39 protein-coding genes are annotated in these 43,383 nt (G+C 69.9%); 22 read left to right on the plus strand and 17 right to left on the minus strand.

Annotated elements, in window-relative coordinates; translation table 11 throughout:
- Positions 1 to 251: 251 nt before the first annotated feature.
- Together OP79_RS42745 and hmgA are read right to left on the minus strand one after the other, a co-directional pair.
- Entirely contained in the window at positions 252 to 998 is a 747-nt protein-coding gene (locus OP79_RS42745; protein ID WP_033328562.1) for a GntR family transcriptional regulator, read from the minus strand.
- A gap of 28 nt (positions 999 to 1,026) precedes the next feature.
- Entirely contained in the window at positions 1,027 to 2,343 is a 1,317-nt protein-coding gene (gene hmgA / locus OP79_RS42750) for a homogentisate 1,2-dioxygenase (RefSeq protein ID WP_033328532.1), read from the minus strand.
- Positions 2,344 to 2,665: 322 nt separating this feature from the next.
- Between hmgA and OP79_RS42755 the strand changes: the two genes are divergently transcribed.
- The 7 genes from OP79_RS42755 to OP79_RS42785 all read left to right on the plus strand — a co-directional run bounded on the left by OP79_RS42755 (position 2,666) and on the right by OP79_RS42785 (position 12,697).
- Positions 2,666 to 3,286: a TetR/AcrR family transcriptional regulator gene (locus tag OP79_RS42755; protein ID WP_033328563.1), complete on the plus strand. Its 621-nt coding sequence runs from the start codon at positions 2,666 to 2,668 to the stop codon at positions 3,284 to 3,286.
- A gap of 129 nt (positions 3,287 to 3,415) precedes the next feature.
- A complete protein-coding gene (locus OP79_RS42760; RefSeq protein WP_033328533.1) occupies positions 3,416 to 5,671 on the plus strand; it encodes a molybdopterin oxidoreductase family protein in 2,256 nt (751 codons plus the stop codon).
- A gap of 122 nt (positions 5,672 to 5,793) precedes the next feature.
- A complete protein-coding gene (locus OP79_RS42765) occupies positions 5,794 to 7,251 on the plus strand; it encodes a CitMHS family transporter (protein WP_033328534.1) in 1,458 nt (485 codons plus the stop codon).
- Between the two features lie 36 nt (positions 7,252 to 7,287).
- Positions 7,288 to 8,523 (plus strand): MFS transporter, encoded by a 1,236-nt coding sequence (locus tag OP79_RS42770; RefSeq protein WP_063742114.1) that lies wholly within the window; start codon positions 7,288 to 7,290, stop codon positions 8,521 to 8,523.
- Between the two features lie 186 nt (positions 8,524 to 8,709).
- On the plus strand, positions 8,710 to 10,059 hold the full coding sequence (locus OP79_RS42775; protein ID WP_033328535.1) for an ABC transporter ATP-binding protein: 1,350 nt from the start codon (positions 8,710 to 8,712) through the stop codon (positions 10,057 to 10,059).
- 143 nt (positions 10,060 to 10,202) lie between these two features.
- Positions 10,203 to 11,594: an aldehyde dehydrogenase family protein gene (locus tag OP79_RS42780; RefSeq protein ID WP_033328536.1), complete on the plus strand. Its 1,392-nt coding sequence runs from the start codon at positions 10,203 to 10,205 to the stop codon at positions 11,592 to 11,594.
- Positions 11,595 to 11,614: 20 nt separating this feature from the next.
- Positions 11,615 to 12,697, plus strand: coding sequence for a Zn-dependent alcohol dehydrogenase (locus tag OP79_RS42785; RefSeq protein WP_033328565.1), 1,083 nt, complete (start codon positions 11,615 to 11,617; stop codon positions 12,695 to 12,697).
- Here OP79_RS42785 and OP79_RS57545 read toward each other — a convergent pair.
- Both OP79_RS57545 and OP79_RS57550 read right to left on the minus strand, forming a co-directional pair.
- Complete coding sequence (locus tag OP79_RS57545) at positions 12,694 to 13,986, minus strand: transposase (RefSeq protein WP_245685646.1); 1,293 nt, start codon at positions 13,984 to 13,986, stop codon at positions 12,694 to 12,696. The genes OP79_RS42785 and OP79_RS57545 overlap by 4 nt on opposite strands.
- A gap of 6 nt (positions 13,987 to 13,992) precedes the next feature.
- On the minus strand, positions 13,993 to 14,745 hold the full coding sequence (locus OP79_RS57550; protein ID WP_245685647.1) for a hypothetical protein: 753 nt from the start codon (positions 14,743 to 14,745) through the stop codon (positions 13,993 to 13,995).
- 729 nt (positions 14,746 to 15,474) lie between these two features.
- Here OP79_RS57550 and argS point away from each other — a divergent pair.
- Both argS and OP79_RS55635 read left to right on the plus strand, forming a co-directional pair.
- The gene (gene argS / locus OP79_RS42795; protein ID WP_033328537.1) at positions 15,475 to 17,136 is read left to right on the plus strand and encodes an arginine--tRNA ligase; all 1,662 of its coding nucleotides are present in this window, start codon (positions 15,475 to 15,477) and stop codon (positions 17,134 to 17,136) included.
- 47 nt (positions 17,137 to 17,183) lie between these two features.
- Positions 17,184 to 17,426 (plus strand): hypothetical protein, encoded by a 243-nt coding sequence (locus OP79_RS55635; protein WP_157857461.1) that lies wholly within the window; start codon positions 17,184 to 17,186, stop codon positions 17,424 to 17,426.
- Between the two features lie 9 nt (positions 17,427 to 17,435).
- Here OP79_RS55635 and OP79_RS42800 read toward each other — a convergent pair whose 3' ends face one another.
- The 3 genes from OP79_RS42800 to OP79_RS42810 all read right to left on the minus strand — a co-directional run bounded on the left by OP79_RS42800 (position 17,436) and on the right by OP79_RS42810 (position 19,917).
- Positions 17,436 to 18,392 (minus strand): DMT family transporter, encoded by a 957-nt coding sequence (locus OP79_RS42800; protein ID WP_033328538.1) that lies wholly within the window; start codon positions 18,390 to 18,392, stop codon positions 17,436 to 17,438.
- Positions 18,393 to 18,472: 80 nt separating this feature from the next.
- Positions 18,473 to 19,207 (minus strand): ArsR/SmtB family transcription factor, encoded by a 735-nt coding sequence (locus OP79_RS42805; RefSeq protein WP_033328539.1) that lies wholly within the window; start codon positions 19,205 to 19,207, stop codon positions 18,473 to 18,475.
- 68 nt (positions 19,208 to 19,275) lie between these two features.
- Positions 19,276 to 19,917: a TetR/AcrR family transcriptional regulator gene (locus OP79_RS42810; protein WP_033328566.1), complete on the minus strand. Its 642-nt coding sequence runs from the start codon at positions 19,915 to 19,917 to the stop codon at positions 19,276 to 19,278.
- Positions 19,918 to 20,058: 141 nt separating this feature from the next.
- Between OP79_RS42810 and OP79_RS42815 the strand changes: the two genes are divergently transcribed.
- On the plus strand, positions 20,059 to 20,346 hold the full coding sequence (locus OP79_RS42815) for a YiaA/YiaB family inner membrane protein (protein WP_033328540.1): 288 nt from the start codon (positions 20,059 to 20,061) through the stop codon (positions 20,344 to 20,346).
- Between the two features lie 132 nt (positions 20,347 to 20,478).
- Positions 20,479 to 21,105 carry a TetR/AcrR family transcriptional regulator gene (locus tag OP79_RS42820; protein ID WP_033328541.1) on the plus strand — a complete coding sequence of 209 codons (627 nt, stop codon included), beginning with the start codon at positions 20,479 to 20,481 and terminating at the stop codon, positions 21,103 to 21,105.
- Positions 21,106 to 21,133: 28 nt separating this feature from the next.
- On the opposite strand, the gene OP79_RS42825 is transcribed toward OP79_RS42820, so the two are convergent.
- Entirely contained in the window at positions 21,134 to 21,595 is a 462-nt protein-coding gene (locus OP79_RS42825; RefSeq protein WP_033328542.1) for a MaoC family dehydratase, read from the minus strand.
- A 122-nt stretch (positions 21,596 to 21,717) separates the two neighbouring features.
- On the opposite strand from OP79_RS42825, the gene soxR reads away from it, so the two are divergent.
- Both soxR and OP79_RS42835 read left to right on the plus strand, forming a co-directional pair.
- Positions 21,718 to 22,191, plus strand: coding sequence for a redox-sensitive transcriptional activator SoxR (gene soxR, locus OP79_RS42830; RefSeq protein WP_033328543.1), 474 nt, complete (start codon positions 21,718 to 21,720; stop codon positions 22,189 to 22,191).
- Between the two features lie 384 nt (positions 22,192 to 22,575).
- On the plus strand, positions 22,576 to 23,094 hold the full coding sequence (locus OP79_RS42835) for a hypothetical protein (protein WP_033328544.1): 519 nt from the start codon (positions 22,576 to 22,578) through the stop codon (positions 23,092 to 23,094).
- A gap of 82 nt (positions 23,095 to 23,176) precedes the next feature.
- Here the strand turns inward: OP79_RS42835 and OP79_RS42840 are convergent, their stop codons facing one another.
- Entirely contained in the window at positions 23,177 to 23,779 is a 603-nt protein-coding gene (locus tag OP79_RS42840; protein ID WP_033328545.1) for a hypothetical protein, read from the minus strand.
- A gap of 284 nt (positions 23,780 to 24,063) precedes the next feature.
- Here OP79_RS42840 and OP79_RS42845 point away from each other — a divergent pair, with 284 nt between their 5' ends.
- From OP79_RS42845 to OP79_RS42855, 3 genes are all read left to right on the plus strand, one after another.
- A complete protein-coding gene (locus OP79_RS42845; protein WP_033328546.1) occupies positions 24,064 to 26,925 on the plus strand; it encodes a penicillin acylase family protein in 2,862 nt (953 codons plus the stop codon).
- A 222-nt stretch (positions 26,926 to 27,147) separates the two neighbouring features.
- The gene (locus tag OP79_RS42850) at positions 27,148 to 27,912 is read left to right on the plus strand and encodes an SDR family oxidoreductase (RefSeq protein WP_033328547.1); all 765 of its coding nucleotides are present in this window, start codon (positions 27,148 to 27,150) and stop codon (positions 27,910 to 27,912) included.
- 199 nt (positions 27,913 to 28,111) lie between these two features.
- The gene (locus tag OP79_RS42855; RefSeq protein ID WP_033328567.1) at positions 28,112 to 28,705 is read left to right on the plus strand and encodes a TetR/AcrR family transcriptional regulator; all 594 of its coding nucleotides are present in this window, start codon (positions 28,112 to 28,114) and stop codon (positions 28,703 to 28,705) included.
- 5 nt (positions 28,706 to 28,710) lie between these two features.
- Here OP79_RS42855 and OP79_RS42860 read toward each other — a convergent pair whose 3' ends face one another.
- The 4 genes from OP79_RS42860 to OP79_RS42875 all read right to left on the minus strand — a co-directional run bounded on the left by OP79_RS42860 (position 28,711) and on the right by OP79_RS42875 (position 31,850).
- On the minus strand, positions 28,711 to 29,925 hold the full coding sequence (locus OP79_RS42860) for an acyl-CoA dehydrogenase family protein (protein ID WP_033328548.1): 1,215 nt from the start codon (positions 29,923 to 29,925) through the stop codon (positions 28,711 to 28,713).
- A gap of 6 nt (positions 29,926 to 29,931) precedes the next feature.
- Entirely contained in the window at positions 29,932 to 30,954 is a 1,023-nt protein-coding gene (locus OP79_RS42865; protein WP_033328549.1) for a phosphotransferase family protein, read from the minus strand.
- A 166-nt stretch (positions 30,955 to 31,120) separates the two neighbouring features.
- On the minus strand, positions 31,121 to 31,450 hold the full coding sequence (locus OP79_RS42870) for a DUF202 domain-containing protein (protein WP_033328550.1): 330 nt from the start codon (positions 31,448 to 31,450) through the stop codon (positions 31,121 to 31,123).
- A 7-nt stretch (positions 31,451 to 31,457) separates the two neighbouring features.
- On the minus strand, positions 31,458 to 31,850 hold the full coding sequence (locus OP79_RS42875; RefSeq protein WP_033328551.1) for a YidH family protein: 393 nt from the start codon (positions 31,848 to 31,850) through the stop codon (positions 31,458 to 31,460).
- Between the two features lie 176 nt (positions 31,851 to 32,026).
- Here OP79_RS42875 and OP79_RS42880 point away from each other — a divergent pair, with 176 nt between their 5' ends.
- From OP79_RS42880 to OP79_RS42900, 5 genes are all read left to right on the plus strand, one after another.
- Positions 32,027 to 33,682 carry an FAD-binding dehydrogenase gene (locus OP79_RS42880; protein ID WP_033328552.1) on the plus strand — a complete coding sequence of 552 codons (1,656 nt, stop codon included), beginning with the start codon at positions 32,027 to 32,029 and terminating at the stop codon, positions 33,680 to 33,682.
- A 175-nt stretch (positions 33,683 to 33,857) separates the two neighbouring features.
- On the plus strand, positions 33,858 to 34,802 hold the full coding sequence (locus OP79_RS42885; protein ID WP_033328553.1) for a hypothetical protein: 945 nt from the start codon (positions 33,858 to 33,860) through the stop codon (positions 34,800 to 34,802).
- 69 nt (positions 34,803 to 34,871) lie between these two features.
- On the plus strand, positions 34,872 to 36,440 hold the full coding sequence (locus OP79_RS42890) for an APC family permease (protein WP_033328554.1): 1,569 nt from the start codon (positions 34,872 to 34,874) through the stop codon (positions 36,438 to 36,440).
- Between the two features lie 69 nt (positions 36,441 to 36,509).
- Entirely contained in the window at positions 36,510 to 37,247 is a 738-nt protein-coding gene (locus OP79_RS42895) for a molybdopterin-dependent oxidoreductase (protein WP_033328555.1), read from the plus strand.
- The gene (locus OP79_RS42900) at positions 37,234 to 37,923 is read left to right on the plus strand and encodes a cytochrome b/b6 domain-containing protein (protein ID WP_078492383.1); all 690 of its coding nucleotides are present in this window, start codon (positions 37,234 to 37,236) and stop codon (positions 37,921 to 37,923) included. The genes OP79_RS42895 and OP79_RS42900 overlap by 14 nt, the downstream gene beginning before the upstream one ends.
- A 564-nt stretch (positions 37,924 to 38,487) precedes the next feature.
- Here OP79_RS42900 and OP79_RS42905 read toward each other — a convergent pair.
- From OP79_RS42905 to OP79_RS42920, 4 genes are all read right to left on the minus strand, one after another.
- Positions 38,488 to 39,513, minus strand: a complete 1,026-nt coding sequence (locus OP79_RS42905; RefSeq protein ID WP_033328557.1) for an L-idonate 5-dehydrogenase — start codon at positions 39,511 to 39,513, stop codon at positions 38,488 to 38,490.
- Between the two features lie 13 nt (positions 39,514 to 39,526).
- Positions 39,527 to 40,288 (minus strand): glucose 1-dehydrogenase, encoded by a 762-nt coding sequence (locus OP79_RS42910; protein WP_033328558.1) that lies wholly within the window; start codon positions 40,286 to 40,288, stop codon positions 39,527 to 39,529.
- 19 nt (positions 40,289 to 40,307) lie between these two features.
- On the minus strand, positions 40,308 to 41,702 hold the full coding sequence (locus OP79_RS42915; protein WP_033328559.1) for a GntP family permease: 1,395 nt from the start codon (positions 41,700 to 41,702) through the stop codon (positions 40,308 to 40,310).
- 79 nt (positions 41,703 to 41,781) lie between these two features.
- Entirely contained in the window at positions 41,782 to 42,300 is a 519-nt protein-coding gene (locus OP79_RS42920) for a gluconokinase (RefSeq protein ID WP_033328560.1), read from the minus strand.
- A 172-nt stretch (positions 42,301 to 42,472) separates the two neighbouring features.
- Here OP79_RS42920 and OP79_RS42925 point away from each other — a divergent pair, with 172 nt between their 5' ends.
- Positions 42,473 to 43,192: a FadR/GntR family transcriptional regulator gene (locus tag OP79_RS42925; protein ID WP_033328561.1), complete on the plus strand. Its 720-nt coding sequence runs from the start codon at positions 42,473 to 42,475 to the stop codon at positions 43,190 to 43,192.
- Positions 43,193 to 43,383 lie beyond the last annotated feature (191 nt).

Below are 43,383 nucleotides of genomic sequence, written 5' to 3' on the forward strand. Positions count from 1 at the left end.
CGCTTAGCTCCGGTCTCGGAGAACCCGCACCCTGTACCAGCCCAGGGGCGTACGCCCGCCCTGCGACGGGCTGACGCACCGGCCCACGACCCCGCACCCCCCACCCACCCAGGGGCGCGGGGAACTGCGCGACCAGCCACAGACGGCCCGCAGTCGCCAACAAACCGAACCCACCACCCCCGTAGGCGCCCCGCCCAACCGCCGGAAGCCACGACGCACCCGCACCCAAAACCGCACAACCAGCGGAGCGCCTACGCGTCCAGCGTGACCGTGAACGAGAAGCGGTCGCCGCGGTAATGGATGACCGCCACATCCAGCACCTGGCCGGATTCACCATGGGCGACACCCGTATAGCGCAGGATCGGGCTGAGCAGCGGCACCTCGAGGAGGCGAGCCGTCTCCGGATCGGCCAGCCGCGCCTCGACGGTGTCGGTGATGCGGCTGATCCGCATACCGACAACGTCCCGCAGCACCTTCGTCATCGGCCAGCGGGCCAGATCGTCCAGGTCGATGCGCTCGGCCAGTTCGGGCCGCACGTAGTTGCGGGCGTGGTTCGTCGGCTCACCGGTCTTCTCGTCGCTGCGCAGCCGGTGATACGTCGCCACCTCGGCCAGCTCCGGGAAATACTCGGCGAGTTCGGCCGACACGGGCGCCTTGCCGTGGCCGAGCAGCTGAGTCGTCATGCCCGACTGCTGGGCCACGATCGCGTCCACCGAGCCCAACAGCCGTACGGGCGCACCCCGCCTGGCGCTCGGCTCGATGAACGTGCCGCGCCGGCGATGGCGGGTGATCAGGCCCTCGTCCTCCAGTTCCTTGAGCGCCTGCCGCATGGTCAGCACGCTCACCCCGTAGTGCCCCGCCAGTTGTTCCTCGGTGGGCAGGCGCAGTGGGTCCTCCGGCGAGCGCCCGAGTATCGAGGCGCGCAGGGACTGCGACACCTGATACCAGAGCGGCAGTTTGCGGTTCAGGACGATCGAGTCCGGGGCGAATGAGGTCACGAAGGTATCCGTACCGGTCAACGGGCGTTCAGTGCAACGGGCCGAAGTGACGTTCGAGGCCCTGCCATACATCGTCGTACGCGCGTTGCAGGTGTTCCGCTCGTGCCGCCTGTGCCGTGAGAGTCACCGGCCAGCGCGTCTCGAACATGAAGGCCAGGCCGTCGTCGACCTTCTGCGGCCGCAGCTCGGCGGCGCTCGCCCGGTCGAAGGTCTCCCGGTCGGGCCCGTGCGCCGACATCATGTTGTGCAGCGAACCCCCGCCCGGAACAAAGCCTTCCGCCTTCGCGTCGTACGCGCCCTCGATGAGCCCCATGTACTCGCTCATCACGTTCCGGTGGAAGTACGGCGGCCGGAACGTGTCCTCGCCGACCAGCCAGCGCGGCGCGAAGACGACGAAGTCGACGCTCGCGAGGCCCGGGGTGTCCGTCGGAGAGGTCAGGACCGTGAAGATCGACGGGTCCGGGTGGTCGTAGCTGATGGAGCCGAGCACATTGAAACGGCGCAGGTCGTAGACGTACGGCAGATGGGTGCCGTGCCAGGCGACGACATCGAGCGGCGAGTGGTCGTACGTCGCGGTCCACAGGTTCCCGCAGAACTTGTTCACCACCTCCACCGGGCCCTCGACGTCCTCGTACGCGGCGACGGGCGCCCGGAAGTCCCGTGCGTTGGCAAGGCCGTTGGCGCCGATCGGGCCGAGCTCGGGGAGCTGGAAGGGGGCTCCGTAGTTCTCGCACACGTAGCCGCGTACAACGTCGTCGAGGAGCTCCACACGGAAGCGCACCCCACGCGGAATCAGCGCCACATGCCCGGGCTCCGCATGCAGCAGTCCGAACTCGGTGCGCAGCAGCAGCCCGCCGCGCTCCGGCACGATCAGCAGCTCGCCGTCGGCGTCGCTGAACACGCGCCGCATCGAGGAGTTGGCGTGATAAAGGTGCACGGCCATGCCGGTGCGCTGCGTGGCGTCGCCGTTGCCGCCGAGGGTCCACAGGCCCCGTACGAAATCTGTGCCCGGCTCGGGCTCCGGCAGGGGATTCCAGCGCAGCCGGTTCGGGTCGGGCGCCGTCTCCGTGAAGGGCGCCGTGCGGAGGGCGCCGTTGTCGGTCCGGGCGAAGGCCGGGTGGGCGGCGGACGGGCGGATCCGGTACAGCCACGAGCGGCGGTTGTACGCCCTCGGCTCCGTGAACGCCGAACCGCTCAGCTGCTCCGCGTACAGCCCGAGCGGTGCGCGCTGCGGCGAGTTGCGGCCGATCGGCAGCGCGCCCGGCACCGCCTCCGAACTGTGCTGATTGCCGAATCCCGAGAGGTACGTCAATGCCTCGGCGGTCTTCCGCGCATCCCCGTTCATGGTCGCTCCCTTGCGCCCTCGCTCCTGATTCCTATGTAACACCGTAGGATTCAGGATTTCCCTTCGCAAGACGTGGGTGAGAGGTACGCAAGACGTGGGTGAGGCGAACGGCGCGATCACGCCAAGACCGCTGTAGTACCCAAGAGCCGGACTTCAGGGGGATCCGCCTGTCAGGGCGGTGCCCTGATGCCCCCGACATGTCGTGGACGCGCGCATTCCTCGCCGTGACGACTGCCTCCACGCCGACCCCGCAGGTGAGCGGGCGGGGAGCCGACCGGCGTACTGGGGGGCGCGGTTCCCCGAACCCCGGCGGAGAGGCATGATGATGTCCGTGCCCCAAGCGACCTCGCTGCGCCGCGCTCCCGTCCAGCGCCGGAGCGCGGAACGACTGACCAGGATCCTCGACGCCTGCGCCGACCTCCTCGACGAGGTGGGCTACGACGCCCTCAGTACCCGGGCCGTCGCCGTGCGCGCCGGCGTCCCCATCGGCTCCGTGTACCGCTTCTTCGGCAACAAGCGCGCCATGGCCGACGCACTCGCCCAGCGGAACCTCGACCGCTATGCCGAGCGCGTCACCCACCGCCTCGAAGCGGCCGGCGGGGAGGGAGGCTGGCGCGCGGCCATGGACGCCGTGCTCGAGGAGTACCTCGTCATGAAGCGCACCGCGCCCGGCTTCGCCCTCGTCGACTTCGGCAACCAGATACCCGTAGGCACCCGTGACGCCGAACCCAACACCCGCGTCGCCGACCGCCTGACCGACATGCTCTCCGCCTACCTCGACCGCGAACCCGACGACGACCTCCGCCGCACCTTCCTGGTCGCCGTCGAGGCCGCTGACACCCTCGTCCAACTCGCCTTCCGCCTCGACCCGTCGGGCGACGAACGGATCATCGAGGAGACGCGGGAGCTGTTGCGGTCGTACCTGGCGCGCGTGCTCGACTGAAGTGCGATCCGCAGCTGAAGGGCACAGGAGTGTCCGAGGCGACTCTCGCCAGGACTCCCCAGATGACATACCGCTCGGTATGCTCGACGCCAGTTCGCGTGCCGACGTCGCCACCACTCCGGAGGACCCGTGTCCACCACCACCGACTCCCGCACCGCCCTGCGCATCTGCCCCCTGTGCGAAGCCACCTGCGGCCTGACGCTCACCATCGAGGGCACTCGGGTGACCGGCGCCCGAGGCGACCGCGCCGACGTGTTCAGCCAGGGGTTCATCTGCCCGAAGGGTGCCTCTTTCGGAGCCGTGGACGCGGACCCGGACCGGCTGCGTACGCCTCTGGTGCGCAAGGACGGTGAGCTGCGCGAGGCGACCTGGGACGAGGCGTTCGACGCGGTCGCGGCAGGGCTGCGGCCCATCGTCGAGACGTACGGACCGCACGCCCTCGGCGTCGTCCTTGGCAACCCGAACGTCCACACCATGGCCGGCGCCCTCTACCCGACCGTCCTGCTCGGCGCCCTCGGCACCCGCAGCATCTTCACCGCGTCCACGCTCGACCAGATGCCCAAGCACGTCTCCAGCGGGCTCCTCTTCGGCGACGCGAACGCGATCCCCGTACCCGACCTGGACCGCACCGACCACCTCCTGCTGATTGGCGCCAACCCCCTGGAATCCAACGGAAGTCTGTGCACCGCACCCGACTTCCCCGGCAAGCTCAGGGCCCTCAAGGCGCGCGGCGGCACCCTCACCGTGATCGACCCGCGCCGCACCCGTACCGCCAAACTCGCCGACCGCCACGTCCCGATCCGCCCCGGCACCGACGCCCTGCTGCTCGCGGCCATGGCGCACGTCCTCTTCGAGGAGAAGCTCACCGACCTCGGCGAACTCGCCGGGCTGGTGCAGGAACTCGACGAACTCCCCGATGCGCTACGGGACTTCACCCCCGAAGCCGCCGCCGGGGCATGCGACGTGGACGCCGCTACGATCCGTACGCTCGCCCGCGAACTGGCCGCCGCGCCCACCGCCGCCGTCTACGGCCGCATCGGCAGCTGCACGGTCCCGCACGGCACCCTGGCCAGCTGGCTCGTCGACGTGCTGAACATCCTCACCGGCAACCTCGACCGGCCCGGCGGCGCCCTCTTCCCGCAGGCGGCCACCGACAAGACGCCCCGCCCCGCCGGACCCGGCCGCGGCTTCGCCCTCGGCCGCTGGCACAGCAGGGTCAGCCGCCACCCGGAAGCCAAGGGCGAACTGCCCATCGCGGCGCTCGCCGAGGAGATCGACACCGCCACCGCCGAGGGCGAACCCGTCCGCGCCCTCATCGCCGTCGCCGCGAACCCCGTCCTGTCCGCGCCCGACGGCGACCGCCTCGACAAGGCCCTCGGCTCGCTCGACTTCATGGTCAGCGTCGACCCGTACCTGAACGAGACCTCGCGCCACGCCCACGTCGTGCTGCCGCCGCCCCCGCCCTCGCAGAGCCCGCACCACGACTTCGCCTTCAACACCCTCGCCGTACGCAACCAGGTCCGCTACACCCGCGCCGCCGTCCCCCTCGAACCCGGCCGCATGGCCGAGACCGAGATCCTCGCCCGGCTCGTCCTCGCCGCGACCGGCATGCACGGCGCCGATCCCTCCGCCGTGGACGCCATGGTCATCGACCAGACCCTCGGCAAGGCCGTCAAGGAATCGCACTCTCCGGTGCACGGCCGCGACCCCCGCGAGCTCGCGGCCGCACTCACCGGCGACAACGGCCCCGAGCGACGGCTCGACATGATGCTGCGCCTCGGCCCGTACGGCGACGGATTCGGCGTACGACCGGAAGGGCTGAACCTGGACAAGCTGCTGGACCAGCCGCACGGCATCGACCTCGGCCCCCTCCAGCCGCGCCTGCCCCAGCCCCTCAAGACCCGCAGCGGACGCGTGGAACTGCTGCCGCAGCCGATCGCCGACGACCTGCCACGCCTCAGGGACGCTCTGCACCGGCGCCCCGACGACCTGGTCCTGGTCGGCCGCCGTCATCTGCGCTCCAACAACAGCTGGATGCACAACATCCCCGCCCTCACCGGCGGTACGAATCGCTGCACCGTCCACATCCATCCCGACGACGCCACACGTCTCGGGATCGCGGATGGAAGCGCCGTACGGATCAAGGGCGCCGGGGGAGAGGTGACGGCTCCGGCCGAGGTCACCGACGGCATCCGGCGCGGGGTCGTGAGCCTCCCGCACGGCTGGGGTCACGACCGGCCGGGCACCCGTATGAACCACGCCGCCGCCGAGCCCGGAGTCAACGTCAACCAGCTTCTCGACGGCTCTCTGCTCGACCCGCTGTCGGGCAACGCGGTCCTCAATGGCATACCCGTCGAGGTCGCGCCAACAGGGACAACGCCCTGACCAGTAGTTTTGCGCTTATTGCTCTCGCGTCAACATCTTGTTAACGCTTCCACGAGCGCCCTAACGTCGCCCCAACCGCCGGCCCTGGTGGCTGTTCAAGGGCGAACGTTAGGTATCCACTCATGCTGACCATCCTCGGCTTCGCCATGATCGCGACCTTCCTGGTCCTGATCATGATGAAGAAGATGTCGCCGATCGCGGCGCTCGTACTGATCCCGGCACTCTTCTGTGTGTTCGTCGGAAAGGGTGCCCATCTCGGCGACTACGTCATCGAGGGAGTGGGCCAACTCGCGCCCACCGCCGCGATGCTGATGTTCGCCATCGTGTACTTCGGCGTCATGATCGACGTCGGGCTCTTCGACCCGATCGTGCGGGGCATCCTGAAGTTCTGCAAGGCCGACCCCCTGCGCATCGTCGTCGGTACGGCCCTGCTCGCCGCGATCGTCTCGCTCGACGGCGACGGCTCGACCACCTTCATGATCACGGTCTCGGCGATGTACCCGCTCTACAAGCGACTCAAGATGAGCCTGGTCGTGATGACCGGCGTCGCCGCCACCGCCAACGGCGTCATGAACACCCTCCCCTGGGGCGGCCCCACCGCCCGCGCCGCCACCGCGCTCAAGCTCGACGCCGGCGACATCTTCGTCCCGATGATCCCGGCCCTCGCCGTCGGCCTGCTCTTCGTCATCTTCCTCTCGTACGTACTCGGCCTCCGCGAGCGCAAGCGGCTCGGCGTGCTGAGCCTCGACGAGGTCCTGGAGACGGAGAAGGGCATCCTGGAGAAGGAGGAGCAGCCGGAGACGGAGACGGTGCTGGTGGGTGCCGGTGCCGGTTCCGCCGGCTCTGGTGACGGCAAGGGCCGTACGGGCAAGACCACCGGTGGCGCGGGATCCGGAACGGACGCCTCCGAGGCCGCAGGCGACGAGGACGACGTACGACTCCAGGGCCTGGACCCCAACCGCCCGACGCTGCGCCCCAAGCTGTACTGGTTCAACGCGCTGCTCACGGTGACCCTGCTCACCGCCATGATCATGGAGTGGCTGCCGATCCCGGTCCTGTTCATCCTCGGCGCCGCGCTCGCGCTCACCGTCAACTTCCCGCACATGCCCGACCAGAAGGCCCGCCTCGGCGCCCACGCAGAGAACGTCCTCAACGTCTCCGGGATGGTCTTCGCCGCCGCCGTCTTCACCGGCGTCCTTCAGGGCACCGGCATGGTCGACTCCATGGCGAAGTGGCTCGTCGACGGCATCCCCGAGGGCATGGGCCCGCACATGGCGATCGTCACCGGCTTCCTGAGCCTGCCGCTCACGTACTTCATGTCGAACGACGGCTTCTACTTCGGAGTCCTGCCGGTCCTCGCCGAGGCCGGCGCCGCACACGGTGTCTCGCCGCTGGAGATCGCCCGCGCCTCGCTCGTCGGCCAGCCGCTGCACATGTCGAGCCCGCTCGTGCCCGCCGTATACGTCCTCGTGGGTATGGCGAAGGTGGAGTTCGGCGACCACACCAAGTTCGTGGTCAAGTGGGCTGCGCTGACTTCCCTCGTGGTACTCGGAGCGGGAATCCTGTTCGGAATCATCTGATCCCCTTCTTCCGACCCCCATCTCTTGGAGGACACCGTGAGGCCCGGTGGGAACCGCGGCTGGCTGCTCCGCCTCGTCATCGCCTTCAGCTTCGCGCAGGGGGCGGTGTCGATGGCGCGGCCCGCCGTCTCCTACCGGGCCCTCGCGCTGGGCGCGGACGAGCGTGCGATCGGTGTGATCGCGGGCGTGTACGCGCTGCTGCCGCTGTTCGTCGCCGTACCGCTGGGCCGCAGGACCGACCAGGGCCGGTGCGCGCCCCTGCTGCCCATCGGCGTCGTACTGATCGCCGGCGGCTGCGCACTCAGCGGCATAGCGAACTCGCTGCTCGCGATGGCGGCATGGAGCGGGGTGATGGGCCTCGGTCACCTCTGCTTCGTGATCGGCGCGCAGTCGATCGTGGCCCGCCAGTCTGCCCCGCACGAACAGGACCGCAACTTCGGCCACTTCACCATCGGCGCCTCCCTCGGCCAACTGGTCGGACCGATCGCCGCGGGCGCCCTGATCGGCGGCCCCGACATGGCGGGCACCAGCGCGCTGGCGCTGCTCGTCGCGGGCGCGGGAGCCGCGGTCGCGTTCACCTCGCTGTGGCGCATCGAGCACCGTACGCCCGCCAAGTCCCGTACGTCCCAAGGGGAACGCGTCCCCGTACACCGCATCCTGCGCACCCCGGGCGTACCCGCGGGCATCTTCATCAGCCTCGCCGTCCTCTCGGCGACGGACATCCTCACCGCGTACCTTCCGGTGGTCGGTGAGCACCGCGGCATCCCGCCGTCCGTCATCGGCCTGCTGCTGAGCCTGCGCGCGGCGGCGACGATCGCCTGCCGCCTGGTGATCACACCGATGCTGCGCCTGCTCGGCCGAGCCGCCCTTCTCGCCACGACCTGTCTGCTGGGGGCCGTGCTGTGCGCGGGTATCGCGCTGCCGGTCCCGGTCTGGGCGCTGGCCCTGATCCTCGCGGCACTCGGCTTCTGCCTGGGCGTGGGCCAGCCCTTGTCCATGACGACGGTGGTCCAGGCGGCCCCCGAGGACGCCCGCTCCACAGCCCTCGCCCTGCGCCTGACCGGCAACCGCCTGGGCCAGGTCGCCGCACCGGCCGCGGCGGGCCTTGTGGCGGGAGTCGCGGGGGTGGCGGCGCCGTTCGTGATGCTCGGCGCGCTGCTGGTGATCGCGTCGGGGCTGGGGCTACGGCAGGGGCGTACGGCTGCCGGGTCCGAACCGGAAGAGGAACGTGCCGGGCGTACGTCGTCCACACCGCACCCCGAGAGACGCTGATCCGGCGCACAGTGAGCGCGCTCCGTGCGGAATCCGTGCGGAAGATGAATCTCCTCTTCCGCATGGCCGACAACCGGCCTGTATCAATCCCTCCGCTGCTCTTCCCCAGCGCATGCGCAGTCCGTTAGCTTCCGTGACTCTCACGACTTATCCGCGCAAGAGCACCGGAAGCCCCGGGAGCACCGCATGACACGCGCCATTTCCCTGAAGAGTGTCAGCAAGTCGTACCTGCGCGGCACCCGCGCGGTGGAGCAGTTGTCGCTCGACATCAGGCCCGGCGAGTTCCTCGTCCTGCTCGGCCCTTCGGGCTGCGGCAAGTCGACCGTGCTGAGAATGATCGCCGGACTGGAGGAGCCCACCGAGGGCGAGGTGTACCTCGACGGCGAGTACGCCACCGACCTGCAGCCCAGCGAGCGCAACATGGCCATGGTCTTCCAGAACTTCGCCCTGTACCCGACCATGACGAGCCGCGGGAACATCGGCTTTCCGCTGCGCCTGGAGGCCCGCGGGGAGGACCCCGCCCCGCGCGTGGACGCCACGGCCCGGATGCTCGGCATCCAGGACCTGCTGGGCCGCTATCCCGGCCAGCTGTCAGGCGGCGAACGCCAGCGAGTAGCCATGGGCCGTGCCATCGTCCGGAACCCGTCCGCCTTTCTGATGGACGAGCCGCTGTCCAACCTGGACGCCAAGCTCCGCAACCACCTGCGGGCCGAAATCTCCAGGATCACCAGGGAGCTGGGCGCCACCACGGTGTACGTCACCCACGACCAGGCCGAGGCGATGTCGCTCGGCGACCGGGTCGCGGTGCTGCGCGGTGGCATCCTCCAGCAGGTGGACACCCCGCGCAGGGTCTACGCGCTGCCCGTGAACGTCTTCGTCGCCGCGTTCATCGGCACCCCGCGGATCAACCTGCTGCGCGGCGTCGTCCGCGCGCCGCTCGACGGAGCGATGTCGATCAGCCTCGGCCGCCAGGCGCTGCGGCTGCCCGAACCCCTGTGCCTGGACCACCAGTTGCTGCGGGTCCAGCAGGGCCGCGAGGTCATCGTCGGCCTGCGCTCGGAAGCCGTACGCCTGGCCCCGCGCTCCGCGGCCGGACCCGGCGAGGTGCCGATCAGCGGCCTGGTGGAGCACGTCGAGTACCAGGGGCACGAGGTGCTGGTGCACTTCAACACCGGCTCGCAGCCCGCCGTCGTACCGGAACTGGAGGCGCCCCGCCCGCAACAGCCCGGGCGCCGCCGCAGGGAGAGCCCGGTGGGCGTGCTCGGCCGGCTGAGGGAACGCGCGGGCTCCCTGCGGGCCGGACCCGTGGTCACCCTGGACCGCGACGGCGACCGCGACGGCGACGCGTACGTGCCCGCCGAGGAGCGACTGCCCACCGACACAGGCGATCTGGTGGTGCGCACCACCCCCGACCATGACCTTCGTCACGGCATGCAGGTTCCCCTCCTGGTCGACATCGACCACCTCTTCGTCTTCGACCAGCATGGGGAGCGCATCTCCCCGGCCCCGGAGCACCTGCCGGACCTGGGAGAGTGAAAACGGCCGCCATGGATCCCCACCGCGCCTGCGAGCCGATCCGGGTGTACTCCTGAGCACGTGAGGGCTCAGCCGCCCCTGGCGTACGAAAACTAACACCGCTAGTTTGGGCGGCGGACGACGGATCAGCCCGGGAGGAAGCCATGAAGGCCCACGACGGCATGTACATCGGCGGCGAGTGGCGCGACGGTGCCGGCACGGATGCCGGCATCGCGGTGGTGAACCCCGCCGACGAGCAACTCATCGCCACGGTTCCCGCGGGCACCGCCGAGGACATCGATACCGCCGTACGCGCCGCCCGTGCCGCACTCCCCGGCTGGGCGGCGACCGAGCCCGCCGAACGCGGGGCCCGACTGGCGGCCCTGCGGGACATCCTCGTCGCCCGTAAGGACGAGATCGCCGAAACCGTCACCGCCGAACTCGGGTCGCCGCTGCCGTTCTCGCAGAGGGTGCAGGTGGGACTGCCGATCCTGGTGACGGGTTCGTACGCCGAACTGGCCGCCACGTACGCCTTCGAGGAGAAGGTGGGCAACTCGACCGTCTGCCTGGAGCCCGTCGGAGTGGTCGGCGCGATCACACCGTGGAACTACCCGCTGCACCAGATCGTCAACAAGGTCGCCCCCGCACTGGCCGCGGGCTGCACGATCGTCCTCAAGCCCGCCGAGGACACCCCGCTGACCGCCCAGCTCTTCGCCGAGGCGGTACACGAAGCGGGCGTACCGGCCGGCGTCTTCAACCTGGTCACCGGCCTCGGCCCGGTCGCGGGCCAGGCCCTCGCCGAGCACCCCGGTGTGGACCTGGTCTCCTTCACCGGCTCCACGGCGGTCGGCAGGCAGATCGGTGCGACCGCGGGCGCGGCCGTCAAGCGGGTCGCCCTCGAACTCGGCGGCAAGTCCGCCAACGTCATCCTGCCGAGCGCCGACCTCGCCAAGGCGGTCAACGTCGGCGTGGCCAACGTGATGTCCAACTCCGGCCAGACCTGCAGCGCCTGGACCCGCATGCTGGTGCACACCTCGCGGTACGACGAGGCGGTCGAGCTGGCCGCCGACGCCGCCGCGAAGTACGGCGACCGCATCGGCCCGCTCGTCAACGCCAAGCAGCGGCAGCGCGTGCGCGGCTATATCGAGAAGGGCGTCGCGGAGGGCGCGCGGCTGGTCGCGGGCGGCCCCGAATCCCCGCGCGAACAGGGCTACTTCGTCAGCCCCACCGTCTTCGCCGACGTGACTCCGGAGATGACGATCGCCCAGGAAGAGATCTTCGGACCCGTCCTGTCGATCCTCCGGTACGAGAACGAGGCGGACGCCCTGCGCATCGCCAACGGCACGGTGTACGGGCTCGCCGGCGCCGTATGGGCGGGCGACGAGACCGAGGCGGTCGCCTTCGCACGCCAACTGGACACCGGACAGGTGGACATCAACGGCGGGCGCTTCAACCACCTTGCGCCGTTCGGCGGTTACAAGCAGTCGGGCGTGGGGCGGGAACTGGGCTCACACGGGCTTGCGGAGTACCTCCAGACCAAGTCCCTCCAGTTCTGAGGAGCGCCGACGTGACTGACGTGATTCGCGCTGCCGTACTGCCCGCCGTCGGTGCTCCGCTGGAGATCACCGAGATCGAGCTGCCGGAGCCCGGCCCCGGGCAGGTGCGGGTGCGCCTCGCCGCCGCCGGGGTCTGCCACTCCGACCTGTCACTGTCCGACGGCACCATGAGGGTGCCGGTACCCGCCGTGCTCGGTCACGAGGGCGCGGGCACGGTCGTCTCCGTCGGCGAGGAAGTCACGCATGTCGCGCCCGGCGACGACGTCGTGCTCAACTGGGCGCCTTCCTGCGGGAGTTGCCACGCCTGTTCGCTCGGGGAAGTGTGGCTGTGCGCGAACGCGCTGACGGGAGCGGGGACCGTGTACGCCCGGCGCTCCTCCGACGGAACGGACCTGTACCCCGGTCTCAACGTCGCCGCGTTCGCCGAGGAGACCGTGGTGGCCGCCGGATGCGTGCTGCCCGCGCCGGCCGGGATTCCGCTCACCGACGCGGCCCTGCTCGGCTGCGCCGTGCTCACCGGGTACGGGGCCGTCCATCACTCGGCCCGCGTTCAGCCGGGCGAGTCCGTCGCGGTGTTCGGGGCCGGCGGAGTCGGTCTCGCCGCACTTCAGGCCGCGCGGGTCGCGGGCGCGTCGACGATCGTCGCGGTCGACGTGTCGCCCGCGAAGGAGTCCCTCGCCCGCGAGGCCGGAGCGACGGAGTACCTCGTCGCCTCCGAGAACACGGCCCGTGAGATCCGCGCCCTCACCGGCAAACAGGGTGCCGACGTGGCCGTCGAGTGCGTGGGCCGCGCCGTCACGATCCGTACGGCCTGGGAATCCACCCGCCGCGGCGGCCGCACCACGGTCGTCGGCATCGGCGGCAAGGACCAGCAGGTCACCTTCAACGCCCTGGAGCTCTTCCACTGGGGCCGAACCCTGTCGGGCTGCGTATACGGCAACTCGGACCCCGCCCGCGACCTCCCGATCCTGGCCGACCACATCCGCGCGGGCCGCCTCGACCTGAGCGCGCTGGTGACGGAACGGATCGCCCTGGAGGGGATCCCGGCCGCCTTCGACAACATGGTGGCGGGGAAGGGCGGACGGGCGTTGGTGGTCTTCTAAGAGCTATCACGCAATGGGGTGCGTGAAGGGTCGGGGTGGGGTCGCGTCGTTCCGGCGTGGGCCTTAGGCCGCAGCAAGGCGGTTCGGGTCTCATCCGGGGTTGCCGTGATCCACGTTCCGGCGGTTCGCCGAGCAGAGGCCGCTGTCTGCGGTCCGGGCACGGGCAGGCGGTGCTGCGTGTGTGCGGGCGCGGGGTGGGCTGCCGTGGTGCTCCGGCCCCGGGAGTGGGGTGGGGAGACGTCCACGGTTGACTCGGTCAGGGCTTCTTGCAGCCCTTGATGGAAGACGATCTGGGCGTTACGGGCCTGGAGGATGTCCAGGCGGGCGGTCGATGGAGCGTCGGGGTCGGTGAGGGTGGTGTAGGCAGCCAGCGCGGCGGCGACCAGGTCTCGGTCGCCCCGCAGGCCGCAGCCGCCCTCGTCCGGGTCGCAGTGGTGGGTGCGCTGGTTGAGCGGCTTAGGGGCACGTCGGCCGCACAGGCAGTGCTGGGACAGGGCGGTAGCGAACGTCGAGGCCCGCAACAGGCGACCGCCGTTCACGGCGGCGCACTCGGCGGCCAGCGCGGCGATGAGACGTCCGGGTGTGGTGGCCTGGCAGGCGCGGCCCCACCGCCGGAACCAGCTGCGGATGTCGCAGTCTTCGATCGTCAAGCGGGCTCCGTGGGCGGCGACCAGGCCGGCGGCGAGTCGGCGGGCACGGTGCTGGGAGGCTTCAGCGGCACAGGCCGCAGCCATGGTCTGGCGGCCCCGCAGGCGCAAGTAGGTATTGGACAGCTCGTCGCGCCGGTGGGCTTGGCGAGGCTTTCCGGTCGCATTGAGGGTCCGGGCGCCGGCGGGCACGGTGGTCCGGCGTGGCTTCAGTCCCTTGGCGGCCCGGCGTTCATCGCGTTGCTGCTGGGGCCGGGAGGGGCGGTAGTGCACGGGATTGGAGGCGCGGCGGGAGCGGTCCAGGGCCTTGTTGCGGTCGCGGGTCTGCTTGCTCTGCCGGGCCAGGGTGGCCTGTTCGTCGCTGGTAAGGGTGATGCGGGAAGAGAGGACTTTGCCGTGGGCCCGGTCGCCGGTGGCGGGGAGGGAGACCACGGCGAGGTTGGAGACATTGCCATCCACCCCGCCGACCCGGTCCAGGGCGGCGGCCTGGGTGCGGCGGATGGTGGTGGCCGGGGAGACGTACCCGTCGGCAAGCACACTCAGGTGTGCCTCGTACCGCCAGCCGCCGGGAGCGGATACGTCCCGGTTGCGCACCAGGTCGATCTTGTGCCACAGCTCGGGCCGGATGAGGAAGTGGGCCAAGCGCGGTCAGCGGCCCGCGCCCTGCGGCAGTCGGACCGGCAGCACCAACTCGCCCCGGGCGCTGGCCGGTCCACCAGCGAAGACCACCACCAGTGGGCCGGTGTGATCGAACCAGGAAACCGCCCTGGTGCGCTCCCGGCCGCGCGCGTCGTACGTGCCGGTCGGGATCCGCCCGGCGGGCCGGGCGGGGGTGGGCAGCCGGTGGGGCTGGGCCAGCACCGAGACCCCGGCATCCAGGGCGGTGGCCCGGGCGGGGCCAGTAACTCGCGCGGGCAGTGCGGGGTGACGGTAGGCATCCAGGTGCCCGGCCAAGGTGCCGTGGAGCCGGAACGTCTCCCACTTCCTGTCTTTTGTGTGGGAGCGGGCCCGGCCCGGGATGCGGGTGTACTCCCACCACGACCCGATACGCGGCCGCCCCGCCCGCCGCCCGGCTGCATCCGGCGTCAGGTGGCGGGCCACCCCGTTCCACACCTCGTCCGCCTGGTGCATCACCAGCGCCTTGGAGACATGGTCGGCGAGCCACACCGAGCGTTCCAGATGCGTGTAGGCCCGCCGTTCTAGTCCGGTGCGGGACAGCCCCAGTTCCGCTCGCCACGCCCTGGCATCGGTCTCTCGGCGCTGATCGCCCGCCCAGTAGGCATCCACCACCGCCCGCGCATCACGCTGCAACGTCTGCTTGACCTGCCACATAGCCGCATACAGGTCTTCGATCCGATGCCGCACGACCTCATCGTCCACCACCAGCGGCAAACGGATCATCGCCAGCGACATCGTCTCATCCCGCCGCCACGCCGCGTTCTTGTTCGGGCCCCGAAACCGCCGATCCGCCCCAGGAGCAGGAGCAGGCTGTGACGGTTCCATGTAACTCCCCTCCCCAGCGGTCCAGTTCACTCCCACGGCAGCGGATCAACGAGGTGTGGGCCGTTCGGGTTACGGTCGTGTGTACGGGTCTGTGTCTGGCGTGCTGCACCTCAAGCAGCTGAAAGCGTGGACCGTTCTAACGGGTCCGTGGTTGGAGCACCTCGTCAAGGGGGTATGGCAACGCTGCCCCGACGGGCCCCAGTGAACCGTGGGCGCTGGCAATTCTGACCGGAATCTGCTCCTTGTGCTGGTTGCCGGACGAATCTGACTAGGGTTCAACTCGGGTGATACCCATCCACGACCAGCAGCTGAGGAAGCGCTCTTTACCGGCCTCGGATCCGTACGCTTCGGGGGTTACTGTCGCTGGCACGCATGTACGTGTCCGTGACATGCCAGGCGGCGAACGGGGCACGGCTGTCAGTGGTGGAGGCCCCGCGGAGACCAGGAATCCAAGGCTCCAGCCGGCCGTCGGCCACCCTGCCCTCGCAGTCGCCTGCTCCTGTCGCCGGGGCTACCGCCCATACCGAGGAGGAGATCGCGGTGAGCGACGGGGCGGTTCGAGGAGGCTGGAGCTCCGCCCGAATAATCGGTGTCTCCGATGGCGTCCGCCCGGATAGCGTCGCCGCCGTGACTCCAGCAGATCTCGCGGCCGTCATCTCCGACGGCGTACACACGGCCATCCAGTCCGGACGCATCTCAGCAGAGGTGCCCAAGGAGATCCGCGTGGAGCGCCCCCGCCACCGCAGCCACGGCGACTACTCGACCAACGTCGCCATGCAACTCGCCAAGTCCGCGGGCCTGCCCGCCCGCGCCGTCGCCGAAGTGCTGGCCCCGCTGGTGAGCGCGGCCGCCGGAGTAGCGAAGGCCGAGGTCGCGGGCCCCGGATTCCTCAACATCACGCTGGAGAGCGCGGCGATCGGCGCCCTCGCGCGCGACATCGTCCTGGCCGGTGACGCCTATGGCCGCACGGACCGGCTCGGCGGCCTTCGGCTCAATTTGGAGTTCGTCTCGGCGAACCCCACCGGGCCGGTGCACATCGGAGGGGCCCGGTGGGCGGTCGTGGGCGATGTGCTCGCCCGGCTGCTCGAGGCAGCGGGCGCACACGTGTCGCGGGAGTACTACTTCAACGATGCCGGCGTGCAGATCGACCGTTTCGCCCGCTCGCTGCTCGCCGCGGCGCAGGGCTCGCCGGTGCCCGAGGACGGCTACAGCGGGGCGTACATCGAGGAGATTGCCGCCGCGGTACTGCGTCGGCGACCCGCGGCCCTGGAACTGCCGGAGTCCGAGGCCCTCGCCGCCTTCCGGACGGAGGGCACGGCGCTGATGTTCGAGGAGATCAAGACATCGCTGGCCGCGTTCGGTACCCGCTTCGACGTCTACTTCAACGAGAAGGACCTGCACGACCAAGGGGACCTGGACGCCGCTGTCGCCCGCCTGCGGGAGGGCGGTCACGTCTTCGAGGACGAGGGCGCTGTCTGGCTGCGCACCACAGACTTCGGTGACGACAAGGACCGGGTCCTGGTGAAGAGCGACGGGTCCTGGACGTACTTCACCGCGGACTGCGCGTACTACCTCAACAAGCGGTCCCGGGGCTTCGAGCGGGTCGTCATCATGCTCGGCGCCGACCACGCGGGCTATGTGGGCCGGATGCGGGCCATGGCGGCCTGCTTCGGTGACGACCCTGACACGCACCTGGAGATCCTGATCGGCCAGCTGGTCAACCTGGTCAAGGACGGGGAGCCGGTCCGGATGAGCAAGCGGGCGGGCACGGTCCTCACCCTGGACGACCTGGTCGAGGCGGTCGGCGTGGACGCCGCGCGGTACGCGCTCGCACGGGCCAGCGTGGACGCGATGATCGACCTCGACATCGACCTGCTCACCCGGCAGTCGAACGACAACCCCGTCTACTACGTCCAGTACGCGCACACGCGGCCGTGCGCCGTACAGCGCAGGGCGGAGGAAGCCGGGATCGAGAAGGGCACACCGCAGGACTTCGACCCCTCCCTGCTCACCCACGAGCGGGAGGCCGACCTGCTGGGCATGCTGGCCGAGTTCCCGCAGGCCGTGGCCACCGCCGCCACGCTGCGCGAGCCGCACCGGGTCGCGCACTACCTGGAGCAGCTGGCCGGCACGTACCACCGCTTCTACGACGCCTGCCGGGTCCTGCCGCGGGCCGGCGAGGACCCGGACGACCGCACCCGGGCCCGGCTGTGGCTGACGGACGCCAGCAGGCTGGTGCTGCGCAACGGGCTGCAGATGCTCGGGGTCTCAGCACCGCAACGAATGTGAACGCGCGACCGCTGACCACCCGAGGCTAGGGGCAAGCGGCGTCTACGGTGGTGTTCAACTCGGCGTCCCCCATCGGCGTGGTGACCGCCAATCGGTCTTCCTGCTCGGCAAGGCCCTCATCAGCGACATGGAGCTTTCCGACCATCGGCCGCATCCGGACCTACGTGCTTGGCGCGGCCGGGATCGCCCTGTCCGCTGAGCTGTTCACGCCCGAGATGGACATTGTCGGCCTCGCAGTGAAGTTCCTTGGCTCGATCAAGGTTCTTGCGGACAGAGCACGTTCGCGCTGAACGCTGGGCTTACGGCTCCGGAGCCGCTTCAACAGGTGTAACGGCAGCCGTAGTAGCCGCCGCAGTCGCGGCAGCCCGCTCCCGTGGCCGGGACCGCGACACGGCGACACCCGCCAGACACACCAGCCCGCCGACGAGGGTGATCCAGCCCGGCACCTCGTCGAGCGCCAGCCAGGACATCAGCACCACCAGGGCGGGCACCGCGTACGTCGTCGCGCCCATCCTCCCGGCCGTCGTACGGGCCAGCGCGAACGCCCAGGTCGTGAACGCGAGAGCGGTCGGGAAGACGCCCAGATACAGCATGTTGAGCGTCGCGGACAGCGGGGCGTCACCGGCCTCGGACACCAGCTGACCGGCGAACGGCAGACAGGCCACCGCGCCGATCACACAGCCGTACGTCGTCACCTGGAGCGCCGAACCGTGCCGCAGAGCCGGCTTCTGGGCGACGACCCCGCCCGCGTACGCCACCGCCGCGAGCAGACAGAGCAGGACGCCGAGTACGGACGCGCCGCCCTCGCCGGACATCGACAGACCGACAATCGCCGCGCCCACGAACGACACCGCCATCCCCGCCAGCAGCCGCGGCGGCAGTCCCTCCTTGAGCAACCATCCCGCGAGCAGGGCCATGACCAGCGGACCGACGTTCACCACCAGGGCGGCCGTGCCCGCGTCGACCTTCTGCTCACCCCAGTTGAGCACCACCATGTAGAGCCCGAACCAGAGCAGCCCGGAGACCACGATCCCGGGCCAGGCGGCACGCGGCGGCAACCCCTCCCCGCGTACGAGACAGATGACCCCGAGCACCAGCGCCCCGGCCAGCAGCCGCCCGAGCGCCAGTGCACCGGGCGAGTACGCGGCTCCCGCACTGCGGATCGACACGAACGCGGACGCCCACAACACGACGGTAACCGCGGCCGCACCGGCGGCGAGCAGGTCCGTACGACGGGCGGACTGGGGAGGGTTCATCACGCTCCAGAGGCTAGGTGGGGACAGGGCGGAAGGGCTCGCGAATTTCGGACGGGGTGCTGAGCGAACAAGGGGGAAGGTCAGTGGAGCGTCGCCGGCTCGATTCCCAGCAGCTCCGCGAAGGCCCGTTCGCCCTTGTCCGTGACCTTCACGGCCCGCTCCGAGCCGATGTGTACGCACCAGCCCGCGTCCAGCGCGTGCCGGCACAGGGCGGCGCCCGCGACGCCGGCGAGGTGCGGTCGGCGTTCGGTCCAGTCGAGGCAGGCCCGGGCGAGGGGCCGCCGACCGGTGCGTACGAGGGGAATGCCCTGCTCGTCGAACCAGGCCAGCCCATCATCCGTGAGCGCGAACCCTGTGTCCCGCCGCAGCAGTTGGAGCCCGGTCAGGGCGTCGGTGACGGCGATGCCCAGGCGCCCGGCGAGGTGGTCGTAGCAGGTGCGGCCACGCGCCATCGCGGAACCGGCACTGGACTCCCGCAAGCCGCGTGGCCGCTCGTTGCCCGGAGGTGCGATGTACGCGGCGAGGTCCTCGACGAGCTGCGCGACCCGCGCGTCGGCCAGTCGTACGTACCGGTGCCGCCCCTGCCGTTCCTCGGCGAGCAGCCCGCCCGCGACGAGCTTGCCCAGATGTTCGCTGGCCGTCGACGCGGCGACGCCCGCGTACCGAGCCAGCTCGCCGGCCGTCCAGGCCCGACCGTCGAACAGGGCCAGCAGGAAGGCGGCCCGTGTCTCGTCGGCGATCAGCCCGGCAAGCGCCGCGAGTCCCGGGGCCTGGGCGTTCCCGGACCGCGTGCGGGGCGTGTTCCTGGTGCTCATGGCCTCAGCATGCGATACGGACGGTTCGGCGGCGGCCGAACCTTCCGTATCGCCTCCGCGCGAGCGCGCTACACCGCTCGCGCCAGCTGCTCGTACTGCTGCGTCAGCCCGTCCAGCAGCGCCATGAGCCCCGTCTCGAAGGCCCGCTCGTCGATCTTCTCCTGCTGCTCGGCGAGGAGATGGGCCTGCCCGAGATGCGGGTAGTTGGCGGGGTCGTACGCGCTCTCGTCGTCCACGAAACCCCCGGCGAACGAGCCGAGCGCGGAGCCCATGATGAAGTACCGCATCAGCGCGCCGATGGACGTGGCCTGCGCGGGCGGCCAGCCCGCGGCGACCATCGCGCCGAAGACCGCGTCCGCCAGGCGCAGACCGGCCGGCCGGCGGCCGGGGCCGCGGGCGAGGACCGGCACGATGTTCGGGTGGTCGCGCAGGGCCGACCGATAGGAGACGGCCCAGTCGTGCAGCGCGGTGCGCCAGTCCCGGCCGTCCTCGAACATCGACAGATCGACCTGCGCGCTCACCGAGTCCGCGACCGCCTCCAGGATCTGGTCCTTCGTACGGAAGTGGTTGTAGAGCGAGGGCCCGCTCACTCCCAGTTCGGCGGCGAGCCGACGCGTGGAGACGGCCGCGAGACCCTCCGCGTCGACGAGCGCCCGCGCCGTCGCGACGATGCGGTCGGTGCTGAGGAGGGGCTTGCGCGGTCGGGCCATGGCGCACATGGTATGGCTGCGCTCAGAAACCAGGAGTGCTCATCCCCAGGTGCCTGCAATGGTGATGCAGCGGCTACCTGAGTACGCGGCTGAGTATCCGAGCGGATGTGGTGCCCGCCACTTTCGCCGATTCTCTTCCCCATGAGTGAGACACCTGTCAAGCAGCAGTCCACCGCGGCCTTCTACGGCCAGGCGGTCATCGCGTTCGCCATCGCCATGGCGGCCACGGCCATCGGCATCTTCAACCTGCAGGCCGACGCCTGGGTGCGTGGCTTCCTGGGGATCGCCGTCCTCTACCTCGTCACCTCGGCCTTCACGCTGGCCAAGGTGATCCGCGACCGGCAGGAGGCCGGGCAGATCGTCAGCCGGGTCGACCAGGCCCGGCTGGAGAAGCTGCTCGCGGAGCACGACCCCTTCGAGAAGCTTTGACCCTTCGAGAAGCTCTGAACCGCTTGCAGCTCCGGGGCCCTGAGCGGGCACGCTAAGCGCTCGCTCAGGTCGCGAGGTATGGTGGTTCGTCCTGCCAGTGGAGAACTGACAGCGGAGAAGGGGCGAACAGCGATGAGTACGGCGGAGGAAACGGCCGGCGGCGAGATGCCGCCATGGGCCGAGGTCACCCCGGACGCGGCCAGGCGGCTGCTCGTCGCCGCGGTGGAGGCCTTCGCCGAGCGCGGGTACCACGCGACGACGACCCGCGACATCGCGGGCCGCGCCGGCATGAGCCCGGCCGCGCTCTACATCCACTACAAGACCAAGGAAGAGCTGCTCCACCGGATCAGCAGAATCGGCCACGAGAAGGCCGTCGAGATCTTGCGGACGGCTGCCCAGGGTGAGGGCAGCGCGACCGAACGGCTCGCGGACGCCGTGAGTTCCTTCGTGCGCTGGCACGCCGGGGGGCGCACCACCGCGCGAGTCGTGCAGTACGAACTGGACTCGCTCGGCCCGGCCGCCCGCGCCGAGATCATCGCGCTGCGCCGCCAGGTCGATGCCGAGGTGCGCGGGATCATCGAGGACGGCGTGGCAAGCGGCGAGTTCGACGTACTCGACGTCCAGGGCACCACACTCGCCGTGCTCTCGCTGTGCATCGACGTCGCCCGCTGGTTCAACGTGAACGGCCCTCGGACGCCGGACGAGGTCGGCGCGCTGAACGCCGACCTCGTGCTGCGGATGGTGGGGGCGAGGAAGTAGCCCTGGGTCGCCGACGCCTTCGTACCGATCAGAAGTAGTAGCGCGACACCGACTCCGCCACGCACACCGGCTTGTCGCCGCCCTCGCGCTCCACGGTCACCGCGGCCGTGAGCTGCACGCCGCCGCCCGCCTCCGTGACCTCCTTGAGCACCGCCGTGGCGCGCAGCCGCGATCCCACCGGCACAGGCGCGGGAAACCGCACCTTGTTGCTGCCGTAGTTGACGCCCATCTTCATCCCCTCGACCCGCATGACCTGCGGCACGAGCGCGGGCAACAGCGACAACGTCAGATATCCGTGCGCGATGGTCGTCCCGAAGGGACCCGTGGCCGCCTTCTCCGGGTCCACATGAATCCACTGGTGGTCACCCGTCGCGTCCGCGAACAGATCGATCCGCTTCTGGTCGATCTCCAGCCAGTCGCTGTACCCCAGCTGCTCGCCCACCGCTGCCTTCAGCTCGTCGGCGGACGTGAAGATCCTCGGCTCTGCCATGTCCCTGGCCTCCCGCGTGGTCAATGTCTAAGCGACTGCTTAGCATGGTCGGGTGCGGGGCCCATGTCAACGGACCGAGATGCTACGTACCGCAGTGTGACGAGGTGGGTAGGCTTTAAGGAATGCCCCAGATTCCAGAGAAGATCCATGAACTCACGGTCGGCCAGTTGTCGGCCCGCAGCGGCGCTGCCGTATCCGCCCTGCACTTCTACGAGTCCAAGGGCCTGATCAGCAGCCGCCGGACCACGGGCAATCAGCGCCGCTACGCGCGTGACGCCCTGCGCCGGGTCGCCTTCGTGCGGGCCGCCCAGCGCGTCGGCATTCCGCTGGCCACGATCCGCGACGCGCTCGCCGAACTCCCCGAGGGGCGTACTCCGACGCGGGAGGACTGGGCCCGCCTCTCGGAGGCCTGGCGTTCCGAACTCGACGAGCGCATCAAGCAGTTGAGCCGTCTGCGCGACCACCTCACCGACTGTATCGGCTGCGGCTGTCTCTCCCTGGAAACCTGCGTGCTGTCCAACCCGGACGACGTCTTCGGCGAGAAGCGGAGCGGTTCGCGACTCATGGTGGAACGCAAAGGCGCTCCGCTGGGTTGAGCAGGGCGCCTACCGGGTGGGTGGGTTCGGTCCGTTGGCGACTGCGGGCCGTCTGTGGCTGGTCGCGCCGTTCCCCGCGCCCCTTAGGTGTGTGGTGGGTGCGGGGTCGTGGGCCGGTGCGTCAGCCCGTCGCAGGCCGGGCATACGGCCCTGGCCCGGTGCAAGGCCCTGGTCCTCCGAGACCGAAGCTACGCGACGGGCATACGACGCACCGGCCCACGACCCCTCCCGCCGGAGGGCAAGGTGCTGGCAGTCGGGGGTGCGGGCTTTTCCGGAGCGCCGGGTCCTCGGGGTGCGGGCTTTCCGGGGCGCGGCTCATGCCGGTTGACGGAGGCGTGCTCCAGTAGCACGGTCCACTCGTGGATCCGTGCGAGAGGAGTGCTCATGAGTGTCGCCATCTGTTCCCTGATGTGGCAAGCCGCCCACTCGGGGCCACAGAGGATCACCTACGACCAGGACGGCTACCACTTGGTGCGCTTCCCGTATGTGACCGGCGAGGAGCAGTACGACCCCTGGAACATGCACGACCCGGCGCACGGCGGGGACACCGCGTCGAAGTTCCCCGACCCGCGCTCGGCGCTGATCTGGCCCAGCCATGACGGCTGGGGCGTGCTGTCCGCGATGGTGTTCTGGCAGGCGGACGCCCGCGCTCATGAGTACCGGGCGCGCTTCGTCCGCGACCCGCTGAACGCCACGACGGGTTACGACTCGACCGCCACCACCGACATCCAGGCGACTCGCGGCGGCCAGTACCGCACCTACGTCTGGCAGATGTTCGTCCACCCGGGGACGCCGCTCGGCCTGAAGATCTCGGCGCGCGGAACCGGTGACACGAAGATCGCCGTGCCGATGTTCCACGCCCAGTTCAAGCTCGCCATTCACACGGACGTCATGCAGCCGTAGGTGCCACTTGCCTCGGCTTCACTCGCCCTGACCATCACGTGCACGGGGGTGCGCCGCCGTGCAAGCCGCACCCCCGTCGTGCTTACACCGACACCAACAACCGCCCACGCCTGGACTCCGCCAGGGCCGCGGGCGTCAGAACGGGACGCGGAACCACTATCCCGCAGTCCGTGCAGACCGGGCCCGAGGACGGTTCGTGGGCCAGGTCGTACTTCCATGTGAGGCGGTCGCCCGAGCACACCGGGCAGACCGAGCCGGGTTCGCGCTCCAGGGCCGCGATGAGCCGGCGGAGGACTTCCGCCAGGGGCTCATGGGGGTGGACCCGGGGGTCGTCGCACCACGCGACACCACAACCGCCCCAGGTCAGCCGGTGCCAGTCGTCGACACTGCCCGGCCTGCGCAGCCCGTCGTGCTTTTCCTTCCTGCGGCGCTCGGCGAACGCGTCCTCGTAGGCGAGCCACACCGAGCGCGCCTCTTCGAGTTCGTCGAGCGCGGCCACCAGCCGGGCCGGATCGGGGGAGCGGTCCTCGGGACCGAACCCGGCCCGGGAGCACAAATGGTCCCAGGTGGCCCGATGTCCGTAAGGGGCAAACCTTTCAAGGCACTTGCGCAGTGAATAGCGCCGCAGTGCCAGGTCGCACCTCGGATCGCGCACCTGTCTCGCCAGACTCCGGAAACCGGCCATCGCCCTGCACCTCCGTCACACCTGTACCTGTACTTCGGTCACTTCGGCGTCGTCGTACGAACGTTGCCGAATAGACGTATCGACAGCCGATTCGGCTCCATCCAATTTCCGATGACCGTCATCAACTCTCTGAGGGGCGACATTTCAGCCGCACACCGGGCTCCTTTCAGCCAATGCCCCTAGATCGCCCAGTCGTTGCGACGCCAAAAGGTGACTCCTGCTCATCTTCAACTTCTGGGCTACCGGCGGTAACCTCCAGCGCATCAATGTCGGGAGGAGCACTAATGCGACGGCGCACCCCACGCACCACCCCCCACGGCCTGAGAACTCCCCGCAGATTCGCGGGGTTCCTGAAGGCCGCATCAGTGTTCGTTCTCACTGTCGGCCTGCTGTCACCGCTGCAACAGTCGGCTGCCGCCGATCCGGAGCCGAAGGCGACCGACTACTGCGAGGGGCAGTGCGCGGACATCCTGCCGCCGGGTACCAACGGCAGTGCCACGCTCGCCGAGATCCTCGGCAATCAGCTGTTCGGTTCGCAGCCGGCGCACGCGGACGATCAACTCGGCCCGTACGACGCGCTGTCGTCCGGGTACCCGTCCCTGACCAACGACACCCTCAAGAATTTCTACGCCGACGCCTCCTTCGGCGTCCCCTCCGACCAGGTCGCCTCCGTCACCAAGCCCCGTGACGACGTGACGATCACGCGCGACAAGAAGTACGGCATCCCCCACATCAAGGGCAGCACGCGCTACGGCACCGAGTTCGGCGCGGGCTACGCGGCCGGCCAGGACCGGATGTGGCTCATCGACCTGTTCCGGCACATCGGACGCGGCGAGTTGACCCCGTTCGCGGGTGGCGCGGAGTCCAACCAGGGCCTGGAGCAGCAGTTCTGGCCGCAGGCCCCGTACACGGAGGCCGACTTCCAGAAGCAGGTCGACTGGCTGCTCAACAACTCCGGAGAGCGCGGCAAGCAGGCCATGGAGGACGCGCAGGCCTATGTCGACGGCCTCAACGCCTACCGGGTGGCAGCGAAGAACGGCCGCTACTTCCCCGGCGAGTACGTCCTCACCGGCAAGATCGACTCGGTCACCAACGTGGGCGAGATCGAGCCCTTCAAGGTGACCGACATGATCGCGCTCGCCTCCGTCGTGGGCGCCCTCTTCGGCACCGGCGGCGGCGGAGAGGTCGAGTCCGCGATCTCCCTCCTCGAGGCCCAGCAGAAGTACGGCGTCGAGGAAGGCAGCAAGGTCTGGGAGTCGTTCCGCGGACGCAACGACCCCGAGACCGTACTGACCCTCCACGACGGCAGCAGCTTCCCGTACGGGACGAAGCCCGAGAACCCGAAGGGCACCGCCCTGCCGGATCCGGGCTCTGTCGAGAAGGAGCAGCTGATCCACGACCGCACGGGCGCCGCCCGGTCGGGCGCGCAGGCGACCACCACTTCGGTGAAGACGCCGAGCAGGCTGAAGCCCCTGAAGGGAGCCTTCAACGAAGGAGTCCTCCCCGAGGACCTCTTCAGCGGCGGTGCGACCAAGAAGGGCATGTCCAACGCCCTGATGGTCTCCGGGAAGCACACGGCCAGCGGCAACCCGATCGCCGTCTTCGGCCCGCAGACCGGCTATTTCGCACCGCAGTTGCTGATGATGCAGGAACTCCAGGGTCCCGGCATCAGCGCCCGCGGCGTCTCCTTCGCAGGCGTCGGCATGTACGTACAGCTCGGCCGCGGCCAGGACTACTCCTGGTCGGCCACCTCCTCACACCAGGACATCACCGACTCGTACGCCCTTCAGCTGTGCGAGCCGGGCGGCGGCACGCCCACCAAGCAGTCCACGTCGTACCTCTACCGCGGCGTCTGCACCCCCATGGAGAAGATGGAGAAGACCAACGCCTGGAAGCCGTCGGTCGCCGACTCCACAGCCGCCGGCTCCTACCGGATGCAGGTCTTCAGAACGAACTACGGCGTCGTCACGCACCGCGCGACCATCGACGGCAAGCCCTACGCGTACACCTCACTGCGCTCCACCTACCGCCACGAGGCCGACTCCGTCATCGGCTTCCAGATGATGAACGACCCCTCGTACGTGAAGGACGCGAAGTCCTTCCAGAAGGCGGCACAGAACATCTCGTACGCCTTCAACTGGTTCTACGCGGACTCCCGTGACACCGCCTACTACATGAGCGGCAGTCACCCGGTGCGCGCGAAGGACGTCGACGGGTCCTTCCCGGTGAAGGCCGAGAAGGCATACGAGTGGCGGGACTTCGACCCGGAGCACAACACGGCCGCGCTGGCGCCGCCCGCCGAGCATCCGCAGTCGCTCAACCAGGACTACTACGTCTCCTGGAACAACAAGCAGGTCAAGGACTTCAGTTCCGCCAACTTCAGCATGGGCGCGGTCCATCGCGGTGATCTCCTCGACGACCGGGTGAAGAAGCTCGTCGAGAAGGGGGGTGTCACCAGGGCGTCCCTGACCAAGGCGATGGCCGAGGCCGCGGTCGTCGATCTGCGCGGCGAGCAGGTGCTGCCGGAACTCCTCAAGGTTCTGCGCAGCAAGCCGATCAGTGATCCGGCGCAGGTCAAGGCGGTCGACCAGCTGGAGGCCTGGCTCAAGGCGGGTGCCCAGCGCAAGCAGACGTCCGCGAACTCGAAGAAGTACGCGCACACGGACGCGATCCGGGTCATGGACGCGTGGTGGCCACTGCTCGTCGAGGCCGAGTTCAAGCCGGGGCTCGGGCAGGAACTGTGGGACGCGCTGACCGCGCAGCTCACGGTCGACGAGTCACCGTCCGCCGGCCACGGCGCGACCGGCGCGCACGCGGGCTCGGCCTTCCAGTACGGCTGGTGGGGCTACGTCGACAAGGACCTCCGTACGGTCCTGGGTGACCCGGTGGAGGGCAAGCTGGGCCGCACGTACTGCGGCGACGGCAACCTCGACGCCTGCCGGACAGCTCTGCTGACGAGCCTGGGCCAGGCCGCGGCCAAGCCCGCAAACGAGGTCTACCCGGGCGACAACGTCTGCTCGGCCGGCGACCAGTGGTGCTCGGACGCCATCGTCCAGCGAGCGGTCGGTGGCATCACCCACCGGCCGATCCAGTGGCAGAACCGGCCCACGTATCAGCAGGTGGTGGAGTTCCCGGGGCATCGGTAACAGCTCCCGGTAGCGGTTCCCTCCGGCGGTGGGGGCGGGGTTTCCTCGCTTCCACCGCCGCTTTGTGCGACTGAGGCCGAGGCGCCTGTTGAAAGTGCGGTTGCGATGGTGGTGACTGATGGCTTCGGGGCCGTGTCCTACAGGGTGTTCCTTCCCTTCCCTCCCAACATACCGACCGGTTAGTCTGACCGTAGTGTCGCGTCGTGTCGAAGGAGACCGAGGGTGGAAGCCGTGCGGGATGCCGGGGTGGTCGTCACCGGAGCGGGGGGTGGGATCGGGGCCGCGTTGGCTCGTCGGTTCGCTGCCGCCGGGGCTCGGGTTGTCGTCAACGATCTCGATGGTGTGAAGGCTCAGGTAGTCGCCGAGGAGATCGGTGGTGTCGCGGTGCCGGGGGATGCCTCCGCGATCGTGGCCGAGGCTCGGGACGTGCTCGATGGCAGGGTCGATGTCTACTGTGCCAATGCGGGGCTCGCTTCGGGCGGTACGGAAGCGGCCGATGAGAAGGTCTGGGCGTTGGCCTGGGATGTGAACGTCATGGCACACGTGCGGGCGGCGCATGAGCTGATTCCTGACTGGCTGGAGCGGGGCAGCGGCCGTTTCGTTTCGACGGTCTCGGCGGCGGGGCTGCTCACGATGGTCGGTGCCGCGCCCTACAGCGTCACCAAGCACGGTGCGTACGCCTTCGCCGAGTGGCTGTCGCTGACGTACCGCCATCGTGGCGTGAAGGTGCACGCGATCTGCCCTCAGGGCGTACGGACGGACATGCTGGCCAACACGGGCAGTGCGGGCGACCTTGTGCTCCAGCCGACCGCGATCGAGCCCGAGGCGGTCGCGGACGCGCTCTTCGCGGGGATCGAGGAGGACCGGTTCCTGATCCTGCCGCATCCGGAGGTCGCCGGGTACTACCAGGCAAGGGCCACCGACCCGGACCGCTGGCTGACGAACATGAACCACATCCAGCAGAAGTGGGAGGCGGACGGCCGGTGACGACTCGCCTGTACGCCGTCAAATCGGACCCCGGCGCACTCGCCTCGCAGCACAGGGAGAGACTGGCCCCGTACACACCCGCGTGATCCTGCTCTGCTTGCCGAAAACGGACAGTGAGAAGATCCTCCGCGGGGACGCGCTCGGACAGTGCGGGCGGCAGGGACAACGGTCGGTGACTTTCGAAAGGCAGGTGGCGGCGGTGCCCAGGACGATGGAAGGGGACGGTACGCCCGTCCCGAGGCGACTGCTGGCAGCGGCCACCAGACTCTTCGCCGAGCAGGGATACGACCGCACCTCGGTGCAGGAGATCGTCGAGGCGGCGGGCGTCACCAAGGGTGCGCTGTACCACTACTTCGGTTCCAAGGACGATCTGCTGCACGAGGTGTACGCGCGCGTGCTGCGCCTGCAGCAGGAGCGGCTGGACGCTTTCGCGGGCGCCGACGCACCCGTCGAGGAGCGGCTGCGGGGGGCCGCTGCCGACGTGGTGGTCACAACGATCGAGAACCTCGACGACGCGGCGATCTTCTGGCGGTCCATGCACCACCTCAGCCCCGAGAAGAACAAGCAGGTGCGTGCCGAGCGCCGCAGCTACCACGAACGTTTCCGCGCCCTGATCGAGGAGGGCCAGGAATCGGGCGTCTTCTCCAAGGCGACGCCCGCCGACCTGGTGGTGGACTACCACTTCGGCTCCGTCCACCACCTGCCGACGTGGTACAGCCCCGACGGCCCGCTGAGCCCGCAGCAGGTGGCCGACCATCTCGCCGACCTGCTGCTGCGGGCTCTGCGCCCCTGAGGGAACTACAGATACTGCTTGATCTCCCGGCGCGCCAGTGACCGCTGGTGCACCTCGTCCGGACCGTCGGCGAGCTTCAACGTGCGGGCGCTCGCCCACAGTTCGGCCAGCGGGAAGTCCTGGCTGACGCCGCCCGCGCCGTGCAGCTGAACGGCCTTGTCGAGGATGTCGACGACCGTCCGCGGAGTCGCGATCTTGATCGCCTGGATCTCGGTGTGCGCACCGCGATTGCCGACGGTGTCCATCATCCAGGCCGTCTTCAGGACCAGCAGCCGCAGCTGCTCGACGGCCACGCGCGCGTCCGCGATCCAGTTCTGCACGACGCCCTGCTGGGCGAGCGGCTTGCCGAAGGCGGTGCGTGAGACGGCCCGTCGGCACATCAGCTCGATGGCCCGTTCCGCCATGCCGATCAGCCGCATGCAGTGGTGGATACGGCCCGGACCGAGCCGCGCCTGGGCGATGGCGAAGCCGCCGCCCTCCTCGCCGATCAGATTGCTCACGGGAACCCGCGCCCGGTCGAAGACGACCTCCGCGTGGCCGCCGTGGGAGTGGTCCTCGTAGCCGTAGACCTGCATCGCGCGGCGGATCTCGACGCCCGGGGTGTCGCGGGGTACAAGGACCATGGACTGTTGACGCCGGATATCGGCCCCGTCCGGGTCCGTCTTGCCCATCACGATGAAGATCCTGCAGTCCGGGTTCATCGCCCCGGAGATGTACCACTTGCGGCCGGTGATGACGTACTCGTCGCCCTCGCGCTCGATGCGAGTGGTGATGTTCGTGGCGTCGGACGAGGCCACCTCGGGTTCCGTCATCGCGAACGCCGAGCGGATCTCACCCGCGAGCAGCGGCTGGAGCCACTGCTTCTTCTGCTGCTCGTCGCCGAACTGCGTGAGCACCTCCATGTTGCCGGTGTCAGGCGCCGCGCAGTTCGTCGCCGTCGGCGCCAAGTGGGGGGAGCGGCCGGTGATTTCGGCCAGCGGCGCGTACTGGAGATTGGTCAGCCCGGCACCGTACTCGCTGTCCGGGAGGAAGAGGTTCCACAGCCCCTGCCGCCGCGCCTCGGCTTTCAACTCCTCTACGACAGCAGGGGTGTCCCACGGCGAAGCGAGATTGGCCCGCTGCTCATGGGCGACTGTCTCGGCCGGATAGACGTACTCGTCCATGAAGGCGAGGAGCTTGCCGCGCAGTTCCTCGGTGCGCGCGTCGAAAGCGAAGTCCATGGCTGGTCAGCCTTCCTGAAGTGTGGTCAGGCCGTTCTCGACGAACACGGGCACCAGCTCGCCGATGCGGTCGAAGCCCGCGCCGACCGTCTGGCCGAGCGTGTAGCGGTAGTGGATGCCTTCGAGGATCACGGCCAGCTTGAACCAGGCGAACGCCGTGTACCAGGCGACGGCGGACACGTCGCGCCCCGAGCGCGCGGCGTACCGCTCGATCAGCTCGGCGGGCTGAGGGTGCCCGGCGGCCGAAGCGGTGGTGGAAATGGGCGAGTCGGGCAGCGTCAGCGGGATGCTGTACATCACCAGCAGCCCCAGGTCGGTGAGCGGATCGCCGAGCGTCGACATCTCCCAGTCGAGGATGGCCGTGATCCGGTCGCCCTCACCGATCAGTACGTTGTCGAGGCGGTAGTCGCCGTGCACGACCGTGGCCGTGGGGGAGTTCGGCAGCTCGCGCCCCAGCGCGGCGTGCAGTTCGTCGATCCCGGCCAGCTCCCGATTGCGGGAGGCGTCCAACTGCTTGCCCCAGCGCCGCAGTTGCCGGTCCAGGAAACCCTCAGGGCGCCCGAAGTCCGCGAGTCCCACCTCGGCGGGGTCCACCGCGTGCAGTTCGACCAGCGTGTCGACGAGGCTCAGCACCGCGTCGCGGGTGCGCTCCGGGCCGAGCGGGGCGAGCTGCTCGGCCGTCCGGTACGGCGTGCCCTCCACGAAGTCCATGACGTAGAACGGCGCGCCCAGCACCTCCTTGTCCTCGCACAGCAGCACCGGACGCGGCACCGGCACGGCCGTCGGATACAGCGCGCTGATCACCCGGTGCTCGCGCTTCATGTCGTGCGCGGTGGCCAGCACATGGCCCAGCGGAGGCCGTCGGACGACCCACTTCGCGCTGCCGTCCGTCACGGCGTACGTGAGGTTCGACCGTCCGCCCTCGATCAGCCGGCCCGTCAGCGGGCCGTGGACCAGACCGGGCCGCTCGGCATCGAGCAGGCCGCGCAGTCGGTCAAGATCAAGACCTGGCGGGTGGTCTGGGCTCATCGTGTTCCTCCGTACGCCGGTGTATGGGGTTCTCATCATGATGCCGACCGGTCGGTATGTCGTCCAGTGCGGCGGCGAAACGTGATTGGTCTCTCGATCGCGCGGGGTCTGCTGTTGGCTACCCGGCCTGGGTGAATGTACGCGAACGGGTCCGCTCCCCGGCTCTTCACAGGACGAGCGCCGCCGCGCAGACGGCCAGGGCCACGGTGTACCCGGCGGCGGCGGTCGCGTGCTTCGGGGTGAGCGCCGCGGGGCCGCCGCTGTCGGCCGTCGCCAGGGTGCGGATGCGGTGATGGGCGACGGTGAGGAAGCCCAGCCAGAGTGCCGCGCACAGGGCGCAGATGAGGACCCTTGCGGCCGTCGGACCGCTTTGGAGGGCGGTTCTGGCGGCCAGTACGGCGACGACGGTGCCGGCGAGGGTCGTACGTCGCCATGCCAGCCGTGTACGTTCCGGCTGCAGGCCGGGGTCACGGGAATCTCGGTCGGGTTCGGTCACGTCGCTGTCAGCCTTCCCAGCCGAAGAGTACGACCATGACCATCGCGACGGCGACGATCGCGATCACGATGCTCAGCAGGGCCGGAAAGCGGGACACGGGCAGGTCCTCGCCTCTGCGCATCGCCCGCTCGCATCGCACCCAGTGGTTCACCGCCCGCAACGAACACAGCACGCCGGCGCCCAGCAGTCCGAGTGCCAGCCCTACGCGCCAGCCCCACCGCAGATCCGGCAGAAACTGATCCACCGCGAAGCCTCCGCCGATCAGGGCGAGGGCAGTGCGCAGCCACGCCAGGAACGTGCGTTCGTTGGCGAGCGAGAACCTGTAGTCGGGCGTCGCGCCGTCCTCCCTGATCCGCCCGGGGGCGAACCACAGGCGGACGTTCCGCACGAATTCGATCACGTTGGGACCCTATGCCTCCGGCGGTTGGGCGGGGACTACGGGGGTGGTGGGTGCGGGGTCGTGGGCCGGTGCGTCAGCCCGTCGCAGGGCGGGCATACGGCCCTGGCCTGGTACACGGTGCGGGTTCTCCGAGACCGGAGCTAAGCGCCAGTAACAATGCCGAGGAGGACCTGCTCATGGCGTACGACGCAGATGTGATCGTGATCGGGGCGGGCCTCGCCGGCCTGGCGGCGACCGCGGAGCTCGTCGACGCGGGCCGCAAGGTGATCCTTCTCGACCAGGAGCCGGAGCAGTCGATCGGCGGTCAGGCGCACTGGTCGTTCGGCGGACTGTTCTTCGTGAACTCGCCGGAGCAGCGCCGTCTGCGGATCAAGGACAGCCATGCGCTGGCGCTCCAGGACTGGATGGGCACCGCCGCCTTCGACCGTTCCGAGGACCACTGGCCGCGGAAGTGGGCAGAGGCGTACGTCGACTTCGCGTCCGGTGAGAAGCGGTCCTGGCTGCACGGTCAGGGTGTGCGGTTCTTCCCGGTGGTGGGCTGGGCCGAGCGCGGTGGCTACGACGCGAACGGGCACGGCAACTCCGTACCGCGCTTCCACATCACCTGGGGCACCGGGCCCGGGCTGGTCGCGCCCTTCGAGCGGCGGGTGCGGGAAGGGGTGGCGCGGGGGCTCGTACAGCTCAAGTTCCGGCACCGCGTCACCGGGCTTTCGCGCAGCGCGGGAACGGTGGACACGGTCACCGGGGAGATTCTCGACCCCTCGGACATCGAGCGTGGTCAGGAGAGCAGCCGTACGGTCACCGGTGCCTTCGAGCTGCGGGCCCAGGCGGTGATCGTCACCTCGGGCGGTATCGGCGGCAACCACGATCTCGTACGTGCCAACTGGCCTCAGAGCCTTGGCAGTCCACCGGAGCGGATGATCTCCGGCGTGCCCGCGCACGTCGACGGCAAGATGCTCGCCATCGCCGAGGACGCGGGCGCGCGCCTCATCAACCGCGACCGCATGTGGCACTACACCGAGGGCATCCAGAACTGGAACCCCATCTGGAACAACCACGGCATCCGCATCCTGCCCGGACCGTCGTCGCTGTGGCTGGACGCGCGGGGCAAGCGACTGCCCGTGCCGCTCTTCCCGGGCTTCGACACGCTCGGCACGCTGGAGCACATCATGAAGAGCGGCTACGACTACACGTGGTTCGTGCTCAACCAGCGGATCATCGGCAAGGAGTTCGCGCTCTCGGGTTCGGAGCAGAACCCCGATCTGACCGGCAAGTCCGTCAGGGACGTCTTCGTACGTGCGCGGGCGGACGTGCCCGGTCCGGTGAAGGCCTTCATGGACAACGGAGTCGACTTCGTCGTCGAGAAGGACCTGGGCGCGCTCGTCCGCGGCATGAACGCGCTCACGAAGGAGCCGCTCGTCGAAGAGGCCGCCCTGCGCCGCGAGATCACCGCGCGCGACCGGGAGGTCGCGAACCCGTTCACCAAGGATCTCCAGGTCACAGCGATCCGTGGGGCCCGAAAGTTCCTCGGGGACAAGCTGATCCGTACGGCCTCCCCGCATCGCATCCTCGATCCCAAGGCCGGGCCGCTGATCGCCGTACGCCTGAACATCCTCACCCGCAAGACCCTCGGCGGCCTGGAGACGGACCTCTCCTCGCGGGTGCTGACGGAGGGCGGGGATCCGCTGCCCGGTGTGTACGCGGCGGGGGAGGCGGCCGGGTTCGGCGGCGGTGGAGTGCACGGATACCGGTCCCTGGAGGGCACGTTCCTCGGCGGTTGTCTGTTCTCGGGCCGCGCGGCGGGCCGCGCGGCGGCGAAGGCGGTGAGCTGAGGGGGGAGTTGAGGGAGGAAGTTGAGGCCCGGAGTCCAACTCCGGGCCCTCGATGCCCGCTTCCGGAGGCGTTTGACACAAATAAGTAACCTGTCAGGCTTGACGTAAGCGTTGGGTGGAGGTTGGCTGTGCGTGATCAATCGCTGATGTGACAGCCGTGTGAGGAAGTCCAGCGGTGTCCCCACCACCCCTCGGCCGCGGGCGTAAGCGCGCGGCCCATGCCTTCGACGGTGCTCTTGGCGACACCGAACTCATCACAGCCCGAGCCGCGTTGGCGCAGGGCCGGTGGGCCGCCGTACGCGCGCTGCTCGTGGCGACCGGCGACGACTGGGACCGCCGCGGGCATCGCGTCACCGTGCTCGCGCAGGAGTCCAGTACGCAGGCCTGGGCCCGCGACTGGCTGCTCGCCGAACCCGAGTCCGCCGATGCCGCCGTGCTGCTCGCCGTCGCCTCCGTGCAACGCGCCCTGAACGGCAAGGAGAAGCCGGACCGGGCGCGCAAGGCCTGCCACAGCGCGGTGGCGCTCGCGCCCGCCGACCCCACGCCCTGGCTCGGCCTGCTGATGCTGGAGCGCACCCTGGGCAGCGACGAGGACGTGGTCCGGCTCTTCGACGAGGTACGCCATCGCCACCCCGACCACCACCATGCCCACCATCTGATGACCGCCCGGCTCGCCGAGCGCAGGCCGGAAGCGGGCCAGGATCCGCTGCACGAGGTGTACGACTTCGCCGGCTGGTCCGCCGAACAGGCGCCCGCCGACTCACCATTGGCGATCCTGCCGGTCGTCGCGCACGCCGAGCGCTATCGCGTGCTGGCCGCCGCCGGCTGGGAGCCGGCCGATCCGGTGGCCTCCGGGCACTGGGCCGGCCGCCGGGCCCGCCAGGTGATGAAGGCCGCCTTCGACTGGTGGCTGGAGTGGGAGCGCGACGATCATCCGCGCAGCTACGTGGACCTCAACTTCCTTGCCCATGCCAAGTTCTGCGAGGGCCGGGGCGCCGAGGCCGCCGCCCTGTTCCACCGCATCGGGCCGCACGTGACCCCGGCCCCGTGGGGGTATCCCGACCGAGATCCGTACACCGCCTTCCGTGCCGCACGCGACAGCGTGCTCGGCGCGGCGTGAGACGCCGTGACAAGCGACCAGTGAACGACCGCACATGACATCCGAGATCCTCGAAAGGACAACCCCGCGATGACGACGGGCAGTTCGAAAACCTCGAGCACTTCGAGCACGAGCAGACCGGCAGCCGACGGTGGCGGCATCAGCACCTTCAAGGGGCAGGAGCGCGCGCTGCGCGCCGACCGGCTCGGCACGGCGGGCCTGCTCCTGTCCGTGCTCGCGGCCACCGCCCCGCTCATGGTGGTCGCGGGTGTCATGCCCACGGCATTCGCGGTGATGGGCATCGTCGGCCAGCCGCTGCTCTTCGTCATCCTCGGCGTGGTGCTCGTCCTCTTCAGCGTCGGATACGCGGAGATGAGCCGCCACGTCCACAACGCCGGCGCCTTCTACGCGTACGTCGCACGCGGCCTCGGCGGCACCGCGGGGGCGGGCGCCGCCCTCGTCGCACTCGCCGCCTACAGCGCGCTCCAGGTCGGCATCTACGGCATCTTCGGCTTCGAGGTGTCCGGGCTGTTCGCCACCTATCTCGAAGTCGAAGTCGCCTGGTGGATACCGGCGTTGGCAGCCGCGCTGGTCGTCGGCGTGCTCGGCTGGCTGAAGATCGACGTGAACGCGCTCGTGCTCGGCGTACTGCTGCTCATCGAGGTGGCGCTCGTCGTGATCTTCGACGTCGCGGCCGTCGCCGATCCCGCCGGGGAGGGGCTGTCGCTGCACGCCTTCAACCCGGACACGCTCACCGGGGCGGGCGTCGGCACGGCGCTGTGCTTCTGCATCGCGGCCTTCACCGGATTCGAGCAGGCGCCGGTGTACGCCGAGGAGACCAGCCGCCCGCAGATCCTGGTACCTCGCGCGATGTTCCTCGCGATCGGCTTTGTCGCCGTCTTCTTCGCGTTCAGTTCCTGGGCGCTGACCGTCGCCGCCGGACCCTCCGGGATCGTGGGGGCCGCGCAGAAGCAGAGCGCCGGGCTGCTGTTCTTCCTCACCGAGCCGCGGCTCGGTGAGACGTTCACGGATGTCCTCCATGTCCTGTTCGTGACCGGCATGTTCGCGGCGTTGCTCAGCTTCCACAACGTCGTCGCGCGGTACGCCTTCGCCATGGGCCGCGAGGGGCTGCTGCCCGCCGCGTTCGGCCGCACGGCGGGCACGAGCGGTGCCCCCGGCACGGGCTCGCTCCTGCAGACCGTCGTCGCCGTGCTGGTCGTGGCCGGCTTCGCGGTGGCCGACGACAAGCCGACCGGTGACCCGACCGCGCCCGTGCTGCAGCTGTTCACCTGGTTCGGCAACATCGGAGCGCTCGGCGTCATCCTGCTCATGGCGACCGCCTCGCTCTCGGTCATCGTCTTCTTCGTCCGCCGCGGCGCGGCCGGTGCGCAGGCCTGGCGGCTGGCCGCGTCCGCGGTCGCGGGCGTCGCGCTCCTGGTCATCGCCTTCTACACCGTCACGGACTTCGACGTACTCGTGGGCGCGGGCCCCGGTTCCGTGCTGACCTGGGTGCTGCCGGGCATCATCCTGCTGGCCGCCGTCCTCGGCCTCCTCCAGGGCCTGCTGCTGCGCTCCCGCAACCCCGAGGCGCACGCGCGCATCGGGCTCGGGAACGAGGCGTTCCAGCTGGACAAGGCGGCGGAGTCCGGCACGGATTAGTGTTACGGATTACTGACGAGCACCCTTGGCCCCTGGCTTTCCGGGGGCCGGGAGTGCTCGAATCAGTGTGTGAACTCGGAACAGCCGACAGCCTCGGAACCGGAGCCGGGCGGCACCCCCATAGGGCGGCGGCTCCTGCTCGGCACGCTCGGACTCGGTGCACTCGGCGTCGCCGCCGCGCCCGTGCTCCAGCGAGGCCTCGAGTCCTTCCTCGGCGGCGCCGCCGACAAGGACCCCACCGGACTGACCGGCCTCCTCCCCAACGGAGGCGGCTTCCGCTACTACTCGGTCACCTCGTCCGTCCCGAAGAAGGGCGAGGACGACTACCGCCTCACCATCGACGGCCTGGTGGACCGCCCCACCACGTACACGCTCGACGAGCTGCGCACACTGCCGCAGACCCGGATGGTCCGCGACGTTCAGTGCGTCACGGGCTGGCGGGTGCCGGACACGCCCTTCGAAGGCGTACGGCTCTCTCAGCTGCTGGACGCCGCCGGGGTGCGGTCCTCGGCCGGGGCCGTGCGCTTCACGTGCTTCGACGGTGCGTACTCGGAGAGCCTGACGCTGTCCCAGGCCCGCCGCGACGACGTCCTCGTCGCGCTCCGTATGCAGGACAAGGACCTGTCCCACTCCCACGGCGGCCCCGTCCGCCTCTACGTCGCCCCCATGTACTTCTACAAGTCCGCGAAGTGGCTCTCCGGCATCACCCTCACGTCGGACGTCCGTCCCGGCTACTGGGAGAAGCGCGGCTACGACGTGGACGCGTGGGTGGGGCGCTCGAACGGACGTGACGATGAAGCCACGTGAGACGACGTCGTCGGCGGCAGCGGCGGGTCCGGCGCGACCTGCCGGTCCGGCACGGCCCGACGAACCCGGCGCTTCCGCCGCGTCCGCGCGAGTACGCCGGTTCAGCCGGGGCGAGCGGTGGGTGCATCGCGTGACGGCTGTGTTGATGGGACTGTGCGTGGTGACCGCGGCCTGCCTGTACGTGCCCCAGCTGGCGGAACTGGTCGGTCGCCGTGCGCTGGTGGTCGTGGTGCACGAGTGGTCGGGGCTGCTGCTGCCGGTTCCGGTGCTGGTGGGTCTCGCGTCCCGCGCGTTCCGCGCGGACCTGCGGCTGCTGAACCGGTTCGGGCCGCATGACCGGATGTGGCTGCGGGCGGCTCTGCGCCGTGACGCCCGGCCGGCCTCGCGTCCGGCCGGGAAGTTCAACGCGGGTCAGAAGACGTACGCGGCCTGGATCGCCGGGGCGACGCTGGTGATGCTCGGCACGGGCCTGTTGATGTGGTTCACGCACCTGACGCCGCTCGTCTGGCGTACCAGCGCGACGTTCGTCCACGACTGGTTGGCCCTGACGATCGGCATCGTCCTGGCCGGGCACATCGGGATGGCGCTGGCGGATCCGGAGGCGCGGCGAGGGATGCGGACGGGGGCGGTTAGCAGGGAGTGGGCGGAGCGGGAGCATTCGCTGTGGCGACGGTAGCCTCCGGCTGTTGGGCGGGGCGCCTGCCGGGTGGGTGGGTTCGGTTTGTTGGCGACTGCGGGTGCGTTGTGGCTGGTCGCGCCGTTCCCCGCGGGGTGCCTCCGGCGGTTGGGCGGGTGCGGGTTGAGTGTGGCTGGTCGCGCCGTTCCCCGCGCCCCTGGGTGCGTGGGTGGGTCGGGGTCGTGGGCCGGTGCGTCAGCCCGTCGCAGGGCGGGCATACGGCCCTGGGCTGGTACAGGGTGCGGGTTCTCCGAGACAGAAGCTACGCGACGGGCATACGACGCACCGGCCCACGCCCCCTCCCGCCGGAGGGCAAGCGCGGGCACATCGTGGCTGGTGGTGAGTGGAGCCGCAGGCTTTTGCTTTTCAGGGGCGCGGGGCTGTATCGATTTGCGGCTCCGCCGCGTGGGCGCGACCAGCCACGACGCACCCGCAACCGCGACACGACCTGTCACCCACCACCCCCTGGCGGGGGCCTGGGGGCGCAGCCCCCCAGTTACGGGAAGGGGCGGGCTTGGGGAAAGAAAACCCTCCCCCCACCCACCCGCACACCAGACACGACCGCTACCCCTCGAAGTCCAGCAGCACCTTGCAGGACTTCGTACGGTCCGCGGCCAGGGCGAACGCCGGCTCCGCCTCCCGGAGGGGGACGACCGCGCTCACCAGGTCGTCGAACCGGGGCTCCCGCGCGAGCAACGCCAGCGCCTCGTCGAACTCGACGTCGAAGCGGAACGACCCCCGGAGTTCGAGCTCGCGGCTGACCACGAGGTTCCCCGCGAAGGGAGTCTGGCCGGGCGGGAGCATGCCGAGCTGGACGATGACACCGCCGCGCCGTACGAGCCGGAGGCAGGTGTCGAGACCCGCGGCAACCCCGGAGGCCTCGATCGCGGCGTCGACCTCCGCGGGCAGGCCGGGAGAGGCGGACTCGTCCGCGCGTACGACCTCGTCCGCCCCGGCCGCCACCGCGTACTCCAGCGCCCGCGGCAGCAGATCCGTGACCGTCACCCGCGCGGCACCCGCCGCCTTCGCCGCCGCGACGACGAGGCAGCCGATGGGCCCCGCGCCGGTGACCAGGACGTGCCGACCGGAGACGTCACCGGCCCGCCGCACCGCGTGCAGCGCGACGGACAACGGCTCGGCCAGCGCGGCCCGGCGCAGCGGAAGCCCGGCGGGCAGGGCCCTCAACTGCTCGGCGGGCACAACCAGTTGGGCCGCGAACCCGCCCTGCACATGCGGTGTGCGGGCCGCGCTGCCGAGGTAACGGGTGTCCCGGCACACGTTCCGCCGCCCGGACACGCACTCCGGGCACAAGCCGCAGGCGGTCGCCGGGTGCACCGCGACGGCCGTACCCGGCGCGGGACCATCACCCCCGGCCCCGTACGAGACCACCGTTCCCACCACCTCGTGCCCGAGCACCATCGGCTCCCGCAGGCGGAAGTCCCCTACGCCGCCGTGCCGCCAGTAGTGCAGATCGGAGCCGCATACCCCGCCGTACCGTACGGCGACGAGCGCCTCGCCGGAGCCGGGGGAGGGAGGTGGCAGCTCGTCGACCCGCAGGTCTCCCTGGCCGTGAATCACGCAACCGAGCATCGGGGAGCCCCTTTCACAGGACGCTGGTCATGCCGCCGTCGACGTACAGGATCTGCCCGCTCACGAAGTCCGCCGCGGGAGACGCGAGGAAGAGCAGGCCGCCGACCAGGTCATCCGTACGGCCCCAGCGGCCCGCGGGCGTACGCCGCCGCACCCAGGCGCTGAACTCGGGGTCGTCGACGAGGGGTTGGGTGAGCTCGGTCTCGATGTAGCCGGGGCCGAGCCCGTTGACCTGCACGCCCTGCGGTCCCCAGTCCGCGCACATGCCCTTGGTGAGCATCTTCAGCGCGCCCTTGGTGGCGGCGTACGGCGCGATCCCGGGCCGTACCACCTCGCTCTGCAGCGAGCAGATGTTGACGATCTTGCCGTGGCCACGTTCCGTCATCCGGCGGGCGGCTTCCCGGCCCACCAGGAACGCGCTCGTGAGGTTGGTGTCGATGATCCGGTGCCAGTCGGTGTCCTTGAACTCCAGGAGGGGAGCGCGGAGTTGCATCCCCGCGTTGTTGACGAGGATGTCGAGGGGGCCGACCCTCTCCTCGACTTCCGCTATTCCGGCCGCCACTGACGGGCCGTCCGTGACATCGAAGGCCGCCGTGTGGACGGCTTCGCCGGGCAGCTCCGCCGCCGCCTTCGCGAGGCGCGTGGCGTCCCGGCCGTTGAGCACCACCGTGCAGCCGGCCTCCGCGAGGCCACGGGCCAGCGCATGGCCGATGCCCCGGCTGGACCCGGTGACCAGTGCCGTACGGCCGCTGATGTCGAAGAGAGGGTGACTCATGCCCGTACTCCTAAGGACGCTAGATGACCAGTGACAGCAGCAGGACCACGCCTCCGGCGACCACCGAGATGAGGGTCTCCATCACCGACCACGTCTTGATCGTCTGGCCGACGTCGAGGCCGAAGTACTCCTTCACCAGCCAGAACCCCGCGTCGTTCACATGGCTGAAGAACAGCGAACCGGCACCGATCGCCAGCACCAGCAGGGACGCGTGTGCGGTCGACATGTCGGCCGCGAGCGGTGCGACGAGACCGGCCGCCGAGATGGTGGCGACGGTCGCGGAGCCGGTCGCGAGCCGGATCGCCACCGCGATCAGCCAGGCGAGGAGCAGGGCGGGTATCGACCAGTCCTCGGAGATGTCGAGGATCATCTGACCCACACCGGAGTCGATCAGCGTCTGCTTGAAACCGCCACCCGCGCCGACGATGAGCAGGATGCCCGCGATCGGACCGAGGGACTTCTCGACCGTCGTCGAGATCCGGTCCTTGGTGAAGCCGGCCGCCCGGCCCAGGGTGAAGATGCCGACGATCACGGCTGCGAGCAGTGCGATCAGCGGGGAGCCGACCACGTCGAAGACGCGCTGCACCGTGTTCTCGGGATCGTCGATGACGATGTCCACCAGCGCCTTGGCCAGCATCAGCACGACCGGCAGCAGCACGGTGGCGATGGTGACGCCGAAGCCGGGACGCTTCTCCAGGTCGTCGGAGGTGCGCTGGGGGATCATCTTCTCGGGGGCGGGGACGTCCACCCAGCGGGCCGCGTACTTCGAGAACATCGGGCCCGCGATGACCACGGTCGGGATGGCGACCAGCAGGCCGAGGGCGAGGGTGACACCGAGGTCCGCCTTCACGGTGTCGATCGCGACCAACGGGCCGGGGTGCGGCGGGATCAGACCGTGCATCACGGACAGACCCGCGAGGGCCGGGATGCCGATCCGCATCAGCGAGTAGTTGCCGCGCTTGGCCACCATCAGGACGACCGGGATCAGCAGCACGATGCCGACCTCGAAGAACAGCGGCAGCCCGATCACCGAGGCGATCAGCACCATCGCCCACGGCATCGAACGCCCGCCCGCCTTCGCGAGGATCGTGTCGACTATCTGGTCGGCGCCGCCGGAGTCCGCGAGCAGCTTGCCGAGGATGGCACCGAGGGCGATCAGGACACCCACGCCGGCGACCGTCGAGCCGAGGCCGGCGCTGAAACTGGCGATGGCCTTGTCGAGCGGCGCCCCGGCGATGGCGCCCAGCGCCAGCGTCCCGATGGTCAGCGCGAGAAAGGCGTGCAGCTTGAACTTGGTGATGAGCAGGACGATGACGGCGATGCCCGCCAGAACGGCGATGCCCAGCTGCGCGTGACCCGCCGAGGTGATCGGCTCGGGGTCCGCTGCCAGCATCTCGACACTGAGACTGGTCACGGTGCTTTTCCTTGAGTGGCTTGGGGGGAGGGGGAGTTACTGCTCAGGGGGGTTCCCGGGGAGTTACTGGGCGGGGGAGTTACAGCTCGAGGCCGTGCAGAGCGGTCACAGCCCGCTCGGTGATCTCCTCCGGACTGCCGGAGACGTCCACGGTGACACCCGCTTCGTCCGACTGGAGCGGCTGGAGGGTGGCGAACTGGGAGTCCAGCAGCGCCGTCGGCATGAAGTGCCCCTTGCGGTGCGCCATCCGGTCCTCGATGAGCTTGCGGTCACCCGTGAGATGGACGAAGACGACGCCGGGCGCGGAGGCCCGCAAGCGGTCGCGGTAACTCCGCTTCAGCGCCGAGCAGCTGACCACTCCGCCGAGCCCGGCCCGCCCGTGCGCCCACCGGCCGATGGCGTCCAGCCAGGGCCGGCGGTCCTCGTCGGTGAGCGGCGTACCGGCCGACATCTTGGCGATGTTGGCCTCGGGGTGGAAGTCGTCGCCCTCGGCGTACGGCACGCCGAGCCGGTCGGCCAGCAGGGGACCGATGGTGGTCTTGCCGGTGCCTGCCACGCCCATGATCACGACGACATGGGTGGACCGCGATTGATTCATCGTGCTCTCGCTGTCTTCTTCGACATCGGACGGTCGACGACGGGATGTACGTCGAGGCCGCGTGCCGCATCCGTGGACGACACTGAAACCCATTAGGTCATACGAGTTCAAGAGTCTGTGACATAAAAGTCTGACTTTTTCGTCCCGCGTCCTGCCTCGTAGGCTGAACCCCATGAGCACACCGGGCCGGGGGCTGCACGGCCATGTACTGGAGAGCCTCGGTCCTGCCATCACCGCGGGTGAGTACCCGCCGGGGAGCGTCCTGCGCACCGACGAACTGGCGCAGCGCTTCGAGGTGTCGCGGTCCGTGATGCGGGAGGCCGTACGGGTCCTGGAGTCGATGCACCTGGTCGAGTCCCGTCGCCGGGTCGGCGTGACCGTGCTCCCCGCCTCCGAGTGGAACGTCTACGATCCGCAGGTCATCCGGTGGCGTCTCGCGGGCGCCGACCGCCCGCGCCAGCTGCGCTCGCTCACCGTGCTGCGCTCCGCCGTCGAACCGGTCGCCGCAGGCCTGGCCGCCCAGCACGCCACCGCCGAACAGTGCGCCGAACTCACCGAGTGCGCCCTGGGCATGGTCGCCACCTCACGCGGCCACCAGCTCGAGAAGTACCTCGTCCACGACATCGCCTTCCACCGAGTCATCCTCAACGCGTCCGGCAACGAGATGTTCGCCCGCCTCGGCGACGTGGTCGCCGAGGTCCTGACGGGCCGCACCCGTCACGAGGTCATGTTCTGGGACCCCGACCCGGCCGCCGTCACCCTGCACGTCCAGGTCGCGGAAGCGGTACGGGAACGCAAGGCAGCCCGCGCGGAGGAACTGACCCGCGAGATCGCGGTGGGCGCACTCCAGGAGCTGGACATACTGGCCCCACCGCCTGCCTCCGGCGGTTGAGCGGGTCGCCTACGGGGGTGGTGGGTGACAGTCGTGTCGCGGCTGCGGGTGCGTCGTGGCTGGTCGCGCCCACGCAGCGGAGCCGCAAATCGGATACAGCCCCGCGCCCCTGAAAAGCCTGCGCCTGCCCGTGCCCCGAGAAAGCCCGCTCGCCGCACAAGCCCGCCCCCGGGGGAAGCCCGCGCCCCCAA

Source organism: Streptomyces yerevanensis (assembly GCF_000716805.1).
GTDB classification, from domain to species: domain Bacteria; phylum Actinomycetota; class Actinomycetes; order Streptomycetales; family Streptomycetaceae; genus Streptomyces; species Streptomyces flaveus.

Coding starts and splice junctions, on each gene's coding strand:
- hmgA (WP_033328532.1), bottom strand. CDS start 2,343: ATGAACGGGGATGCGCGGAAGACCGCCGAGGCATTGACGTACCTCTCG.
- OP79_RS42755 (WP_033328563.1), top strand. CDS start 2,666: ATGATGTCCGTGCCCCAAGCGACCTCGCTGCGCCGCGCTCCCGTCCAG.
- OP79_RS42765 (WP_033328534.1), top strand. CDS start 5,794: ATGCTGACCATCCTCGGCTTCGCCATGATCGCGACCTTCCTGGTCCTG.
- OP79_RS42775 (WP_033328535.1), top strand. CDS start 8,710: ATGACACGCGCCATTTCCCTGAAGAGTGTCAGCAAGTCGTACCTGCGC.
- OP79_RS42780 (WP_033328536.1), top strand. CDS start 10,203: ATGAAGGCCCACGACGGCATGTACATCGGCGGCGAGTGGCGCGACGGT.
- OP79_RS57550 (WP_245685647.1), bottom strand. CDS start 14,745: ATGATCCGTTTGCCGCTGGTGGTGGACGATGAGGTCGTGCGGCATCGG.
- OP79_RS42800 (WP_033328538.1), bottom strand. CDS start 18,392: ATGAACCCTCCCCAGTCCGCCCGTCGTACGGACCTGCTCGCCGCCGGT.
- OP79_RS42805 (WP_033328539.1), bottom strand. CDS start 19,207: ATGAGCACCAGGAACACGCCCCGCACGCGGTCCGGGAACGCCCAGGCC.
- OP79_RS42810 (WP_033328566.1), bottom strand. CDS start 19,917: ATGGCCCGACCGCGCAAGCCCCTCCTCAGCACCGACCGCATCGTCGCG.
- OP79_RS42815 (WP_033328540.1), top strand. CDS start 20,059: ATGAGTGAGACACCTGTCAAGCAGCAGTCCACCGCGGCCTTCTACGGC.
- OP79_RS42820 (WP_033328541.1), top strand. CDS start 20,479: ATGAGTACGGCGGAGGAAACGGCCGGCGGCGAGATGCCGCCATGGGCC.
- OP79_RS42825 (WP_033328542.1), bottom strand. CDS start 21,595: ATGGCAGAGCCGAGGATCTTCACGTCCGCCGACGAGCTGAAGGCAGCG.
- soxR (WP_033328543.1), top strand. CDS start 21,718: ATGCCCCAGATTCCAGAGAAGATCCATGAACTCACGGTCGGCCAGTTG.
- OP79_RS42835 (WP_033328544.1), top strand. CDS start 22,576: ATGAGTGTCGCCATCTGTTCCCTGATGTGGCAAGCCGCCCACTCGGGG.
- OP79_RS42840 (WP_033328545.1), bottom strand. CDS start 23,779: ATGGCCGGTTTCCGGAGTCTGGCGAGACAGGTGCGCGATCCGAGGTGC.
- OP79_RS42845 (WP_033328546.1), top strand. CDS start 24,064: ATGCGACGGCGCACCCCACGCACCACCCCCCACGGCCTGAGAACTCCC.
- OP79_RS42860 (WP_033328548.1), bottom strand. CDS start 29,925: ATGGACTTCGCTTTCGACGCGCGCACCGAGGAACTGCGCGGCAAGCTC.
- OP79_RS42865 (WP_033328549.1), bottom strand. CDS start 30,954: ATGAGCCCAGACCACCCGCCAGGTCTTGATCTTGACCGACTGCGCGGC.
- OP79_RS42880 (WP_033328552.1), top strand. CDS start 32,027: ATGGCGTACGACGCAGATGTGATCGTGATCGGGGCGGGCCTCGCCGGC.
- OP79_RS42890 (WP_033328554.1), top strand. CDS start 34,872: ATGACGACGGGCAGTTCGAAAACCTCGAGCACTTCGAGCACGAGCAGA.
- OP79_RS42900 (WP_078492383.1), top strand. CDS start 37,234: ATGAAGCCACGTGAGACGACGTCGTCGGCGGCAGCGGCGGGTCCGGCG.
- OP79_RS42905 (WP_033328557.1), bottom strand. CDS start 39,513: ATGCTCGGTTGCGTGATTCACGGCCAGGGAGACCTGCGGGTCGACGAG.
- OP79_RS42910 (WP_033328558.1), bottom strand. CDS start 40,288: ATGAGTCACCCTCTCTTCGACATCAGCGGCCGTACGGCACTGGTCACC.
- OP79_RS42920 (WP_033328560.1), bottom strand. CDS start 42,300: ATGAATCAATCGCGGTCCACCCATGTCGTCGTGATCATGGGCGTGGCA.
- OP79_RS42925 (WP_033328561.1), top strand. CDS start 42,473: ATGAGCACACCGGGCCGGGGGCTGCACGGCCATGTACTGGAGAGCCTC.